This is a genomic window from Pseudomonas sp. MWU13-2862, from assembly GCF_023242495.1.
Classification (GTDB): Bacteria; Pseudomonadota; Gammaproteobacteria; order Pseudomonadales; family Pseudomonadaceae; genus Aquipseudomonas; species Aquipseudomonas gingeri_D.
The window spans coordinates 56,614-111,062 of the sequence record NZ_JALMEZ010000019.1 but is presented as its reverse complement, the minus strand read 5'-3'; the positions used below and the strand labels follow the sequence as shown (position 1 = coordinate 111,062).

Here is a 54,449-nt window from a genome sequence, read left to right as displayed (position 1 = left end):
TTCGACCTGCGCCCATACGCCATCACCACCATGCTCGACCTGCTGCACCCGATGTACCAGGAAACCGCGGCCTACGGCCACTTCGGTCGCACCCCGGAGCAGAAGACCGTCGGCGACGACACCTTCACCACCTTCACCTGGGAAAAGACCGACCGCGTAGACGCGCTGCGAGCGGCTGCCGGCCTGTAATGTAGCCTGCGTCACAAAAGCCCTCCATGGCCGGCCATGGGGGGCTTTTTCATGCCCGTCGAAACTTGCGCGTCGACGCATGCCTCCCTAAAATCCCGCCCCCTCTCGAACCCTCTTCCCACTTGGATATTGCACGGCGCCCGTTCGAGACTCCCTTTAGCGCCGTCAATCGAACATTGAGGTTTGCCATGCGTCTCTCCGCACTCGCCCCCGCCGCCATCCTGCTCGGCCTGTTTTCCCTGTCCGCCCAGGCCGCCGATCTGAGCACCCTGGCCGGTGGCCTGACATCGCAGCTGGGCGGTACCGCCGCAACGCCGCCGGCCACTACCGCCGCCGGCGCAGGCCCTTGCAACAAGCAGATCCAGGACCTGCAGGCGAAGATCGATAGCGCCAAGGCCAAGGGCGACGACCTGAAGGTCAGCGGCCTGCAAATGGCCATGGACCAGGCGTCCAAGGGCTGCACCAAGCTCAACGGCCAGGCGGCCACGGCGCCACAACCAGCAGCGGCTCCCGTTGCCGCCCAGGACCCCAAGGCCCAGGCCATGGATACTGGCATGAAGGCACTGGGCGGTCTGCTCAAGTAAGCCGACACACGCAGTAAAAAAGCCCCGCCTCGCGCGGGGCTTTTTTATGCGCGGGGTGATCTAGGCTTGGGTTTTAGTCCGAGCAAGGATGCTCACGATGCGCTTCTTCAGTGGTTTTCTGTTGTTGGTCTTTTACCTCGCGGCCCAGGCCGACGTTTGCCCGGACTGGCAAGGGGAACGCGCCCGGCGAGAAGTCGACGCCCTGCAAACCCAGTTGGCTGAATGGGACCACAGCTACCATCAACAAGGTCGCTCGCCGGTGGCCGACGAACTCTACGACCAATCCCGGCAGCGACTTGAACAGTGGCGCGGCTGTTTCCGGCTGCCCTCCGCCAAGCCGGACACCCCGGCGGGCGCGGGCGGCCCCGCCCTTCATCCAACCGCCCATACCGGCCTCGACAAACTGCCGGACGCCGAAGCCGTCCGGGCCTGGATAAAAGGCCGCGAAGGCCTGTGGATTCAGCCCAAGGCCGATGGCGTGGCGGTGACTCTGGTGTATCGCCAGGGCCGGCTGCACCAGGTCATCAGTCGCGGCAACGGGTTGAGCGGGCAGGACTGGACCGCCTCGGCCCGCAAGATTCCGGCAATCCCCGGCACTTTGCCGGAGGCTCGCGACCTGGTGCTGCAGGGCGAGTTGTACTGGCGTTTACCGAATCATGTGCAGGCCCACCAAGGTAGCTTGAATGCCCGTGGCACCGTGGCCGGTTTGATGGCCCGGCACCAGCTCGGCAGCACGGAGGCGGCGGGCATCGGCCTGTTTGTCTGGGACTGGCCGGAAGGGCCGGCGACACAAGAGGAACGGTTGGACGGATTGCAGGCACTGGGCTTCCCGGACAGCAAGACCTACAGCCAGCCCATCGCAGACTTCACGGAAGCCGAACACTGGCGCAATCACTGGTACCACCAGCCATTACCGTTCGCCAGCGACGGAGTGGTTCTGCGCCAGAGTCGACGCCTCGCCGCAAAAAACTGGCAAGCCCAACCCCCCTACTGGAGCGTGGCCTGGAAATACCCCCACGCCCAGGCCTTGGCCCATGTGCGCAAAGTCAGTTTCAACATCGGCCGGACCGGGCGGATTACCCCCATGCTGGAGCTGACGCCGGTGCTACTCGATGACCGGCAGATCAAGCGGGTCAGCCTCGGTTCGCTGCCACGCTGGCAGGCCCTGGATATCCACCCCGGCGACCAGGTGGCGATCAGCCTCGCCGGCCTGACCATCCCGCGCCTGGACAGCGTGGTCTGGCGCAGCCGCGAACGTGAACCGCTGTCCGTCCCCGACCCTCGGCACTTCCATGCCCTGAGCTGCTGGCAATATGGCCCGGGATGCGAAAGCCAGTTTCTTGCCCGCCTGCGCTGGCTGAGCGGCAAACAGGGGCTGGACCTGCCGCACCTGGGCGGCGGCACCTGGGAAAAGCTGCTGGCGAGCGGGCACATCCATCGACTGCTCGATTGGTTGACCCTGGAGGAGGAAGAGCTTGCTACCATTGCCGGCTTCGGCCCGCGCAGCCGTGCGCGATGGCTGGAAACCGTGCAACTGGCCCGACAACGACCGTTCGAGCGCTGGCTCAAGGCGCTGGGGCTGCCTCCCAGTGCAACGGCACCGCTGGACGAGTCCTGGCCGGTATTGGCAGGTCGTACGACCGAGGCGTGGCAGGCCATACCCGGCGTCGGCGCGGGGCGGGCCCTGCAACTGAGCGCTTTTTTCCGCGACCGGGAAGTGCAGGCCCTGGCCGAATCTTTGCGTAATGCCGGTATCGCGGGATTTTAAGGAGACAACCCCTGTCTATTTCAGATTATTCATACAGACAACACGGCCATCTATTTTCAGAGTGACTGTTTTTCAATCAGTGTTTCAGTCCGGAGTGTTTATGCAATTTTTTCCACCGCTGGCGATTTTTACCTTGTGCAGCGTCCTCGCCGCCCCCTTGCTGGCTGCTGAAGAACCCACCGAACTGACCGGTTGCGCGGCCAAGCGCCAGGCCATCAGCAACCAACTCGACATCGCCAAGGCCCAGGGCAACAGCGAGCAACAGACCGGCCTGGAAAAGGCACTGGACGAAGTGACCACCCATTGCACCGATGCCTCGCTGAAAAGAGAGCGGGAAAACAAGGTGCTCGATGCCAAGCACGAAGTCAGCCGCCGTCAGGCCGACCTCGACAAGGCGATGAAAAAGGGTGATCCGGACAAGATCAACAAGCGAAAGGAAAAGCTCGCCGAGTCGCGCAAGGACTTGCAGAACGCGCTGGATGAGCTGGACAAGTAGGCCACCGGCCCCCTGAAAACACCGCACACCCGTGTAGGCGCTGTTGCCCTTTATCGTCCGTCCACCTCAATGATCGCGAAACTCCTTATGACAGGCATCGCAGGCATCCTCGACCTTCTCGACCGCCGGCTTCAGGGTACTGGCCTTGTAAGGCTGGACCTGACTGGCAACCCGCAGCTCCCCGGTCGCCGCTTCCAGCGAGCGCGCCAACTCCTGGAAATGCGCCTGCTTCTGCCAGACCGCGTCCCGGGCGCTGGTATGCTCCGCTTCCTTGACTTGCGGGAAGTGTTTCCACGGCTCGCGGGACAGGCTATCGAGCTGGTTCGCGCCTTCGACGAAACGCGGCCCGTCAAAAGGAATGCGACCGCGCAGCATGCCGCCCAGGTCTTCGCTGGTCTTGAGCATCTGCTTGAAAATGGCCTTGCGCTGGCCCAAAGGAGAATTCGGGTCGACACCGCCGCACGCACCGAGGGTCAGGCAGGCCAGCAATACAACAGAAAGTCTTTTAAGAGTCATGATGGCTTCAGGTCACGGGAAACGGCGGCCAGTATCCTCGCCTGATCGCCAAAGACCAAGAGCCCGAACCTTTCTTAACCACACTAAATCAGTGGATTTACTGAACAAAGTCTGAACAGGCCATTACCCAAGGAATTCACCGCTGTATGAACACCTCTTTCAAACGACTGGCCGCAAGCCTTTGCGTACTCGCCCTGCTCGCTGGCTGCAAACCCAAGCAACCTCCAACACCTCCAGCCCCGGTGGACACCTACCTCAAGGCCGACTGGCAAGCGCTGCCGACCGTGTCCGACGCCGACCTGCAAGCGGGTTTCACCTCGTGGCGTAGTGCCTGTGCCCGGCTCAAGGCCGACGCCAACTGGGGGCCGACCTGTCTCGCGGCCGCCTCCGTGGCCAACACCCCGGCAGCCATTCGCGATTTTCTCCAGCAGAACCTCGAGGTCTACAGCCTGCGCTCCGCGCAGAACAGTGCCGACGGCCTGATCACCGGCTACTACGAGCCCGTCTACCCCGGCAGCCTGACCCAGACCGCCAAGGCCACGGTGCCGGTGTATGGCGTACCGGACGACCTGATCATCGTGCAGCTCGACAGTCTCTACCCCGAGCTCAAGGGCAAACGCCTGCGCGGACGGCTGGAAGGTCGGGTGGTGAAACCCTATGACGATGCGGCGCTGATCGCCACCCAGGGCGTCAAGGCCCCGGTACTGGCCTGGCTGACCGACCCGATGGACCTGCAATTCCTGCAGATCCAGGGCTCGGGCCGGATTCGCCTGGACAACGGTCAGCAGTTGCGGATCGGTTACGCCGACCAGAACGGCTACCCCTATCGCGCCATCGGCCGCTGGCTGGTGGAACAGGGCGAGTTGAAGAAGGAAGACGTCACCATGGGCGCCATCAGCGCCTGGGCCAAGGCCCATCCGACGCGTATCCCGCAATTGCTCGGCAGCAATCCCAGCTATGTGTTCTTCGCCCGCAACCCGGACAGCAACGAAGGGCCGCGCGGTTCGCTGAACGTGCCGCTGACCGCCGGCTATAGCGTGGCGGTGGATCGCAAGGTGATTCCGTTGGGCAGCTTGTTGTGGTTGTCGACCACCAAGCCGGACGGCAGCGCCCTGGTGCGTCCGGTGGCGGCCCAGGATACCGGCGGCGCGATTGCCGGCGAGGTCCGCGCCGATCTGTTCTGGGGCACCGGTGATGCGGCGGGGCAACTGGCCGGGGATATGAAGCAGAAAGGCAATATCTGGATGTTGTGGCCCAAGGGCGTGGCGTTGCCCAAGGCAGCGGATGTCGGTAGCTGATTAGTGCGTAGCCTGTACGGGCCTCTTCGCGGGCAAGCCCTGCTCCTACAGGGTTGTGTCGTACACAAAGTTAGCGAACGACATCAATCTGTAGGAGCAGGGCTTGCCCGCGAAGAGGCCCGTACAGACGCTGCACAATCCAATGACTGAAACGCCCCCTCAGATTGACACGAAAAAGAACGCCGCAATCAAGGCCATCCCGACAAACCACACCAGCGAGCGCAGCATCGCCCAGTCCGCCAGGTAGCAGATGATGTAGAGCAGGCGGCTGGTGATAAACAGCACCGCCAGCACATTGATGGTCACCAGTGACGCCGTGCCGACGAAATGAGCAATGATCACCGCCGCCGCAAAGGCCGGGTTCACCTCGAAGCTGTTCAAATGCGCCGAATGGGCCCGTTTGGCGAAGCCTTCAAGACCGGCGAGAAAGGCCCGCGGATCATGGTTCTGGCGCGGACCGAACTTGCCGCCACTGAACTTGGCGATACCGATACACAGGTAAGGCAGGCAAAACGCGATCAATACACACCAGAAAGCAGCGGTCATAACAGGGTCCTTGAAGAGTGCCCAGAGGCGTCGCCGACAACACTAGCGCATAACCGGACAATCCGCAGAAACCGATTCGCCAACGCTGTGCGGCTGTTTATACTGACCGCACCACGCCGCACTTCATGCGCATAGACCTATTCCAATAAATTCCGCTTCTGCCCGATCGCACGCGATCGGGCCAGTGGCATGCGTACGCCCGGCCCCGCTGCCCAGGAGATCACCCGCATGCCACTTGCCTTGCTTGCCCTCGCCGTTGCCGCCTTCGGCATCGGCACTACCGAATTCGTCATCATGGGCCTGCTGCCCGATGTCGCCCGCGACCTTGGCGTCAGCATTCCCAGCGCCGGCCTGCTGATCACCGGCTATGCCCTGGGCGTGGTCTTCGGCGCGCCGGTCCTGGCCATCGGCACCGCGAACATGCCGCGCAAGGCCACGCTGCTGGGCATGACCCTGATGTTCATTCTCGGCAATATGCTCTGCGCCCTGGCGCCGAACTACACCACCCTGATGGCCGCACGCGTGGTCACGGCCTTGTGCCATGGCGCCTTCTTCGGCATCGGCTCGGTGGTGGCCGCTGGTTTGGTCGCGCCCAATAAACGGGCCCAGGCCATTGCGATGATGTTCACCGGCCTGACCCTGGCCAATGTGCTCGGCGTACCGCTGGGCACTGCCCTCGGGCAATACGCCGGCTGGCGCTCGACCTTCTGGGCGGTGTCGGTGATTGGCGTGATCGCGGCCATTGCGCAGTGGGTCTGGCTGCCGAAGCATATCGCCATGGACAAGGCCAACCTGGCCAGCGAGTTCCGCGTACTGGGCAAGACCAATGTGCTGATGGCCCTGGGCATGAGTGTGCTGGCCTCGACCAGCCTGTTCAGTGTCTTCACCTATATCGCACCGATCCTGCAGGACGTCACCGGTGTCAGCCCCCACGGGGTCACGATCATGCTGCTGTTGTTCGGCGTCGGCCTGACGGCGGGCAGCATGCTCGGAGGGCGCCTGGCCGACAGCCGCCTGCTGCCCTCGCTGGTGGGCATGGCCCTGGCGGTGGTGCTGGTGCTGGCGGCGTTCAGCCAGACCAGCCGCTCGGTCATCCCGGCGGCGATCACCCTGGTGCTGTGGGGGATCTTTGCCTTTGCCCTGTGTCCGATCCTGCAACTGCTGATCATCGACCAGGCCCATGAAGCGCCGAACCTGGGTTCGACCCTGAACCAGAGCGCCTTCAACCTGGGCAACGCCACCGGCGCCTGGATCGGCGGACTGGTGGTGGGCAGCGGCATCGACCTGGCTGACCTGCCCTGGACCGGGGCATTGAGCGGCTGCGTCACGCTGCTGGCGGCGCTGTTCTTTATCTTCCTGCAACGCCGTACTCAGTCCTTGGTCAATACCTCGGCTTAAGCGTCAGCGCCTGTTACGACGGGTCGATATTTCAGCAGATCGCCGGGCTGGCAATCGAGCGCCTGGCAAATGGCTTCAAGGGTCGCCAGGCGAAAACCCTTGACCTTGCCCTGCTTCAACAACGAAAGGTTCTGTTCGGTAATGCCGATCTGCGCCGCCAGGTCCTTGGACTTGACCTTGCGCATGGCCAGCATCACATCCAGCGTTATTTCAATCGACATCAATACGTCCCACTAAATGAATTGTTGGTTTTCACGGGCCATCCGGCAGGCATTGCCCATGATCCGGGCCACCAGCATGACTGCGGCGGCCAGAAACAAGGCCACCAGTTGAGCGGGGCTGAAACCGAGACTCAGCAGGCGCTCTCCCGGTGGCCGCAACAGGGTTATCCACACGCTCATCAGCGGATACAGCAGCACACTGCAAAGCACCCAGAGACCGACACTCTTGCCTACCGCGCCCAGCAGGCTGGCCGTTTCCCGGGAAAAATACTCACCCTGCGCATAGGTCTGGAATAAAGCACGCAACGCTTCCAACCCACGCGTCAGGACCAGCAACGGAATGCTGCTCAGCAACATGCCGCCAGCCACCTACCACCAGGGCATTGCGGCGATGTCGACTTCAAGATCCCTGACCAGGGAGGTCAGGTTGAAGTCCAGCCCATGCTCGACAAGCACCGGGAAAAGCCAGCAAGCCACGTTCAACAGCAACATGCTCACCAGCAAAACCAAGGTGGCATTCGCCAACCAGCGACTGTGCCTGATCAAACGATCATCGTTCATTGAATACTCCTGTCAGTTCTTTGGCCGGATGACCCGGCAAAGAAACTAACATGAGGTAAAATTATCGCAAAACGATAATTTATTACAAAATAACAGCAACAAATAGCCTTATGCCACAACCCAACCGATCACGCCTGGGCCGACTCGTCTTCCTTGAACTGATCCTTCACGTAGCGGATCTCGGTGCGCCCGTGGGGTGACGGCAGGCCATCCTCGCCGAGGTTGACGAAGACCATCTTTTCCACCGTCAGGATGCTTTTGCGGGTGATCTTGTTGCGCACTTCGCAGGTCAGGGTAATGGATGTGCGACCGAACTCGGTGGCGGTGATGCCCAGCTCGATGATGTCGCCCTGGCGCGAGGCGCTGACAAAGTTGATTTCCGAGATGTACTTGGTTACCACGCGCTGATTGCCCAGCTGGACGATGGCGTAGATCGCCGCTTCCTCGTCGATCCAGCGCAGCAGGCTGCCGCCGAACAGCGTGCCATTGGGATTGAGGTCTTCGGGTTTGACCCATTTGCGGGTGTGGAAATTCATGCATTCTCCTGACCGTCTTGCCGCCGGATGAAAATATCCGACAGGCCTGAGCCCTCATGTTAGAACGCTTGCCCACCGACTCCAACCACCCGTGACCACCAGTCGAAAAATGACCCAATAGCCACAAGGCTGTTTGACAGCTCTTTTCCCTTGGCTATTCTCCGTCCGTGACCTGCTGGAACGGACCCAGCATTCAGCCAACCGGAACTTGGCAACATAGCGCCATCAGACGAACGCGCAGGACGCGCAAGCTCCGCGAGGCCATGGGAGACCAGCATCTCACCATTGACCTACCACCAAGTAAGGACGCTTAAACATGTCTAGAGTTACTGATGTACTTGTCAGCTTTGACACTGAAACCATCCTGAAAAAATACCCCAACCCCAGCCGCAACCCCGACCAGCCGACGTTGATCGACTGGCAACACGTCTACATGATCACCAACCAGGACAACGTGGTCAGCGGCCAGGCCGGTGGCGAACTGGATCTCAAGGCGCAGGTCGGCGACCTGATCCGCTGGCGGGAAACCAGCCTGTCCCTGGGCTTCGAGAAATCGGTGATTTTCTACCGGTTCATCGGTAACGTCGGCGCCAACCTGATCTCGACCCCGACGCCACGCAAGGCAACCGCCTCGTTCGCCCAGCCCAACACCAGCAACCCGGTTATTCCGACCTGTCAGAAAGTCGACAATTACTACTGGTCGTCCGAGACACTGGAGACCGGTCGTGTGACCTACCACTTCAACTTCATGATCGTGGACCGCGACTGCAAACCTTGCGGCTACTTCTCCTGGGATCCATTCATCACCATCCATAACTGAGGCGGCTGTTGCGCTGACGCTTCGTGGCCAACGCGAAGCGTCATCCCTGGCGGCCTGCCACGGCTGACCGCGGCAAGCTGGCCAGGGCGCAGCATCGGCAGACTCAGGGAAGGAGACCTCCATGCCCCAAGACGCATTCGACAGACACCTGCTGTTTGTCCTCGACACCGAAACCCTGCTCGAGAATCATCCCGGCCCCAGTGCCTCGGCTGATTCGCCGACCACGGTCCAGTCCCGCCACCTGTTTATCCAGGGTGCTCGTCCGGAACACTGGCAAGGCCCGGAAGAACAGCCCTTCAGCCTCTCGGCACACCCCGGGGACAGCCTGCATATTCGCTTTGCGCCGATTGCCCTGCGCGGCGAAAACCTGCTTTTTGTGCACGACCTCCAGGTCCTGAACAACAGCATCCTCAGCCCCGCGACGGCGTCCACGCGGTCCGGCGTCAGCCTGGCACGGCCGCGCTTCGACAACCTGCTGGAGATTGAAACCGAAACAGCGGATGACTATTTCTGGGAAAGCCGCCTGAATGCCCATGGTCGTACCGGCCTCGATATCCGCTTTGCCCTGCTTGGGAACGACTGCTCGATCCTCGGCTATTTCTCCATGCCCCTGGAGCTCGACTTTCAGCCCTGACCCCCAGTTGGAAACCTTCAGCGTCGACCCCGGGCGGGTCGGCGCGACAAACTGCACGCTAATCACTTGGGCAAGCCGCAAAAGCCGCGTTATAATGCCGGTCGTTTCAAAACGGTCATCTTCCCTTGATACCGTTTTCCCGCCACCTGTCCGAGGGGCGCTGCAGCAGGCTCGACCTGTCAGGCTCGGATGGGGCGTTGTTCGTTCAGGGCTCCCTGCACGGACACTAAACGCACAACGGCGCCCATTCGCATACTACGAATGGAGGCTCTTCATGAGCGCTGTCAACACGCCTGCAGATTTCAACGACTACAAAGTTGCCGACATGTCCCTGGCTGCCTGGGGCCGTCGCGAAACCATCATCGCCGAATCGGAAATGCCGGCCCTGATGGGTCTGCGCCGCAAGTACGCCGGTGAGCTGCCGCTCAAAGGCGCCAAGATCATCGGCTGCATCCACATGACCATCCAGACCGCCGTACTGATCGAAACCCTGGTTGTCCTGGGTGCCGAAGTACGCTGGTCGTCCTGCAACATCTTCTCGACCCAGGACCAGGCCGCTGCCGCCATCGCCGCTGCCGGTATCCCGGTGTTCGCCTGGAAAGGTGAAACCGAGCAAGAGTACGAGTGGTGCATCGAGCAGACCATCCTGAAGGACGGTCAGCCTTGGGACGCCAACATGATCCTCGACGACGGCGGCGACCTGACCGAGATCATCCACAAGAAATACCCGGCCATGCTGGACAAAATCCACGGCGTGACCGAAGAAACCACCACTGGCGTGCACCGCCTGCTGGACATGCTGGCCAAGGGCGAGCTGAAAATCCCGGCCATCAACGTCAACGACTCGGTGACCAAGAGCAAGAACGACAACAAGTACGGCTGCCGTCACAGCCTGAACGATGCCATCAAGCGTGGCACCGACCACCTGCTGTCCGGCAAGCAAGCGCTGGTGATCGGCTACGGTGACGTGGGCAAGGGCTCGGCCCAGTCCCTGCGTCAGGAAGGCATGATCGTCAAGGTCTCCGAAGTCGACCCGATCTGCGCCATGCAAGCCTGCATGGACGGTTTCGAAGTGGTTTCGCCATTCATCAACGGCCTGAACGACGGCACCGCCGCCAGCATCGACACTGCCCTGCTGGGCAAGATCGACCTGATAGTGACCACCACCGGTAACGTCAATGTCTGCGATGCCAACATGCTCAAGGCCCTGAAAAAGCGCGCCGTGGTCTGCAACATCGGTCACTTCGACAACGAAATCGACACCGCTTTCATGCGCAAGAACTGGGCATGGGAAGAAGTGAAGCCACAGGTGCACAAGGTCCATCGCACTGGCCATGGCGATTTCGATCCACAGAACGACGACTACCTGATCCTGCTGGCCGAAGGCCGTCTGGTGAACCTGGGTAACGCCACCGGTCACCCAAGCCGCATCATGGACGGTTCGTTCGCCAACCAGGTCCTGGCGCAGATCTTCCTGTTCGGCCAGAAGTACGCCGACCTGCCCGCCGCTCAGAAAGCCGAGCGCCTGACCGTGGAAGTGCTGCCGAAGAAACTCGACGAAGAAGTGGCCCTGGAAATGGTCCGCGGCTTCGGCGGCGTGGTCACCCAACTGACCAAGACCCAGGCCGACTACATCGGCGTGGCCGTCGAAGGTCCGTTCAAGCCGCACGCCTATCGCTACTGATACGCCTGGTTCCTTGTAGGAGCGAGCTTGCTCGCGATAGCGGTGTCACTGACACTCCGCGTCGCGTTCATCGCGAGCAAGCTTGCTCCTACAAGAGCCAGCATCCGGCTTTCGCGTTTCCAAGGATCCGACCATGTCTCAAGATCGTCGCTACAGCTTCGAGTTCTTCCCGACCAAGACCGATGCTGGGCAAGAAAAACTGCTCGCCACTGCCCGTCAGTTGGCCAGCTACAACCCCGACTTCTTCTCCTGCACCTACGGTGCCGGTGGCTCGACCCGCGACCGCACGATCAACACCGTGCTGCAGCTCGAGAGCGAAGTAAAGATTCCCGCCGCACCGCACCTGTCCTGCGTCGGCGACAGCAAAGCCGACCTGCGCGGCCTGCTGCAGCAATACAAGGGCGCCGGTATCCAGCGCATCGTCGCCCTGCGCGGTGACCTGCCTTCCGGCATGGGCATGGCCAGCGGCGAGTTGCTGCACGCCAATGACCTGGTGGCCTTCATTCGTGAAGAAACCGGCAGCCACTTCCATATCGAAGTCGCCGCCTACCCGGAAATGCACCCGCAAGCGCGCAACTTCGAAGCCGATCTGCAGAACTTCGTGCGCAAGGCCAACGCCGGCGCCGACAGCGCGATCACCCAGTACTTTTTCAACGCCGACAGCTACTTCTATTTCGTCGAGCGCGTACGGGCGATGGGCGTGAATATCCCGATCGTGCCGGGCATCATGCCGATCACCAACTACAGCAAGCTGGCGCGCTTCTCCGACGCCTGCGGCGCGGAAATCCCACGCTGGATCCGCAAGCAACTGGAAGCCTACGGTGACGACACCCAAAGCATCCAGGCCTTCGGCGAGCAAGTGATCAGCCAGATGTGCGACCGCCTGCTGGAAGGTGGCGCGCCAGGGCTGCACTTTTACACCCTGAACCAGGCGGAACCGAGCCTGGCGATCTGGAACAACCTGAAGCTGCCGCGCTGAAAACTGCAAGCCCCTGGAAATCCGGGGGCTGCAACCGTGTTACCCGAGCAAGCCCCCCAGAGAAAACACGCCAGCGCTTCTATTCGCCGCTCCAGCGTCGTAATCTCCAGCCATGCCCGTCATTGCCCAACTTCTGACAGCCGTGCTTTTTGCTTGCCTGAGTTTTGCCGCTCAAGGTGAAAAGCTGCGTATTGTCACCGATCCCTGGGCCCCCTACGCCTACGAAGAAAACGGCCAGGCCAAAGGGCTCGACTACGAAACCACGGCCATTGTCTTCCAGCGCCTGGGCGTAGAGGTCGAGTGGCAGTTCCTGCCCTGGAAACGCTGCCTGATGCTGCTCGACCAGGGCCAGGCCGATGGCGCCCTGGATATCTTCCACAACCACGAGCGCGACAACAGCCTGCTCTACCCCAGCGAACCCTTGTCGGAAGTGGAGTTTGTGATGTTCTACGCCAAGGCCCGCCCTCATCCCTTTACCACCCTGGGAGAACTCAAGGGCCTGACCATCGGCACTTCGCCTGGTTATCTGTACGGTTCGGTGTTCAAGGACACCACAGGCCTCAAGCGCGAAGACGGGCCCAGTCACGAAGCCAACTTCGGCAAACTGGTCCGCGGTCGCATCGATCTGCTGATCACCGATCGCCGGGTCGGCCAGCGCCTCCTGAAACAACTGCAGTTGCAGGACCAGGTCGACCAGTACCTGACGGTGATTGCCCGGGAAAGCCAGTACCTGGCGATCCGCCGCAGCGCCGGGATGGACCTGCTGGTCCAGCGTTTCAGCGCCGAGCTGCGGCGTTTCAAGCGTGAACCGGCCTACGCCGCGCTGGTTACCCGCTATACCGACAAGGCCAAAAACGTCCCTTGATCTACGCAGGACCTTGTAGGAGCAGAGCTTGCTCGCGAAGGGGCCCTCAAGAACGCCGGAGCTTCGTCGGAACGCCACCCGGACCCGGGACTGCGCCGCCCCTGATAACAAAAGCACAAACCGTTGAGCAGCAGGAAAGCGGCGCGCGGCGTTTGCTCTGTTATACTCCGGCCTTCCCGCCAGGCTCACGCCCGGACGCTCGACCTTGCATCAGGTATTCCGACACTGCGACCAGCGCCGCCCAAGGGCCCGCGCGAGCAGTGCGTAGAGCCTCAAGGCCCAGCAGGACCGGACGGGATGCGCCCCAGGGGTCTGCAAGAAAACTCGCCGGGCCGCAAGACATGCGGCCAGCTTTCCTCTTGCTGAACCTGAAACGCCATTCGCGCCAGGCAAGATTCCCATCGGGCCAAGCCCTAACTGAACAGGATTACTCATGTCCTTTGCTTCCCTCGGTCTCTCCGAGGCTTTGGTCGCTGCCATCGAGGCAGCCGGCTACACCGAGCCTACTCCGGTGCAACAGCGGGCCATTCCCGCCGTGTTGCAAGGTCGCGACCTGATGGTCGCGGCACAGACAGGTACGGGTAAAACCGGAGGCTTCGCCCTTCCGATTCTGGAACGGTTGTTTCCCAACGGTCACCCGGACAAATCCCAGCGTCACGGCCCGCGCCAACCCCGCGTCCTGGTCCTGACCCCGACCCGTGAACTGGCTGCCCAGGTCCACGAGAGCTTCAAGGTCTACGCCCGTGACCTGAAATTCGTCAGCGCCTGCATCTTCGGCGGCGTCGGCATGAACCCACAGGTTCAGGCCATGTCCCGTGGCGTCGACGTGCTGGTTGCCTGCCCGGGTCGTTTGCTCGACCTGTGCGGCCAAGGCAGCGTCGACCTGTCCCACGTGGAAATCCTCGTGCTGGACGAAGCCGACCGCATGCTCGACATGGGCTTTGTCCATGACGTGAAGAAGGTCCTCGCGCGCCTGCCGTCCAAGCGTCAGAACCTGCTGTTCTCGGCGACCTTCTCCAAGGACATCACCGACCTCGCCGGCAAGCTGCTGCACAACCCGGAACGCATCGAAGTCACGCCGCCGAACACCACGGTCGAGCGTATCGAACAGCGCGTGTTCCGCCTGGCCGCCAGCCACAAGCGTTCGCTGCTGGCGCACCTGATCACCGCCGGCGCCTGGGAACAGGTCCTGGTGTTCACCCGTACCAAGCACGGCGCCAACCGCCTGGCCGAGTACCTGGACAAGCACGGCCTGAGCGCTGTCGCCATCCACGGCAACAAGAGCCAGAACGCCCGCACCAAAGCCCTGGCCGATTTCAAGGCCGGTGAAGTGCGCATCCTGGTGGCCACCGATATCGCCGCGCGCGGTTTGGATATCGACCAGTTGCCGCATGTGGTCAACTTCGAACTGCCGAACGTCGACGAAGACTACGTGCACCGTATCGGCCGTACGGGCCGGGCCGGTCGTTCGGGCGAGGCCATTTCCCTGGTCGCACCGGACGAAGAGAAGCTGCTGAAAAGCATCGAGCGCATGACCAAGCAGAAAATCGCCGACGGCGACCTGATGGGCTTTGATTCCAGCGCCGTGGAAGCCGAGAAGCCGGAAGTGCGCGAGCGTCCGGATGTGCGTAATCCACGCACGCCTCCACGCGGTCCGAAGGGCGATGGCCCGAACGGCGGCGGTGGTGGTGGCGGTCGTCGGGATAAAGGCAAGGACAAGGGCGGCAAGGAAAAGGCCCCCGCCAACGGTCGCGGTGAGCGTCCGGCCCGCGAGCAGAAGCCCCGTGAAGGGACTCCGGCCCGCGAACAGCGTCAGCCAAGCCAGCCGCCACGCGCGGCGGCGGATCGTGCTCCGGATGAGTTCCTGGATGACGATGTGGATAACTTTGGGAATCGCGTTGATTACGTGCCTCAGGCCAAGCCGGCTCAAGGTCGTGGTCGTCGTCCGGGGGCTCCGGCTCAGGGTGGCGCCGCGGGTGCGGGTGCTCCGCGTACCGGGCAGCCGCAGGGTCGTCAGAATGGTCCGCGTAGCAGCAACGGTGCGACTACCGGGACTCCTCCGGCCAAGCGCAGCGGTCCACGTAATGGCGCTCCGCGTGATGGGCAAGCCCGTCGCGAAGAGTCGCGTAACCGTCGTCCGGCGCGGGATGATCAGCCTCGGGAAGAGCCAGCGGTGCAGAACCCGCGCGGGCCAGGGCCGAAGATCATTCATAAAGAGTCGAAGAGCGATCGCTTCCCGACTCCTGAGCAGTTGGATCAACTGCCAGGGCGTCCACGCGGTGAGAAGCCGGCGTTGTTGACTCGCAATCGCTGAGTTGATGACGCAATGAAAAACGCCCCCGGTTCGTGAGAGCCGGGGGCGTTTTTTTGTCTGGTGCAAAGTGCTGAAATCAACACCGTACTGTAGGAGCATGGCTTGCCAGCGAAGGCGTCCTCAAAACCGCCAAAAGCTTCGCGGGCAAGCCCTGCTCCTACAGTCTCAGCATTACTTCGCTTTCACACCTTCAAACGTGATGTACAGCTCTACCGCATCAGACGCTGGACCCAAATCCATCATCTTGCCGAAGTCCGAACGCTTGATGTGCGCTACACCTTCGAAACCAGCGCGGTAGCCGCCCCATGGATCCTTGCCTTCACCCAGGAAGGTAGCCTTGACCACGATCGACTTGGTCACGCCGTGCAAGGTCAGGTCGCCCGTCACGTCAGCCGTGTCTTTGCCATCGGCATTCTTGCCAGTGGATTTGACCGCAGTGGAGACGAACTTGGCATCGGCAATATTGGCAACGTCCAGGAAGTCCTTGCTGGAGATGTGCTTGTCACGCTCGGCATTGTTGGTGAACACGCTGGCGGTACGCACGTTGACTTCGATCTTGCTGTCTTCAGGCTTGGCCGCATCAAAGCTGAATTTGCCGTCCAGGTCCTTGAAGGTACCGGTGATGTAGCTGTAGCCCAGGTGGCTGATCTTGAAATTGACGAAGGCGTGCTGGCCTTGCTTGTCGATCACGTAATCCGCAGCCATCGCCTGACCGGCAACAAACAGTGCAGAACCGATTGCCAGAGCGGCGAGAGTCTTTTTCAACATACTTCTATTCCTTTTGAGTCGAGGTTGAACATCAGGCTTTGCGACCCAGCATGCGGGTCAGCGTCGCATCACGGTCGATAAAGTGGTGTTTCAGAGCAGCCAGACCATGGAGAACCGCAAAGATCACCACGGTCCAGGCCAGGAACAAATGCACACTGCCGGCCACATCCGCCTGATTGGGGATGCTGGAAATCAAGGCAGGCACATCGAACAGGTTGAACACCGGAATCCCGACACCTTCGGCGGTGGAAATCAGGTACCCGGAAAACATCAAGGCAAACAGGCCGAGATAGAGGAACGCATGACCGAACTTGGCACCCAGGCGGGTCAGTCGACCATGGCTGGCCGGTGACGGCGGCGGCGGGCTGATAAAACGCCAGATCAGCCGCAGCACCATGACCGCGAACAGGGTCAGGCCGATGCTTTTATGCAGGTCCGGCGCCGCCTTGCGCCATTCGCTGTAGTAGTCGAGCCCGACCATCCACAAGCCCAGCGCAAAAAGACCAAACACCACCAGGGCAACGCCCCAATGCAGGAAGATACTGACAGCACCGTAGCGAGAGGATGAATTGCGTAGCTGCATTGCCGGAATCCTGTAAGTGATGCGCCCAAGACTAATGGTTTACCTATCGAATTAAAGCGGAAAATTTCGCTTTGAAATATCGAAAAATACGATTATCAGTCTGAGACGAGCGCGTTAAGAAAATATTAAGGTCGATCCGTGAAGTGAACACCTGGGCCCACGGGTTTATTCGGGCTCTCCATGTTTCGGCAACGACGCCATGGGTTGTCCTGCGGCCGCGCATTGCATAGGCTTGCGCGATTGTGTGTCCGCCTGCGTCGCGGACAAGCGCCCGGAGAGTGGAAATGAGCCTGAATAACCAGTGGATGCAACGCGACCTCGCGGTGGTATGGCATCCCTGCACCCAGATGAAAGATCACGAGCAACTGCCGATGATCCCCATCAAGCGCGGCGAAGGCGTCTGGCTGGAGGATTTCGACGGCAAGCGCTACCTCGACGCGGTCAGTTCCTGGTGGGTCAACGTGTTCGGTCACTGCAACCCGCGCATCGGCCAGCGGATCAAGGATCAGGTCGACCAGCTCGAGCACGTGATCCTCGCCGGTTTCAGCCATCAGCCGGTTATCGAACTGTCCGAACGCCTGGTGAAGATGACGCCCGAGGGCCTGACTCGCTGCTTTTATGCCGACAACGGCTCGTCCTGTATCGAAGTCGCGCTGAAGATGAGCTTTCATTACTGGCTCAACCGCGGCCTGCCGGACAAGAAGCGTTACGTCACCCTGACCAACAGCTATCACGGCGAGACCGTGGCGGCGATGTCGGTGGGCGATGTGCCGCTGTTCACCGAAACCTACAAGGCCCTGCTGCTGGACACCATCAAGGTGCCGAGCCCGGATTGCTACCTGCGTCCGGAAGGCATGAGCTGGGAAGAGCATTCGCGCAATATGTTCCTGGTCATGGAACAGACCCTGGCGGAAAACCACGCCAGCGTCGCCGCGGTGATCGTCGAGCCGCTGATCCAGGGTGCCGGCGGCATGCGCATGTACCATCCGGTCTACCTCAAGCTGCTGCGCGAGGCCTGCGACCGGTATGGCGTGCACCTGATCCACGATGAAATCGCCGTGGGCTTCGGCCGGACCGGGAGCATGTTCGCCTGCGAGCAAGCCGGTATCCGCCCGGACTTCCTCTGCCTGTCCAAGGCCCTGACCGGCGGTTACCTGCCGCTGGCGGCATGCCTGACCACCGAAGACGTCTACAGCGCCTTCTACGACGACTATCCGACCCTGCGGGCGTTCCTGCATTCCCACAGCTACACCGGCAACCCACTGGCCTGTGCGGCGGCGTTGGCAACCCTGGATATCTTCGAACAGGACAACGTTATCGAGAACAACAAGGCTTTGGCCCAGCGGATGGCCAGTTCCACCGCGCATCTGGTGGGCCATCCGCATGTCGCCGAGGTTCGCCAGACGGGTATGACCCTGGCGATCGAGATGGTCCAGGACAAGGCGAGCAAAACCGCCTATCCGTGGCAGGAGCGCCGTGGTTTGAAGGTCTTCCAGCACGCCCTGGAGCGCGGCGCCTTGCTACGGCCGCTGGGCAGCGTGGTGTATTTCCTGCCGCCGTATGTCATTACCCCGGAGCAGATCGACTTCCTGGCTGAAGTGGCCAGCGAGGGGATCGATATCGCTACCCGCACGGGTGTCAGCGTGGCGGTGCCGGGCAATTTCCATCCGGATTTTCGTGATCCGGGCTAGGATATTGCGGCGCCTGTAAGGCCGCCTTCGCGGGCAAGCCCTGCTCCTACAGTTCACCGTCGAACACAAAATCTGTGTACGACACAAACCTGTAGGAGCAGGGCTTGTCGGATCGCCGCACCGCCGCGAAGAGGCCCTCCCCAGCAACACATCATCCCGATATCCAGAGATTCACCATGCGACTGTCCCGCTTCTTTATCGACGCCCCCCTGAGCCTGGGCGAACACGAACTGCCCGAGGCCCAGGCCCACTACATCGGCCGCGTGCTGCGCATGGCCGAAGGTGACGCCCTGCAAGTGTTCGACGGTTCGGGCACGGAATTCCTCGGCACCTTGCTGGAGGTCGGCAAGAAGCGCGTGCGCATCCAACTGGCCGAAAGCTTCGCCGGGCAGACCGAATCCCCCCTGCGCATCCACCTCGGCCAGGGCCTGTCCCGGGGCGAGCGGATGGACTGGGCGATCCAGAAAGCCACCGAACTGGGCGTCAGCGAAATCACCCCGATCGTCAGTGAACGTTGCGAAGTCCGCCTCAAGGACGAACGCGCCGACAAACGCCTGGCCCACTGGCGGCAGATCGCGATCAGCGCCTGTGAACAGTGCGGCCGCTCCAGCCTGCCAGTGATTCATCCGCCGCTGTTGCTGGCCGAGTGGGTGAAACAGACCGAAGCCGAACTCAAGCTGGTGCTGCACCCGGTGGCCGAGCCGCTGACCAGTCACCCCAAGCCGGGGACGCTGGCATTCCTGATCGGCCCGGAAGGCGGGTTGTCGGACGGCGAAGTGGCCCAGGCCGCGCAAGCCGGTTATCTGCCGGCGCGTCTTGGCCCACGGGTACTGCGTACCGAAACCGCGCCGGTGGTGGCTTTGGCGGTGGCCCAACAGCTGTGGGGCGATTTCTGACTTTCTGACACACCGCAAACCCTGTAGGAGCCGCCTTGCCGGCGATGGCGGCCGATCAGGCGATGCAAGGCTCACTGGCCTCATCGCCGGCAAGGCGGCTCCTACAGAGGTCTGCGCTCGACCTCAAGTCAGATCACGTACCAGGAAATCGCCACAAAATGCAGCACGCTGCCGGCAATCACGAACAGGTGCCAGATCCCATGGGCATGCCGCAACCGATAATCCAGAGCAAAGAAGATAATCCCCAGGGTATATAGCGCCCCGCCGGCTGCCAGCCAGACAAACCCCGCCGTCCCCAGTGCGGCGAGCAGCGGCTTGACCGCCACCAGCACGATCCAGCCCATCACCGCGTAGATCACGATGGACAGGATCCGCGCCTCGGAACGCGGCTTGATCTCCTGCAACATGCCGATCACCGCCAGGCCCCAGACGATTCCGAACAGCGTCCAACCCCAGGGCCCGCGTAATGTCACCAGGCAGAACGGCGTGTAGCTGCCGGCAATCAACAGGTAGATCGACAGGTGATCGACCTTCTGCATGATCACCTTGGCCCGCCCGCGCACGCTGTGATAAACCGTCGACGCGCTGTACAGCAACAACAGGGTCACGCCATAGATCGCCACGCTGACAATCTTCCAGGGGCTGCCGTCCAGGCTCGCCACCACCAGCAACCAGACCGCCCCGATACACGCCAATACGGCCCCTACCAGATGGGTCCAGGCATTGAGTCGTTCCCCGTGATACATCTGCCACTTACCTCGCTTGGTCGAAACAACTGCGCCCAAGGCTCAGGCCTGACGGACAAAAGCACAAGGGTCTTGGCATCACACCGCCAGGAAGAACCTCTCTCCAGGCGCCTTCCCACAAAAAACAAAGCCTCTACCTTCTATATATCGCGCCATAGATTAAGAAAAAAAGACCACGCCTTATAGAAAATAGAAAGCCGGGACGTCCCCCCCTGGCGTGCCACGCCCGAACCGGTTTTACTGATGGCCCGTTGCTCGCTCAACGGCGTCATGACCTGAACCCAGGCGTTCAACGGAGCCCATGCTGATGTCCGCGCCCGCACTCACCTCCCCTGCTCCTTCACCCAGCCTCTGGCAACTCTTCTACAATTTCGCCATGGTCGGCCTGTTCGGTTTTGGCGGGGTCATGCCCTGGGCCCGGCAGATGATGGTCGACCGCCGACGCTGGGTCGACGAGCCGGCCTTCAACGAACTGCTGACCACCGGCCAGTTCTTCCCCGGCCCGAATATCGGCAATGTCAGCATCATCTACGGCCGCCGCCAACATGGCCTGGCCGGGGCTTGCGCGGCGTTGTTCGGGTTGTACCTGTTTCCGTCGATCATCACCGTGCTGGCGGGTTTCGCCTATGCCCGCTGGTGGAGCAATGACGCGGTGCAGCAAGTGTTCGGCGCCATCATGCCGATTGCCACCGGGCTGATGCTCGGCACCACCTTGCGCCTGCTCAAGGCCATGCCGCGCAATCTCGCCAACTACTGCGCCTTCGGCGTGACCTTTATTCTGATGGGGGTGCTGGTGCTGCCGTTATGGAGTGTCTTGCTGATCTGCATTCCGCTGTCGATTACCCTGCGTTTTCTCGACAAACGAGCCTGAGCCATGCAGACCGTGCTGTTCCACCTGATGATCCAATGCGCGCTCTGGTCCTTGATGGCCATTGGCGGCAACACCGTGGCCCTGGGCGATATCCACCGCTACACGGTGACCCGGATGAACTGGATCAGCGACGCCCAGTTCGTCGCCTTCTTCGCTTTGTCCCAGGCGCTGCCGGGGCCTAACGGCATGTTCCTGGTGTTTATCGGCCAGCAGACGGCGGGCCTGCCCGGGGCGCTGGTGGCGCTGACGGCCAAGCTGCTGCCCTGCTCGATGCTGACCTGGTTCGGCGCCGGCTGGCTGGAAAAACACACCGAGACCCCATGGGTGCAACGGATCAAGCGCGCCTTGCTGCCGATCTCGGTGGGCCTGATCCTCGCGGCCAGCTACATCCTGATTCGCAGCATGGAAACCAGCACCTTGAGTCTGCTGCTGACGCTGGTCAGCACCGCCGTGGTCTATTTCAGCCGGGTCAATGCCATCTGGTTGATCATCGTCGGCGTCGCCCTCGGTTTGCTGAGCAGTGCCCTGGGAACACATTGGTTCTGAAAAAGCCCCAGCCAAAACCCCAGGACTTGGGCACAATCGGGGCATTCGAAAAAGAGCCCGCGCCATGCTGATCGACGAAGAGCTGACCTTGAAAAAGCTGGAGGTGTTCCTGGCCTTTATGCGTACCGGCAACCTGGCGCGGGCGGCGGCCGAGTTGCAGACCAGCAATGTCAGCGTGCACCGGGCCATCCACTCCCTGGAAAACGCCCTGCGCTGTCCGTTGTTCAAGCACGAAGGCCGCAACCTCACACCGCTGGAAAGTGCCTATGTGCTGGAAGAGCGCGCGCAGAAGCTGATCCAGGACGTGGTCGAAAGCGTGCGCATGACCCGCGAAGCCGCCGGGTTCTCCGCCGAACGTTTCAAGCTCGGGTCGCTCTATTCGCTGACGGTGAAAACCGTGCCGCAACTGATCATGGGCCTGAAGATCCGCCGCAGCGAACTCAATATCGACCTGATCCTGGGCTCGAACTTCGACCTGCTGTACAAGCTCAAGAACATGGAAGTGGACGCGATCCTGGTGTCGCTGGATGAGACCACCAACGACTCCGACTGCGAGCACCTGCCGCTGTTTTCCGATGATATTTTCCTGGCGACGCCCGCCGACTCGCCGTTGTCCCAACAGGACGAAGTTGACCTGGCGGACCTGAAAGACATGACCTTCATTACCCTGACCCAAGGCTTCGCCACCCACCGGGACGGCAACCGGGTGTTCGAGCAGGCCGGGTTCGAGCCAAAGGTGGCGATGCAGGTCAATGACATCTTCACGCTGTTGAGCATGGTCAGCTCCGGCGTCGGTTATGCCTTGCTGCCGGGGCGGATTGCGGCGGTGTATGAGAACCGCGTGAAGCTGATTCCATTGCAGGCGCGCTACCGCCTGCAACAGCATATTGGCGTGGTGTTTCTGAAGGCCAAGGAGCGTGATCCCAACCTGCTGGCGCTTCTGGCGGAGTGCCGGATGTACGCCAACCGATTGACTTGAGCAGCCAAGGACCAGGTTCGATCATGCATTTCCGGTGGCCTCAAGGGCCTCTTCGCGGGCAAGCCCTGCTCCTACAGTTTTCCGTCGTTCACAGAACTTGTGTACGCCACCGTACTGTAGGAGCAGGGCTTGTCGGGTCGCCGCACCGCCGCGAAAACGGTAGAACAGGCACAAAATAATCAGGATCAGCCCACCAGACCGCGCACAATGAAGAACAGCACCGAAGGCCCAAGCAGACAACCCAACCCGGTATGGAAAGTCGCCGTCAGCGCGCCATAAGGCACCAACCGCCGATCCGTCGCCGCCAGCCCCGCGGTCACCCCACTGACCGTGCCCGCCAACCCCCCGAACACCATCGCCGAACGCGGGTTGTCCAACCCCATCCAACGCGCCGCCACCGGTGTACCGACCATCACCAGGATCGCCTTGATCAAGCCCGTCGCAATCGACAGCGCCACCACCTCGGAACTAGCGCCAATCGCCGCCCCGGTCACCGGCCCGACGATATAGGTCACCGCCCCGGCCCCAATGGTGGTGATGCTCACCGCATCGCGATAACCGAAGGCCCAGGCCATGCACGAGCCGACAATAAACGGCAACAACGTACCCAGCAGCAACGCCAGCGCTCCAACCAACCCCGCCTTCTTCGCCTCGGTCGCCTGGACCTCGAAGGCCGTGGCGACGATGGCGAAGTCCCGCAGCATCGCCCCGCCCATCAAACCGACACCGGAAAACAGCGCCACATCCGCCAGCCCCTTCTGCCCGCCGGTCAACGTACCGCCGATCCACGCCAGCACCAGGCCGATCGCGATGGCAATCGCCGAACCGTGGATCCGGCCATAGGTCAGGCGCTTGGACAGCACCACCGACACCCACATCACCAGGCCAACACCGGCGAATGCCGTGATCAGGGAGTTCTGTCCCAGGTCCTTGCCAATGAGATCCCACATATCAGCGACCTCCCGCGACGGTGGCGGTCGGCGCAACCGCCAGCGGCTCATCCGGCAGCGGATCGCCTTTATGGATCCGGCTGATCAGGGCAATGGTGCAACCGCAGACCACCACCGAGCCAATCGCCGCCAGCAGCGCCAGCGGCCCGCCGTGCAGCGCCGCGACCACGTTCTGGTTGGCGGCCATGGCGACCACCACCGGGATGTACATGGCGCCCCAGAAACCGACGCCCATCTCGCAATCCTTGGTCAGGCCGCCCCGTTTGTGCATCCACAAACGGGCGCAGATCAGCAGGATCATCGCGATCCCGACCCCACCGACATTGGATTTCACGCCCAGCAACACGCCGAGCATGTCCCCCAGAATCACCCCTGCCAGCGTACAGATCGCCAGCAGCGCCACACCGTAGATAATCATTCTTGTTGTCCTCACATTGCATTGTCGAAGTTGTTGTTTTTGTCCTTCGAAGCAGCAGCCGGTGTTTATCGGTGACGGCGTCCCTCCTCATCCAACAGCGCCTTGAGGGTGTCCAGGCGGGCGCCGTCGAACGCAATGACGGAGCCTTGCTCGAACACCCGGCGCGCCAGGCCGGTCAGGACCGAGCCCGGGGGCAGTTCAATCTGCAGGCGGGCACCGCGCTCATAGGCGCTTTGCACGGTGCCGCGCCAATCGACGACCCGGCGCATATTGAAGGCCAGGTCATCGCGGATCTGTTCAGCACTACGCAGCAGCCGCGCGCTGCTGCCACTGAGGTAGCCCAGGCGCGGTGCCTGCATCGACACCCTGGCAAAGGCGGCGGCCAATACCTGGGCTGGCTCATCCAATAGCGGGCAATGGGACGGCACGCTGACCGCAAGGCGTTTGGCTACACCCTCCTTGTTCATCAGGGCAACCAGCGCGCTCATGCCCTCGTCGCTCCCGGCGATCACGCATTGGTTATCGGCGTTGATATTCGCCAGATAGACCGGTGTCCGTTCGCTATGCACCTGGGCCAATAACTTATCCACAGCCGCCAGATCCAACCCGATCAGGGCGGTCATGCCGTAGCCCTGTGGATAAGCCTGTTGCATCAACTCACCACGCAGGCTGACCAGGCGCAGGGCATCGCTGAACGTCAGGCTCTCGGCCAATACCGCCGCCGGATAGGCGCCGATGGACAAGCCGGCGACATAAGCCGGCGGCGCCGTGTCTTCCAGCAACAGCCGGGCGCAGGCCACGCCGGCGATCAGCAGGCAAAGCTGAACCGCCCGGGTCGAGGCCAGGGCTTGCGGTGTATCCAGCAAGCCCACGTCCTCGCCCAGCACATCGCTCGCTTCGCGCAGGCAACCACGAACGATCGCGGCATCGGGCAGGCGCTGCAGCATGCCGGGCTGTTGCGCGCCCTGGCCGGGAAACACCAGCAGACTGCTCATGCCACGCGCTCCCGGGTATCCCAGGGATCGAGCACCAACTGCACGCCATCGGCCCGCTTGAGCAGGACCCGGCGCGCCGTGCCCGCCCACTCCACCAAGGCCACCGCGCCCAGCGGGGTTTGCAGTTGCAGGTCGACACGACAGAACGGGTTGTCGAGTCGCTGCAACAAGCCATTGGCCTGACGACGGGAAAGCGTTTGCGGCACGCGCAGAATCAGATCCAGATCACTCTGTTGATGCAGGGTCGGTAAACCGGTGGCCAACTCGAAACCGGCACTGCCGCTGACGCCCCACACCAGACCCGACGCATCCAACAACGGCCGCAGGTAATGCAGCGCCTGCAAGGCCGGCCAATCCTGTGCACAGACTTCAATATCGATAAGGGCTTCGGGCCGCACGCAGCGCTCGACCAGTGCCCGTGGCATCAGCGTGGCGAAACGCTGCTCACGCAAAACCCCGCGCACGCCCACCGCCACCTGATCAGGCGCCGTCAGCGCCCGGCGCACCACCACCGGTTGGCCCAGGCTCAGCGCCTCAGCCACCCAATCCGGCGCCTCCTCCGGCAACTGCGCCGGGGTCAATCCCCAGAGCAGGTCGTGGGGCAGGAAGTCCTGGTCAGCGCGCATCGCGGCTCACCACTGCTCGCGCAACAGTTGCCGAACCCGACTCGACGCCGCCCGATTGCTCGCGCCCAGGCGCCCACTCAAGTCCGCGCCCTTCTGCGCCACATCGTGGATGGCCTCGACCAGACAGTCCTCCACCTGCGCCAGGTCAGCCGCCGTAGGTTGTTCGATCTGCTCCACGCCCAGGGTTTTCCACAGCAAACCGAGACTCGCATAGCTGTCAATGTCATAGGCCATTGGCGGCACGCTGGCGGCCAGGGCCTCCAGTTCTTCGACGCTGCGCAAGGTCACCCGCGCCGCCGAGGCCTTGCCCATGGCATGGACCATCACCCCCGGATCGCGCAGGGCGATCAACCGGTTGGCCTGATAACCGTGGGCGAGAAACGCCCCGGACATCGCCTTGCCCACCAGCAGCGCGATCACCGCATGCCCCGCCAGACGAGCGCGGGCATAACTGTCCGCCGCACCGGCCAGGGCCTGGTGAATCCCCAGTGCCTCTTCACGACGGCCGTAAGCCTGGCTCGGCACATCGACAATGGCGATCAAGGCGCGCTTCCCGGCACGACCGCTGTCGGCCTCGATCACCTCGTCCACGGCCTTGGCCAGGCCCCAACCTTCCAGCAATCCGACTTCGCCATTGCGGGCACGAACAAACCGGTTGGCCTGATCGGCCACCACCGCCAGAAAGCGCACTGGCTGATCACCGAGTTGGCCATCGGCGACTTTCAATGAAGGCGGCAGCCCGGACACTTCGACAGCCTCCGCCGCCAGCGCCTGGAACCAGTGCAAACCCCGCAGGGAATAAGCGCTCATGGACGATCTCCTTGGAAAAGACGGCGTACCGTGGCCGGATCGATTTGCGGTTCGGCATCCAGTTCGGCCAAGCGTTGCAGGTACCACTCCGCCTGCCGACTGCGTTGTACACCGGGCAAACCGGCTTCCAGCAATTCGGCAATCTGTTGCCGGATCAACGCCACATCGTCGGCCACATAACGATCCACCAGGCCGCTGGCGAAACGCTGCTCGCCACCGGTCAGGCTCCAGATAAACGGCCGGTCGCGGGAGTCGTACTCGTCCAGCCCCGCCTCCTGCTCGATCACCTGCGGGCCGTTGAGGCCCAGACGAGCCTCCTGGGTCACCACCAGATAACTGCACAACGCCGCCGCGATGGACATGCCGCCAAAACACCCGACACTGCCCGCCACCACGCCGATCACCGGCTGATAGCGGCGCAGGTCGACGATCGCCGCGTGAATATCGGCGATGGCCGCCAGCCCCAGGTTGGCTTCCTGCAACCGCACGCCACCGGTTTCCAGCAGCAACACGGCGCGGGTCGGAATACCATTGCGGTTGTCTTCCGCGGCCAGCTCCAGGGCGCCGGCGATTTTCGCACCGCCCACTTCACCGAGGCTGCCGCCCTGGAACGCGCCTTCGATGGCGGCGATCACCAGCGGCAAGCCGTCGATGCTGCCCTTGGCGATCACCACGCCGTCGTCGGCCTGGGGCACTACGCCCTGGCGTTCGAGCCAGGGCGACATGACCCGGGCAAAGGGGTCGAGCAGTTCGCGAAAACTGCCACTGTCGAGCAAGGCCCGGGCGCGCTGGCGGGCGCCGAGTTCGACGAAGCTGTGCTTGTGCAACAAACGCTCGCTGTCAGTCATGGCCGATCTCCTCGAAACCTTGCTCCAGGCGCAAGCGGACCACGCCAGGGGTGGCACCGAAATCATGGATGTCGATGGACAATGCCGGCGGCAACTGGCCGTCGAACAGGCGCTCGAACAGGTGCTGCCAGCGCGAAGCACTGCCGTTCACCGAGGTGGTCACCTGGATCGACAAGGTGCCGGGATGGCCGGGTTCCAGCAGTACCTCCAGGTCACCCGAGCCGACACAACCCACCAGCGCCCGGCCTTTGAGCGGTTGCCCGGCGGGGAATTCAAAGGACAACTTTTCCATCACAAGGCTTCCTGTTCGAGGCGGTCGATCAGCAGGCAGGCCGCGAGCAGATCCGCCGCGCCTCCCGGTGAAGCGTTCATCGCCAACAGCTGTTGATCCAATTCATGCAGGCAGCGCCGACCGGCCAGGCTGGCGCTACCGCCGGCTTCCAGCACTGCGCGGGCGCCCTGTTGCATGGCCTGCAAACCCGGCACGCCAGCGCGGTAGAGCACGCAGGTATCGGCCAGGGTGGTCATGATGGCGAGCAGAGCATCCAGCCGGGCGTTCTGTTCGCCATGGCCGGCGAGCCGGCTGCGCTTGAGTTGCGGCAGGCCGAGGCGGGTTACCGCCGGGAAGCCCAGTTGCGCTTCTTCGCGGGCACCGCGCGCGCCGTAGCGTTGGGCGACCTGGCTGCCATGGCTGCTGCTGTTGGGGGCGTAACGGTCTTCCAGCAAGGCCAGGCGGGCGGCGCGCAGGGTCAGGGTGTTGGCGCTGACGGCGCTTGGGTCCAGCGCCGCCGCAGCGACCAACAGTCCCAAAGCCCAGATCGCACCGCGATGGGTATTTACCCCGCCGGTGGTCTTGAGCATCGCCTGCTCGCCTTCGCGACCGATGCGGCCCAGGGCTTCACGCAACGACAGGTCAATGCTGTGGGTGGTGCTTGCCGCTTCGGCCATCTCCTTGAACATCGGCCACAGTGACAATGCCGAAGCATGCATCAGGCCCAGATGCAGATCGGTATGCGCACCGTTGCCACGGCGATCCACCAAGGCCGGCTTGGGCGACAGGTCGGCTTCGTCGATCAGCGCTTCCACCGCGAAATCCGCCAGGCGCTCGGCCAGTGACAGGGGTTGGACTTGCAGATTGAAGGCGTGCATTTACCAGCTCCTGAATTTGGCGGGCGGGTTGTAGAGGCCTCCCGACCATTCCACCAGGTCGGCCACGCTCTTGGCCGCCAGCAGTTCGCGGCTGGCGTCGGTGCGCCTAATGCCCAGGTCTTCGGGCAAGGCGATCAAACCTTCGCGACGCATCCGCGCCGTGCCCTTGGGGTTATGCCGCAAGCCAATGGCCGTGACACCGGCCACGGCGGCAATCATCGCCTGGCGTTCTTCCAGGGAACGGGCCTTGTAGAGGTAGGCGATGCCCTCTTCGGTGAGCAAATGGGTCACGTCGTCGCCGTAGATCATGATCGGTGCCAGCGGCATCCCACTCTTCCTCGCCACCTCCACGGCATCGAGGGTTTCGACGAAGGTCGGCTTGCCGCCTTCCTGGAAGGTCTCGACCATCTGCACTACCAGCTTCTTGCCACGTTCGAGCAAGGCTTCGGGCGCGTCACCGGTGTCGAGGCGCATATCGAGCCAGGCCGGGGTGCCATGGCGACGACCGCGCGGGTCATGTCCCATATTCGGCGCCCCGCCGAAACCGGCCAGCCGACCACGGGTCACGGTGGACGAATGACCGTCGCCGTCGACCTGCAAGGTCGCGCCGATAAACAGGTCCACCGCATACTGCCCGGCCAACTGGCAGAACATCCGGTTCGAACGCATGGAACCGTCGCGCCCGGTGAAAAACACATCCGGGCGGGCCGCGATATAGTTTTCCATCCCCAGTTCGGTGCCGAAGCAATGCACGCTTTCGACCCAGCCGCTTTCAATGGCGGGAATCAACGTTGGGTGCGGATTGAGCGTCCAGTTGCGGCAGATCTTGCCCTTCAGGCCCAGGGATTCACCGTAGGTCGGCAGGATCAGTTCGATGGCGGCGGTGTTGAAACCGATCCCGTGATTGAGGGACTGCACATTGTGTTTTTCGTAGATCCCGCGAATCGCCATCATCGCCATCAGCACATGCACCGGCTTGATATGGCGTGGGTCGCGGGTGAACAGCGGCTCGATATAGAAGGGCTTGTCGGCCACCACCACGAAGTCGACCCAGGACGCGGGGATATCCACACGTGGCAGCTCGCTGACGTCATCCACCAGTTGATTGACCTGGACGATCACGATCCCGTCGCTGAACGCCGCCGGTTCGATCAACGCCGGGGTGTCTTCGGTGCTGGCCCCGGTGTAGATATTGCCGGCGCGGTCGGCCATGAAACCGGCGCTGAGCACCACATTGGGGATCAGGTCCACCACCAGGCGCGCATAGAGTTCGATGTAGGTATGAATCGCGCCGATTTCCAGCAGGCCGTCTTCCAGCAACTGGCTGATGCGCAGGCTCTGGGTGCCGGCGAAGGAGAAGTCGAGCTTGCGGGCGATACCGCGCTCGAACAGGTCCAGGTGCTCGGCGCGGCCGACGCTGGGCATGATCATGTGCAAATCGTGGAGCTTGGCCGGGTCGGCCTTGACCAGGGAACGGGAGAGGAAATCCGCCTGCTTCTGGTTATTGCCCTCCAGCACCACCCGGTCGCCGGGCATGATCAGGGCTTCGAGGGCAGCGACGATCTTGTCGGTCGGCAACACCACGCCATCGGCGAGGGCTCGCACATGTTCAAGACGGCGCTGCTTCTCGGTGCGCCGCCGCGTCCAGCGCGAGTCGGGGGAATTGGGGGTTGTCATGCTCACTCCACGGGTTCGCTTTCGTGGAGTAGACAGTAGGAGTGAATCAGCCTGGCATCAATCAAGCCCAGCGGTGGATCGTTACGTTCAGGGTAATGGTTCTACTTAATCTGGCTCGGCTTTCAAGCCGCCGCTATGTTGCAGGTTTTGGTTTTTGTCCATCCTGCAAGCTGTGCAGCGTTGGATTGATGGTGCGGCCCAGTTGTTCTTCCATGGGCAACAGCCGCTCCATCACTTCGCTGTACTGCAGACCATCGCCGACCAGCATCAGGTCGGCACTCAATTGCCCGCGAAGAGCCAACAGCGGTTATGCCTTATTCCACGATTTCAAGACGTACGGTGGGTGATTGAGCGGGGTTACCGGCTCTATCTGTGACCGTGTAAAACGCATCTATAATTCCACCGTGATCAATCTTGTGAATAAAACTGTTGGGCACCAGAAAGGTAACCGGATGCCCGACGCCCGCGGCATTCACTATATGGCGTGCAGTAAAATACTCAGGAGGGCCGCCACTGACCCTGGTTCCTTCGAACGACGCATCGATGACATCACCTGCCTTCATCTCTTGATACACAGGAACACGAGCCTCGACATCTCTCCCGCCGAGTTGCTTAAAACTTAACTTGTGATTCACCGCTTGAGGAAAATGAAAAGGTTCCAATCCAGCATTACCGGTTTTTTTTGCAGTAGACATTTCGAAGTCCTCTCATAATCGATTGTCGATATTGGGGCGATCCGAAAGCCCGATTGGCAGATCGAAAATGTATTGAACCCTACTGCCAGTGCCAATGACTACCTGTCAGAAGTGACAGTCCTGACAAACGGTAAATCGTCCGTCAGGCCAACCCGGACTCCAACACCAACTGCTCCAGCCCCAGCAGGTCAGGCACCTTCGCCACCCATTCGCCGACCTGCACCGCCGCCTTCTCCAACCGACACAGCGGCACATCGACAAAACTCAGCTGGCTGTCGAGTTTGTACGAACGCGGAATCCCCTGGATCACCAGCGCGATAAACTTCAATTCCGGCCGCCCGCCCAGGGCATTGAGCACCACGATCCGTGCCCGATCCCCCACCGCCAGCGGACAGCCGCAGGCCGCCTCGAAGCTGATCAACGGCAATTGCTGGTTGCGCCAGGTCACCTGCCGCAGGTACCACGGCGGCGCATCACTGGCCGGTTCGCCGCGCTGGTAGTCGATCAACTCCGCCACCGCGACATTGGGCAGCAACAGGTAACGGTCCGCCAACGGCAGCATCAACCCTGTCAGGCTGCTGGTGCTGTGTTCATGCATGGAGCTGACTCCAATAGGCGATGCTTTCCAGCAACGCCGACTCCTGGTAAGGCTTGCCCAGATATTCGTTGACCCCAATGGCCATGGCCCGGTCCCGGTGTTTCTGTCCGGTACGCGAGGTGATCATGATGATCGGCAGGTCCTTGAGGCGTTCATCGTTGCGGATCCGTGTCGCCACCTCAAAACCGTCCATACGCGGCATTTCAATGTCCAGCAGCATCAGGTCCGGGGTGTGCTCCTCCAGCAACATCATGGCGTCCACCCCATCCTTGGCCGTCAACACGTTCATGCCGTTGCGCTCCAACAGGCGACTGGTGACCTTGCGCACGGTGACCGAGTCATCCACCACCATGACCAGGGTCGGGCGCACCGGCGTGACATCCACGCTCGCACCACTGGAGATGGACTGCACCGGCGCCCGCGACAAGGCGTTGCGCACATGGGCGAGCAAATCGAGAATCAGCACCACGCGACCGTCGCCCAGGATGGTCGCCCCCGACAGCCCCGGTACCGCGGCGAACTGCGGCCCGAGGTTCTTCACCACGATTTCCCGCGAACCCGCCAGGGCATCCACTTGCAGCGCCATGCGCTGATCGTTGCAGTGCACCAGCAACACCGGCAACGCCAGGCTCTGGCCGAACAACTTGGGCTTGCCCACGGTTTGCAGCAGTTCGCCGAGGTAACGCAGTTCGTAGGTCTGCCCGGCGTATTCGTAGCGTGGCGGATCGAGCTGGTAATAATCTTCCAGCTCACTCGGCAAGACCCGCACCAGCCCTTCGACGGTGTTCAGCGGCACCGCGTATTGCTCGTCGGCGCATTGCACCATCAATGCACGGTTCACCGAGACGCTGAACGGCAGGCGGATCTGGAAGTGCACGCCCTGCCCCGGGATGGAGTCGATACGCATGGTGCCGCCCAGTTGCCGCACCTCTTCGTGAACCACATCCATACCCACGCCGCGCCCGGAAATCTGGGTGATCTTTTCCGCCGTGGAAAAGCCCGGCTGGAGGATGAACTGCAACACGTCGCGATCGCTGATCGGCATGTCCGGTTCCAGCAGCCCGCGCTTGATCGCCTTGCGCCGTACCGCTTCGAGGGGTACCCCGGCGCCGTCGTCACGTATATCGAAGACGATATCGCCACCTTCGTGGGACAGGTCCAGGCTGATCAGCCCCTGCTCCGGTTTCCCGGCCGCACGCCGGCCTTCGGCACTTTCCAGGCCGTGGTCGACGGCATTGCGCAACATATGCTCCAGGGGCGCGACCATGCGTTCCAGCACATTGCGGTCCATCTCGCCCTCGGCATTGCCGACCACGAAATCGACTTCCTTGCCCAACTCCCCCGCCACCTGCCGGACGATACGCTTGAGGCGCGGCACCAGACGCTCGAACGGCACCATGCGCGTGCGCATCAGGCCTTCCTGCAACTGGGTGTTGACCCGCGCCTGTTGCGCCAGGAGGTTTTCCGCATCCTGGTTGCGCCCGGACAGGGTCTCCTTGAGGTCCAGCAGGTCGGAGGCGGATTCGAACAAGGCCCGGGACAATTGCTGCAACTGCGAATGCCGGTCCATTTCCAGCGGGTCGAATTCTTCATAACCCAGGCGCTCGGCTTCCACCTGCTGGCGGCTGAGAATCCGCCCCTGGGTCTCGGTGTCGAGGCGGCGCAACTGATCGCGCATACGCTCGATGGTGGTCTCCATTTCGTTGAGCGCGATCCTGGCGTCGTTGACCTGCTGCTCGATACGGCCACGGAAGATCGAGGTTTCACCCGCCAGGTTGACCAGGTCTTCGAGCACATCCGCCGAAACCTTGACCATATCCTGGGCCGCCCGCTCGGCCTCGGCGACTGTCGGGGCCTCGGGCTTGGGCGCTGCCGGCGCGACAACCGGGGTCGCAACCGGCAGATTGACCGGCGACTGCCGGCCAAACGCCTGGATATCCTGGATCAGTGCATCGGCGGGCAGCACCGGCTGTTCGGCGCGCACCGCGTCGAGCATATGCGCCAGCCGATCATGACCGGCCTGCAACAAGCCGAACAGCTCCGGCCCCGGTTGCAGCAGCCCGGCCGACAGCCCTTCGTAAAGAAACTCCAGCTCATGGGCCAGGTCGCCAATCGGCACGATTTCCACCATGCGCGCGCTGCCCTTGAGGGTGTGCAGGTCACGCAGCAGGGTTTCCACGTCCTGGCGATTTGCCGGCTCAGCCTGCCAGCGCAGCAAGGCCGCGCCGGAGCTTTCGAGGATATCGAACCCCTCTTCGAGGAAGATCTCCAGCAACTCCGGATCGTTGCCGGTCACGGACGCGGGCGCTTCGGCGGCCTCGCTCACCTCCAGCGGTGCGCTGCTGCCCTGGCGGAACTGGCGCAAGCACTCGATCAGCGCACTCGGATCGCCCAGGGGCTGATGCCCTTGAAGCTGGTCCAGCAGGACCGCCAGGCGGTCATGGCTTTTCTGCAACAGCAGCGCCAGTTCGGGAGAATGATTGAAGCGCCGGTCCACCAGGCCTTCGTAGAGATTTTCCAGTTCGTGGGCCAGATCGCCCACCGGGCCGATCTCGGCCATGCGCGCGCCGCCCTTGAGGGTGTGCAGGTCCCGTTGCAGGGACAGCAGCGGCGCGGCGTTGTCCGGATCGTCGAGCCAGCGCTGCAAGGCCAGCCCGGCACTGTCGAGGATATCCGCGGCTTCTTCGAGGAAGATCACCACGATCTCGTCGTCGAGGTCCACTTCATCGAGGACCTGGCTCGCTTCGGCGGTGGCGGCGCCCAGTTCGGCGATGCTCAGGGCGCGGCTGCCGTCAGTCTTGATCAGGCCGGTGGCGGATGGATCGAGGGCCTCGTCGAGCAGCTCGCGCAGGGCCCGCAGCCGCTCCGGTTGCGCCTTGATTTCCTGGCCGGCGGCCAGTTCGTCGAACATGTTGATCAGCGCTTCATGGGCGCTCTGCGCCTCATGGAAAAACCGTTCGCTGACTGCCAGGCTGCTTTCTTCGACCGCACCGTAGAGGTCGAGCAAGGCTTCGCAGAGTTCGTCCACCGGGTGCAGGTCGGCACTGTGGGCGCCCTGGCCGAGGGTGGTCAGCTCGTCCAGCAGGCTGTTGAGTTCCCCACGCTCGCCGGGGTGCTGCTGCCAGCGCAGCAGCAGGTTTTCCGCGTCCAGCAGGATATCCATGCCCTGGGCCAGGAAGTTGTTGATCAATTGCGGGTCACGCTTGGTGCCGCTGGTAACGCTGAGCAGCGACTCCAGCCGGGCCGTGAGCTGGGCCTCGGCACGTCGGATCAGTTCCGCGGCGCCGTCGATGGCCGCCAGCGGGTCGTCCGCCAGTTGCTTCAAGCCCTGGTGCAACAGGACCTCGGCCTCCAGCAGCAACTCGACCTCATCCAGGTCCAGTGGCAACAGGTGGGCCTTGAACTCACGCACCAGGTGGTAAAACGGTGCCGCCAGTTCGGCGATCGGCCGTACGCCGGCCACGTAGGCGCTGCCCTTGAGGGTGTGCAACGCCCTTTGCAATTCGTCGCTGGCGGCCAGCGGCAGGTGTTCGGTGGCCTCTTCGAGAAAGTGGTTGAGGCTGTCCAGATGCGTCTCGGCCTCGTTGCGGAAAATATCCAGCAACTGCCGGTCGATGGCCTCATCGTCGGTCTCTCCCACGTCCCCGGGCGTGGCTTCGTCCGCAGCCGAACCCGCCAACTCATGGGCTCGGGCGGCCAGCAGGTCGACATCGTCGCGCTGGCGCTGGGCCTGTTCGGCAAACTCGCTGACCAGCTCCGGCAACACCTGCAGCACATCGTCGAGCAACTGGTGGACCGGCGCGTCGGCCTCGACGCTGTGTTCGAGCACACGGTTGAGCAGGTTTTCCACCGCCCAGGCCAGCTCGCCCAGCACCAGCGCCCGGACCATCCGGCCGCTGCCCTTGAGCGTGTGGAAGGCGCGACGCAGCTCGGTCAGGGCCGATTTGCTCTCGGTATTCAGCGCCCAGCGCGGCAGGTATTCGCGCAGCACATCGAGCACTTCCGCGCATTCCTCCAGGAAGACTTCACGTAACTCGTCGTCCACCGGAGCTTCGTCGCCCGGTGGCGGCAGCAGGCTGCCCGGGACCTGGCGGGCCGGCGGATTGAGGGCGGACACGGGGCTGGCCAGGACATCGGCCAGGGACTGCACCACCTGCGGATTATCCAGCACCTGCAAGTCCTGCATCACCTGGGCTTCGTTAGGGCTCAGGACATCTTCGAGCACCGGTACGTCCTGCTCGGCAGGCGTATAACCCAGGGCATCGAGGCTTTCCTCGGCCATGTCCAGCACTCGCTCACCCGGCGCCTCGTGGTCTTCGCCCAAACGTTCGAGGTAGTACTCGATACTGCTCAGGGCATCGGCCAGGCGGTCGAGTTGCTGCCAGGACGGTGGTTGCGGGCCATTCAACAGATGGTCGTGGATATAACGATTACAGGTTTCCAGCAGGCTCGCGGCCCGACCGAGGGGAATCATCGACAAGGCGCCACGGACCGAGGTCAGCAACTCGGGCAAGGGCAACAGGCGCTCGCGGTCCCAGTCGGCATCGATGTACTCGATGATCAGGTCCTTGGCCTGTTGCAGGCAGATCCGCGATTCCTTGACCACCAACTGGTGGATCTGGGTCAGGTCGGTGGTCGGCAGGCGGCTTTCTTCACGGCTTTCCGGCTCCACGGTGCCGATCATCCCGGCCAGGGTCGCCTCGACGTAGAGCAAGGCGCCGGCAACGTCCATCAGCACCGAGTCATTCGGCTCGCGCTGGCCCTGAACCAGGCCCAGGACCACCGCCGTCTGGTCAATGATGACCTTGCGCGGCTGGCCGAAGCCGAGCACCGCCAGGGTATCGGCGATCTGCCGCAGGGGCGCCAGCAGGCTCGACAGTTCATCGGTGTGCTGGCGGTCGCCGCGCACGAACAGGTCCAGCCGTTCCTTGCACCGCACCAGTTCCTCGCACAACGCCGCGACCACCGAACGCATGGCATCGCGGTCGGGGCCTGCCAGACGCGCCCGCTCCTCGTCGACCACCGCCGTATCGGGCAGGGCTTCATCCAGGCCATAACGTTCTTTCAGGGCGAGCATCTGCGCCGTCGGCTGGCGCGCCTTGGCGATATAGAACAGCAGGCTCTTGAGCAACTCTTCCGGGGCCGGCTGGTTGATTCCGGCGATGCCCTGCTCCAGCAGGCGCTTGAGTTCCTTGTCGGAGTCCTTGAGCAGACTGCGCAGGGCCGGGCTGTTGGCGATGACACCCGCGAGCATGCCCTCGACCAGCGCCGACGCGACTTGCCAGAGCGCCCCCAACGGCGCATTCAGACAGAGGGTTTCAAGCCGGGCAAAGACCTTGGCCATATAGCCGAGGTTGGTCTCGTCGTCCTGTTCGCGCAACAAGCCGACCAGCGCGGTCTGCAGCATCTGCCGCAACTTGCGCAACAAGGCCGGCAGTTCCGCCGGGGTCAGTTCGGCGAGGGTCGCCTCGGCCAATGGCGGCAACTCCGGCAAGGTCGGGCTGAACAGGCTGGTTTCCGACAGCAGGCTTTCTCCCCGGGCACTGCGCAGGTCATTGAGCAGCGGCAGCACCACCAATGGCAGATCGCGGCGGGCACTGTGGACCCGGTCCAGATACAGCGGCATCTGCCCCAGGGCCTGGCGCAACAACTTCAGCGCTTCCGGCAGATCGACCACCCGCCCTTGCTGCACGGCCAGGGCCAGGGCTTCGGTTTCCTCGGCGAGCAGGGCCGCGCCGTAGAACTCGACCATCTGCAAGCTGCCATGGACCTGGTGAATACATTCCAGGCATTCGGCGATGTCCTGGACCGAATGCGTCGGCTCATCGAACGCATCCAGGGCCTGGCGCGCCTGCTTCAGGGTATCGGCGATTTCGCCCTTGACCCATTCGAGGGCCACATAGTCGTGCTGATCGCTCATGACGACTCCACTAACGGGTTTCACGCGCATCTTGCGCAGCAGGCAGGGTAAAGCCGGAGACCGAGCGCCGCAGCTGGCTGGCCATTTTCGCCAGGTTGCCGATGCTGTCGGCGGTGGCGGTCGAGCCCGACGAGGTCTGGGTGGTGATCTGCTGGATCACGTTCATGGTCAGCGAGATCTGTCCCGCCGACGTGGTCTGTTGCTGGGCCGCGTTGGAAATGCTCTGGATCAAGGCCGCCAGGGTCTTGGAGACTCCTTCGATTTCTTCCAGGGCAACCCCGGCATCCTGGGCCAGCCGCGCGCCGCGCACCACTTCGGTGGTGGTCTGCTCCATGGAGATCACCGCCTCGTTGGTGTCGGTCTGGATCGCCCGCACCAGGGTTTCGATCTGCCGGGTCGCCGCCGACGAACGTTCCGCCAGGCGCTGGACCTCATCGGCCACCACCGCGAAACCGCGCCCGGCATCGCCGGCCATGGAGGCCTGGATCGCCGCATTGAGGGCGAGGATATTGGTCTGGTCGGCAATGTCGTCGATCAGGCTGACGATATCGCCGATTTCCTGGGAAGACTCGCCCAGGCGCTTGATCCGCTTGGCGGTGTCCTGGATCTGTTCGCGAATATTGTCCATGCCGTGGATGGTGTTGTGCACCACCTCGTTGCCCTTGTTGGCGATCTCCACGGAGCGCTCGGCCACCGCCGACGATTCGGCGGCGTTGGCCGAGACCTGGTCGATGGACTCGGCCATATCGCTGATGGCGGTGGACGCTTCGGAAATCTGCTGGGCCTGGTGCTCGGAAGCTTCGGCCAGTTGCATGGCGGTGGCCTGGGTTTCCTGCACGGCGGCGGCGACCTGGCCCGCGGTGAGGTTGATGGTGGCCACCAGATCCCGCAGCTGGTCGACGGAATAGTTGATGGAGTCGGCAATGGTTCCGGTGAAATCTTCGGTGACGGAGGCGGTCACGGTCAGGTCGCCGTCGGCCAGGTCTTCGATTTCATCCAGCAGGCGCATGATCGCGTGCTGGTTGCGCTCGTTCTTTTCGGCGGTTTCGTGCAGTTGCCGATTGGTCTCGCGGACCATCACCAGGCCGATCAGGATGATCGAGGCCAGGGCCAGCAGGCCGAGGACATAACCGCCGATGGTATCGAGGGAGCGTTCGCCGGCAAGGTTTTCAAAACCGTTGGCGAGGTGCGAGGCTTCGTCCAGCAGGGTTTGCGACAGGCTGAAGATATTCCCGGCCGACTCGCGAACCTGGAACAGCTGCGGTGAGGTTTCGAGGATTTCATCCACGGAGCCTGAGACGAATTCGAACAGTTCGGCGATATCCCCCAGACGGGCGCGGGCGTCCTTGTCTTCGACCTGAGTGATTTTCAGCGCCGCATTGCCCTGGAGCATGCCGTTGAGCACCTGGCCGAAACGGGCGGCGTCACGACCGAAGGCATCGGCGGCCTGGGACGAGGTTTCGTCGCCGGCCAGCACCGTGTTCACCGCGCCGAGGATCCGCTCGGCCAGCAACGACTGGCGCTGGGCCATGGCCACCTGGGCCGCCGGGGCGCCGCGTTGCAGGAGAATCTCCACGACCTTTTCATATTCGACCTGCAACTGCGGCACGGTTTCGGCCAGGGTCGCGGCCACCTGATGCAACGACAGCACGGTCTGTTCGCTGGCGAGGATGGCATCGGTGTTGCGCAGCAGGTTTTCCCAATCCTGCTGCACGGCGTGCATTTCCGTACGCACGGCGGGCGGCGCGGCGGGCAGGCCAGTGGCCGGGTCGCCTTTTTTCAGGTAACCCCAGCGTTGGGCGAAGTCGTTGCGCGCGTCGCTCAGCAACTTGAACGCCGCGGCCTTGCCGGAAGCCGCTTCCGTGGCGTTCTTGGCGATACGCTGGGACAGCACCCGCAGCTCGCCGGCATGGCTGATGTATTGCTTGTCGTAGGTGGACTGGGTGTTCAGGTAGGCGAAGTTGGCGAACAACAGCATGATGAACACGATCAGGGCGATAAACAGCACGATGATCTGCGAACGACTGCGCGAAGCCTCCAACGGCTTGCCGGTTTTAGCGTTTGTCATCGATCAGGCCCCTGCCTGTAAGGCTACATCCAGAAACCCCGGCGCCTGCGCCAGGGCAAACGGGCTGAACACCCACCAACTGCGTTCACGCTCGAAACGGCCCTGGACAAAGGGCGCCACCGCCGCATCCGGCGGCTGGACCGAAAGCCCCTGCTGCCCGCCCTGGGGAAAGTGCTGCAAGCCGGCCACTTCGTCCACCATCAGGCCGGCGAACACGTCTTTGTATTCCACCACCAGCACCCGCCGCTGTTTGCGCAACGCGGACAGCTCATGGCCGAAAAACCCACACAGGTCCATGATCGGCAGCAGGCGCCCACGCAGGTTGGCCACGCCCTTGACCCAGGGTTTCACCCCCGGCAACAGGGTGTGACGCGGCTCATGCAGGACTTCGCCGACTTCGCCCATCGGCGCCACATACCAGTGCTCGCCGAGGCGAAAGCCGATACCGCTCCAGGTGTCCTGGCGGGCCTGTTGCGACGGCAGGTCGGCCGCCAACAGGCGACAGCGCTGGTCGATTTCCAGCAGCAGCTGGAAGGCAGTCTGCGACGGGCTCATGGGCGCGGGCCGTCAGCCGGCGAGGACGCTGTTCAGGGTCTTGATCAGGGTGTCTTCTTCCACCGGTTTGGTCAGGTAGTCGCGAGCGCCCTGGCGCGTGCCCCAGACCTTGTCGGTTTCCTGATCCTTGGTGGTGATGATGATCACCGGGATATGGCTGGTTTCACTGTCTTTGGTCAGCTGCCGGGTGGCCTGGAAGCCATTGAGGCCCGGCATGACGATGTCCATCAGGACCGCGTCGGGCTTTTCCTGGCGGGCCAGGGCCACGCCGTCGGCACCGTTTTCGGCCTTGAGCACTTCATGACCGTGCTTCTCCAGCATGGTGGTCAGTTTGTACATTTCAGTCGGCGAATCATCGACGATCAGGATACGTGCCATGGTGTTCCCCACTGCTTATAAGGCGGGCGGCCAGGCGGCCGGCCGTCAATGTGCTTGTTCTACCGCCGCGAACCCCGGCACATGGGCCTTGATCGCGGCCAGCAGTTCTTCCTTGCTGAACGGCTTGGTCAAAAACTGATCGGAACCGACGATACGCCCCTTGGCCTTGTCGAACAGGCCGTCCTTGGAGGACAGCATGATCACCGGCGTGGACTTGAACGCACTGTTGTTCTTGATCAGGGCGCAGGTCTGGTAGCCATCCAGGCGCGGCATCATGATATCGACGAAGATGATACCCGGATGGTGATCGGCGATCTTGGCCAGGGCATCGAAGCCGTCGATGGCCGTGATCACTTCGCAACCCACGTGTTTCAACAGCGTCTCGGCGGTGCGACGAATCGTCTTGGAGTCGTCGATGACCATCACTTTCAAGGCTGTGGAATGCTGTTCCATATCTGCTCTACCATCGCCACAGCGACTCGATTGACTGCATTTAAGCGCTTTCCAGGCGCGAAGCCCTTGATGTGTAAGCGCTTCGAGCGGCATGCGAGCCTTTTTAGCACAGTCTCAAGATGCAATCTATCAACCGCCCCCGGCCCCACCCGGACAGGCGGTTTTTCCTTGACCGGGAATCGGTGTAGCGCCACTCTGACGCCACTTTTTCAAGTCATTTCGGCCATCACGGCCCATAGAGGATATAGCCCATGAGCGTTCGTCTCGGGATTGTCATGGACCCCATCGCCAATATTTCCTATAAAAAGGACAGTTCCCTGGCGATGTTGCTGGCCGCCCAGGCGCGCGGCTGGACCCTGTTCTACATGGAACAGCAGGACCTGTACCAGGACGCCGGCGTGGCGCGCGGGCGCATGCGTCCACTGAAAGTGTTCGCCAACCCCGAGCACTGGTTCGAGCTGGAAGCCGAGACCGACACGGCCCTGAGCGACCTGGACGTGATCCTGATGCGCAAGGACCCGCCCTTCGACATGGAGTTCGTCTACTCCACCTACCTGCTGGAACAGGCCGAGCGCGCCGGGGTGCTGGTGGTCAACAAGCCGCAGAGCCTGCGCGACTGTAACGAAAAGCTCTTCGCCACCCAGTTCCCGCAGTGCACCCCGGCCACCGTGGTCAGCCGTCGCGCCGATGTGTTGCGCGAGTTTGCCGCCAAGCACGGTGACGTGATCCTCAAGCCGCTGGACGGCATGGGCGGTACTTCGATCTTCCGCCACCGGGTCGGCGACCCGAACCTGTCGGTGATCCTCGAGACCCTGACCGCCCTGGGCAGCCAGCAGATCATGGCCCAGGCCTACCTGCCGGGAATCAAGGACGGCGACAAGCGCATCCTGATGGTCGACGGCGAGCCGGTGCCCTATTGCCTGGCACGGATCCCTGCCGCCGGTGAAACCCGCGGCAACCTGGCCGCCGGCGGTCGCGGCGAAGCCCGTCCGCTGACCGACCGCGACCGCTGGATCGCCGCCCAGGTCGGCCCGACCTTGCGGGAAAAAGGCCTGTTGTTTGTCGGCCTGGACGTGATCGGCGAGCATCTGACGGAAATCAACGTCACCAGCCCGACCTGCATCCGCGAGATCGACAACGCCTTCGGCACCGACATCGGCGGCCTGCTGATGGATGCCATTGAGCGCAAGCTGCAAGCCCGTTGATGTAGAACAGCCGAGAAAAAACCAACATTGCGTTATCATTCCGCGCTTTCGATACATGCGATGTTGGTTTCCTGGTCATGACGCTTCCCGCCGATCTGCCTCCCGAACTTTCCCGCCCCGGCGTACGCCCGGCGGATCGGCTTGGCTTCACGCTTTTCCTGGCGGCGCTGATCCACCTGGCGCTGCTCCTCGGTGTGGGCTTCAGCGTCGTCGAGCCCAAGCAGATCAGCAAGACCCTGGAAATCACCCTGTCCACCTTCAAGAGCGTGAAACCGCCGGAAAAGGCTGATTTCCTCGCCCAGGACAACCAGGAAGGCAGCGGCACCCTGGATAAAAAGGCGATACCCAAGACCACCGAGGTCGCGCCGTTCCAGGACAACAGCATCAATGAGGTCACCCCGCCGCCACCGGCCAAGCAGGAAGTGACCGAAGCGGCGCCGAAGGCGGTGGTCACCACGGTGGCGCCGAAGCCGAAGAAAGCGGTGATCAAGCATGAGCAGGTCAAGACCGAGGCCGCCCCCCAGCAACCGGCGCCGACGTTCGACAGCTCGCAGTTGAGCAGCGACATCGCCAGCCTTGAAGCGGAACTGGCCAAGGAACAACAGTTGTATGCCAAGCGCCCGCGGATTCATCGCTTGAGCGCGGCCTCGACCATGCGCGACAAGGGCGCCTGGTACAAGGATGACTGGCGCAAGAAGGTCGAGCGCATCGGCAACCTCAATTACCCCGAAGAAGCCCGTCGCCAGCAGATCTACGGCAATTTGCGGCTGATGGTCTCGATCAACCGCGACGGCTCGCTGTATGAAGTGCTGGTGCTGGAATCCTCCGGGCAGCCGCTGCTGGACCAGGCGGCGCAGCGGATCGTGCGCCTGGCGGCACCGTTCGCGCCCTTTACCGGCGATCTGTCGGACATCGACCGCCTGGAGATCATCCGCACCTGGCGTTTTTCCCGGGGCGACAAGCTTTCCAGCAACTGAATCGCGCCTACACCGCTTGTCAGGTCGCCCGCCCACGGCCACACTAGGGCTCATGAAAAACCTCACCCCGACGTACCTCAAGCATCATTTCCTGATCGCCATGCCGCATATGGCCGACCCGAATTTCGCGCAGACGGTGACCTATATCGTCGAGCACAGCGCGAACGGTGCCATGGGGCTGGTGATCAACCGCCCGCAAGCGCTGAGCCTGGCCGATATCCTCGAGCAACTGCGCCCGGACATCGAGCCGCCAGCCCTCTGCCAGCATGTGCCGATCTATACCGGCGGTCCGGTGCAGACCGACCGCGGGTTTGTCCTGCACCCCATCGGCCAGACCTACCAGGCCACCGTCGAACTGGAAGGCCTGGCGCTGTCCACATCCCAGGACGTGCTGTTCGCCATTGCCGACGGTGAAGGCCCATCCCGCAGCCTGATCGCCCTCGGCTACGCCGGTTGGGAAGCCGGGCAACTGGAAGCGGAACTGGCCGACAACGCCTGGCTGACCTGCCCGTTCTCCCCGGACATTCTCTTCGAAACCGACAGCGACGCCCGCCTCGCCGCCGCCGCCGCTCACCTGGGGATCAACCTCAGCCTGCTCACCAGCCAGGCGGGCCACGCCTGATGGCCGCCATCCGCCTGCTGCTGGGTTTCGACTACGGCACCAAACAGATCGGCGTCGCCGTCGGCCAGATGATCACCGGCCAGGCCCGTGAGCTCTGCACCCTGAAGGCGCAGAACGGGATTCCCGACTGGAACCAGGTCGAAGCCCTGATCAAGGAATGGAAACCCGACGCCGTGGTGGTCGGCCTGCCGCTGAACATGGACGGCACCCCCAGCGACATGTGCGCCCGTGCGGAGAAATTCGCCCGCCGGCTAAACGGGCGCTACAACCTGCCGTTCTTCACCCAGGACGAACGCCTGACCACTTTCGAAGCCAAGGGCGAACGCATGGCCCGTGGCGGCCAGAAAGGCACCTATCGCGACAACCCGGTGGACGCCATCGCCGCCAAGCTGCTGCTGCAAAGCTGGATCGAAGAACACCCGACACCTGCCGAGTCCTGAACAGCGGCGCTGCCCGAACCTCTTACCCTCGCCTTGATCCCCCGCAAGGGCCCTTGAAGGAGCAACCATGAGCCTGCCCAATCCCGCCGACCTGATCAGCCAGATGGCCGTCGATCTCAACGCCCACCTGAGCAAGCGCGCCATTGTCGAACCGCGCTTTATCGGTATTCGTACCGGCGGCGTGTGGGTGGCCCAGGCGCTGCTCAAGGCCCTGGATAGCACATCGCCCCTGGGCACCCTGGATGTGTCCTTCTACCGCGACGACTTCAGCCAGAACGGCCTGCACCCGCAGGTGCGCCCGTCCGAGCTGCCGTTCGAGATCGAAGGCCAGCACCTGGTGCTGATCGACGACGTGCTGATGAGCGGCCGGACCATCCGCGCGGCCCTCAACGAGCTCTTCGACTACGGCCGCCCGGCCAGCGTGACGCTGGTCAGCCTGCTGGACCTCGATGCCGCCGAACTGCCGATCCGTCCCGATGTGGTCGGTGCAACACTGTCGCTGGCTCCCACGGAACGGGTAAAATTGTCCGGCCCCGCGCCGCTCCAACTTGAACTTCAAGACCTCGCCCTTTAAAGAGTCCCTTGCGATGACGCCTCTAGACGCCAAGCGCCCGCTGCAGCTCAATGATCAGGGCCAGCTACGCCACTTCCTCTCGCTCGACGGCCTGCGCCGCGAGCTGTTGACCGAAATCCTCGACACCGCCGACTCCTTCCTCGAAGTCGGCGCCCGGGCGGTAAAAAAAGTCCCGCTGCTGCGCGGCAAGACCGTGTGCAACGTGTTCTTCGAGAACTCCACCCGTACCCGCACCACCTTTGAAATGGCGGCCCAACGGCTGTCGGCGGACGTGATCACCCTGAACGTGTCCACGTCCTCGGCGAGCAAGGGTGAAACCCTGCTCGACACCCTGCGCAACCTCGAGGCCATGGCCGCCGATATGTTCGTCGTGCGTCACGGCGAGTCCGGCGCCGCGCATTTCATCGCCGAACACGTCTGCCCCCAGGTGGCGGTCATCAACGGCGGCGACGGCCGCCACGCGCACCCGACCCAGGGCATGCTCGACATGCTGACCATCCGTCGGCACAAGGGCGGCTTCGAAAACCTCTCGGTGGCCATCGTCGGCGACATCCTGCACTCGCGGGTGGCCCGTTCGAACATGCTGGCGCTCAAGACCCTCGGTTGCCCGGATATCCGCGTGATCGCGCCGAAAACCTTGCTGCCGATCGGCATCGAGCAATACGGGGTGAAGGTCTACACCGACCTGGCCGAAGGCCTGAAGGACGTCGACGTGGTGATCATGCTGCGCCTGCAGCGTGAACGCATGACCGGCGGCCTGCTGCCCAGCGAAGGCGAGTTCTACCGCCTGTTCGGCCTGACCACCGCGCGCCTGGCCGGCGCCAAGCCGGATTGCATCGTCATGCACCCGGGCCCGATCAACCGTGGCGTGGAAATCGAATCGGCGGTGGCCGACGGCCCCCATTCGGTGATCCTCAACCAAGTCACCTACGGCATCGCCATACGCATGGCCGTGCTGTCCATGGCCATGAGCGGGCAGACTGCCCAGCGCCAATTCGACCAGGAGAAGGCCAAGTGAAACTGAGCATACTCGGCGCCCGCGTCATCGACCCGATCAGCGGCCTGGATCAAGTGACCGACCTGCACCTGGAAGCCGGCAAGCTGATTGCCATCGGCGCCGCCCCGGCGGGTTTCGCCGCCGTCGACGTGATCGATGCCAAAGGCCTGGTGGCCGCTCCCGGGCTGGTGGACCTGAACGTCTCCCTGCGCGAGCCGGGCTACAGCCGCAAGGGCAATATCGCCAGCGAAACCCGCGCGGCCGCGGCCGGCGGCGTCACCAGCCTGTGCTGCCCGCCCAAGACCAAACCGGTGCTGGACACCTCGGCGGTGGCCGAACTGATCCTCGACCGTGCCCGCGAAGCCGGCAACACCAAGGTGTTTCCTATTGGTGCCCTGAGCAAAGGCCTGGAAGGCGAACAGTTGGCCGAGCTGGTGGCCTTGCGCGATGCCGGCTGCGTGGCGTTCGGCAACGGCCTGGAGAGCTTCCGCAACACCCGCACCCTGTGCCGGGCGCTGGAATATGCGGCGACGTTCGACCTGACGGTGATTTTCCACTCCCAGGACCATGACCTGGCCCATGGCGGCCTGGCCCATGAAGGCCCGACCGCCAGCTTCCTCGGCTTGTCGGGGATTCCGGAAACCGCCGAGACCGTGGCCCTGGCCCGGGACCTGCTGCTGGTGGAGCAGAGCGGCGTGCGCGCGCACTTCAGCCAGCTGACCAGTGCGCGCGGCGTGGCCCTGATCGCCCAGGCCCAGGCCCGTGGTTTGCCGGTGACCGCCGATGTGGCCTTGTACCAGTTGATCCTGACCGACGAAGCGCTGATCGACTTCTCCAGCCTTTACCACGTGCAACCGCCGCTGCGCACCCGCGCCGACCGCGACGGTTTGCGCGCGGCGGTGAAATCCGGGGTGGTGAGCGCCATCTCCAGCCATCACCAGCCCCATGAGCGCGATGCCAAGCTGGCGCCGTTCGGCGAGACCGAGCCGGGCATCAGCAGCGTCGAGCTGTTGCTGCCGCTGGCGTTGACCCTGGTGGAAGATGGCCTGCTGGACCTGCCGACCTTGCTGAAGCGCCTGAGCGCCGGTCCTGCCGAAGCTTTGCGCCTGCCGGCGGGCAAGCTGGCGGTGGGGGCGGCGGCGGATCTGGTGCTGTTCGATCCGAGCACCTCGACCGTGGCCGGTGAGCACTGGTTGTCCAAGGGCGAGAACTGCCCGTTCCTCGGCCATGCGTTGCCGGGAGCGGTGCGTTATACGCTGATGGATGGGCGGATCACACACCAGGCGTGATCCAGTATTTGTGGGAGCGGTGCTTGTCGGATCGCCGCACCGCCGCGAAGCTTTTAGCGTCCTTAAAACCGCCTTCGCGGGCAAGCCCTGCTCCTACAGATTTATGTCGTACACCAGATTGATATTCGACGAAGACTGTAGGAGCAGGGCTTGCCCGCGAAGAGGCCCTTGAGGTTACCAACCCCCCCCCAGAGAAAAGGGATTCGACCTCAACCCCGCCCGCTGTTCCTCAGCGACACCTGGTCATTCAGTGTCCAGAAGTCATACAGCACGCCAAGCCCCAGCAACCCGCCCGTCAGCAGATAAAGCAGCCCGGTCAGCCATTTGCCCTGGTACATCCGGTGAATACCGAACAAACCCAGGAACGTCAGCAGCAACCAGGCAACGTTGTAATCCAGCGGCCCGGCGGTAAAACGCAGATCCGCCTCGCGGTCCATGCCCGGAATCAGGAACAGGTCGATCAACCAACCGATCCCCAGCAACCCGAAGGTAAAAAACCAGATCGTCCCGGTAACCGGCTTGCCGTAATAGAAGCGGTGAGAACCGGTAAAACCAAAAATCCACAGCAAATACCCGAGTAAAACGTTGTGGGTATTCGCCGGTGTGCCGTCCTGCCGATAGGTGTTCATCAACGCCTTCTCCGAGCTCGATAGATAAATATTTCGTAAAACCGTGTGACTTTTTTACTGTCTCAAAACATGTAACAAACCCTTACCAAAAATCGCTGAAAGCCTTGTGGGGCCTGACTTTCACGTGACTCGTGGGTCGGATTTCACAGCCGCAGGCCACTTTAAACCCCTGTATTGATTCGACAAACGGGCCCAGAAGTGACCAAAAAGCTGTTATAAAGTTGCGCGATTACCTATTTAGAGCCTTGCCTAATGCGACCATTTTTCAAGACATGGCTAACCATCTGCCTATTAATGCCACTGGCCGCCCACGCCACCAACCGTGAGCAACGTCTTCCTTCCGTCAACGGTCACACTGCCAAATCACCGGCTACCGTTGCCCATGCTACCGATCTGACCGCCCCTGTGGTCAAGCGCCCTGGCAAGCACGGCAGCCATGGCAAAGCCCGCCATGATAGCGTGGTGGCCATCAATCCGGCCGCACCGAACGCCAAGCAGAGCAGCGCCGTGCTCAGCCGTGCGGTGAACGTGTTGGGTACGCCCTATCGCTGGGGCGGCAGCAGCCCGAGCAAGGGCTTCGACTGCAGCGGCCTGGTCAAGTATGCCTTCAACGGCGTAGCGGCCAGTGATCTGCCGCGCACGTCCAATGCCATGGCCGCCGGCCACGGGCAGAAAGTCGCGCGCAAGGACCTCAAGCCGGGCGACCTGCTGTTCTTCACCCTCAAGAGCCGCAAGGTCAACCACGTGGCCATCTACCTGGGCAACGACCGGTTTATCCACGCACCGCGTCGCGGCAAGTCGGTGACCATCGACACGCTGAAGAAGCCGTACTGGGACAGCCATTACGTGATTGCCAAGCGCGTGATCCCGAAAGAGCAGAACCATATGCGGGTTGTGCAGCGCTGATTGGATTCGTGGTGCGCCTGTGATGCTTTGGGCGCTCTCGAGGGCCTCTTCGCGGGCAAGCCCTGCTCCTACAGTGTTGCGTCGTTTACAAAATCGGTGAACGACGACGTACTGTAGGAGCAGGGCTTGTCGGGTCGCCGCACCGCCGCGAAGGCGTCAGAACAGCCACCACAAGGCTCCTAGGCCGGCCCCAGGCTCAAGCTATCCGCCCCCGCACCACCCGCCCCCTTCTCCAACTTGATCATCAGCCGCAAGTCATTGGCTGAATCCGCATACGCCAATGCATCGCGGTAGCTGATCGCCCCCTCCTGATGCAATGCATACAACGCCTGGTCCAAGGTCTGCATCCCCTGTTCGGTCGAGCGTTTCATCAACGCCTTGAGCTCCTTGATCTCGCCCTTGCGAATCAGGTCGGCCATCAGCGGCGTATTCAGCAGCACTTCCACCACCGCCCGCCGTCCCTGGCCATCCCGGGTCGGAATCAACTGCTGGGCGACAATCGCCCGCAGGTTGAGGGACAGCTCCATCCAGATCTGCGGGTGCCGGTCCACGGGAAAGAAGTTGATGATCCGCTCCAGCGCCTGGTCGGCATTCGGCGCATGCAGGGTCGCCAGGCACAGGTGCCCGGTTTCCGCGAACGCCAGGGCATGGCCCATGGTCTCCCGGGTGCGCACTTCGCCGATCATGATCAGGTCCGGGGCCTGGCGCAGGGTGTTTTTCAGCGCCACCTCGTAGGAATCGGTGTCGATCCCCACTTCGCGCTGGGTAATGATGCAGTTCTGGTGCTCATGGACGAACTCGATGGGGTCCTCGACCGTGACAATATGGCCGCTGCCCTGCTGGTTGCGGTGGCCGATCATCGCTGCCAGGGTGGTCGACTTGCCGGTGCCGGTGGCCCCGACCAGCATCACCAGCCCGCGCTTGAGCAGTGCCAGTTGCTCGATGATCGGCGGCAGCTTCAGCGTGGCCAGCTCGGGAATCCGCGTCTCGATGCGCCGCAACACCATGCCCGGTTGGCTGCGCTGGTAAAAGGCGCTGACGCGGAACCGGCCAATGCCCTTGGGATGGATGGCGAAATTGCATTCGTGCAGGTGGATGAAGTCGAGCTTCTGACGTTCGCTCATCAGGCCGAACACCGCGTCCTGGGCCTGTTCCTGGGTCAGCGGGACGCGGGTCACCGGCAGGATCTGGCCGTTGACCTTGAGCGACGGCGGCAGGCCCGGGGTGATAAACAGGTCGGAAGCGCCCTTCTCGACCATCAGGCGCAGCAGTTTCTCGAACTCCATGGCTTCTCCGCGTCGAATCAGGCACACACCTGTGTGACAGCGTAGAAGCTCACGGGGGTTCGCGTCAGAAGTTGTCCGGGATCTTCGCCTTCTCCCGGGCATTGTCTCGGGTGATCAGGCCCTTGGTCAGCAGCTCCTTGAGGCACATGTCCAGGGTCTGCATGCCCAGCGAGCCGCCGGTCTGGATCGAGGAGTACATCTGCGCCACCTTGTCCTCGCGGATCAGGTTCCGGATCGCCGGGGTGCCGAGCATGATCTCGTGGGCGGCGATACGCCCCCCGCCGACCTTCTTCAGCAGGCTCTGGGAAATCACCGCCTGCAGGGATTCGGAGAGCATCGAGCGAACCATCGACTTCTCCTGCGCCGGAAACACGTCGACCACCCGGTCGATGGTCTTGGCCGCCGAGGTGGTGTGCAGCGTGCCGAACACCAGATGACCGGTTTCCGCGGCGGTCAGCGCCAGGCGGATGGTTTCCAGGTCGCGCATCTCGCCCACCAGGATCACGTCCGGGTCCTCCCGCAGGGCCGAACGCAGGGCCGCGGAGAAACTCTGGGTGTCGCGATGCACTTCACGCTGGTTGACCAGGCACTTCTTCGACTCGTGGACGAATTCGATCGGGTCCTCGATGGTCAGGATATGGTGATGCTTGTTGTTGTTCAGGTGGTCGATCATCGCCGCCAGGGTGGTCGACTTGCCCGAGCCGGTCGGCCCGGTCACCAGCACCAGCCCGCGCGGCACCTCGGTGATCTTGCGAAACACCTCGCCCATGCCCAGGTCGCTCATGGTCAGGACTTTCGAGGGAATGGTGCGGAACACCGCGCCCGACCCGCGGTTGTGGTTGAAGGCGTTGACCCGGAAGCGCGCCACGCCCGGCACTTCGAAGGAGAAGTCGGTCTCCAGGAACTCCTCGTAGTCCTTGCGCTGGCGGTCGTTCATGATGTCGTAGATCAGGTCGTGGACCTGCTTGTGGTCCAGCGCCGGCAGGTTGATCCGCCGTACATCGCCGTCGACCCGGATCATCGGCGGCAGGCCCGCCGAGAGGTGCAAGTCCGACGCGCCCTGTTTGGCGCTAAAGGCCAGCAGCTCGGTGATATCCATGAGGCTCCCCAATACAGGTAGAATGCCGCAGACTTTTGACCTGCTGGCGAATTTGAATGACCACGATAGCAGACAACATCACCACCGTTGCAGCCCGCATCGCTGCCGCTGCACAGGCCGCCGGCCGCGACAGCGCCAGCATCGGCCTGCTCGCCGTGAGCAAGACCAAGCCCGCCGCCGCCGTGCGCGAAGCCCATGCCGCGGGCCTGCGGGACTTCGGCGAGAATTACCTGCAGGAAGCCCTGGGCAAACAGGCCGAATTGACCGACCTGCCCTTGTGCTGGCACTTTATCGGCCCCATTCAATCGAACAAGACTCGCGCCATCGCCGAGCATTTCGATTGGGTGCACTCCGTGGATCGCCTGAAAATCGCACAACGCCTGTCCGAACAGCGCCCGGCTGACCTGGCGCCACTGAATATCTGCATCCAGGTCAATGTCAGCGGCGAGGCCAGCAAGTCCGGCTGCGCCCCGGCCGACCTGCCGGCCCTGGCCGCGGCCATCAGCGCCTTGCCGAACCTGAAGCTGCGCGGGCTGATGGCGATCCCCGAACCGACCGAAGAGCGTGCCGAACAAGACGCCGCGTTCGCCACCGTGCGGACTTTGCAAGACAGCCTCAACCTGCCGCTCGACACACTTTCCATGGGCATGAGCCACGATCTCGAGTCGGCCATTGCCCAAGGCGCCACCTGGGTGCGGATCGGTACCGCGCTGTTTGGCGCCCGCGATTATGGCCAGGCCTGACATGGCCTCACACACTCGTCTTAAGGATCCGTCATGAGCAAGAATCGAATCACTTTCATCGGCGCCGGCAACATGGCGGCCAGCCTGATCGGCGGCCTGCGTGCCGAGGGCCTGGACGCCGCGCTGATTCGCGCCAGCGATCCCGGCGCCGAGACCCGCGCCCGGGTCCAGGCCGAACACGGTATTGAAGTGTTCGCCGACAACGCCGAGGCCATCCTCGGCGCGGATGTGGTGGTGCTGGCGGTCAAGCCGCAAGCCATGAAGGCCGTGTGCGAAGCCTTGCGTCCCAGCCTGAAGCCCCATCAACTGGTGGTGTCGATTGCCGCCGGTATCACCTGCGCGAGCATGAACCGCTGGCTGGGCGAGCAACCGATCGTGCGCTGCATGCCGAACACCCCGGCGCTGCTGCGCCAGGGCGTCAGCGGCCTGTTCGCCACTGCACAGGTGTCCGCCGAACAGCGCCAACAGGCGCAAACCCTGCTGTCGGCCGTCGGCAGTGCCTTCTGGCTGGACGAAGAACAGCAACTGGACGCGGTGACCGCCGTGTCCGGCAGCGGCCCGGCGTACTTCTTCCTGCTGATCGAAGCCATGACCGCCGCCGGCGAGAAACTCGGCCTGCCCCGTGACATCGCCAGCCAACTGACCCTGAAGACCGCCCTGGGCGCCGCCCATATGGCCGTCTCCAGTGACGTCGAGGCCGCCGAGCTGCGCCGTCGCGTGACCTCGCCGGCCGGCACCACGGAAGCCGCGATCAAGACGTTCCAGGCCGGCGGCTTCGAAGCCCTGGTAGAAAAGGCGCTTGGCGCCGCCGCCCACCGTTCGGCCGAAATGGCCGAGCAACTCGGTCAGTAATCCTCGAGGGAACCCTTAATGTTTGCATTCAATAGCGCTGCCATTTTTGTCATTCAAACCCTGGGCAGCCTGTATCTGTTGGTGATCCTGCTGCGTTTCATCCTGCAACTGGTCCGGGCCAACTTCTACAACCCGCTCTGCCAGTTCACCGTGAAAGCCACGCAACCCCTGCTCAAGCCCCTGCGCCGGATCATTCCAAGCCTGTTCGGCCTGGACATGTCCTCGCTGGTGCTGGCGATTGTCGTGCAGATGCTGCTGATGGCGGTGATCCTGCTGCTCAGCTACGGCGTCACCGGCAATATCGCCTACCTGCTGATCTGGGCGGTCATCGGCATCACCTCGCTGTTCCTCAAGGTGTTCTTCTTCGCCATGATCATCAGCGTGATCCTCTCCTGGGTCGCGCCCGGCAGCCATAGCCCGGCGGCCGAGCTGGTATTCCAGATCAGCGAACCGGCCCTGGCGCCGTTCCGCAAGATCGTGCCGAACCTGGGTGGCCTGGATATCTCGCCGATCCTGGCGTTCCTGGTGATCCAGTTGATCCAGAGCTATGTGATTCCGCCGCTGGCGGTCATGAGCGGCATGCCGGAAGTGCTGTTCCGCTTGATCTGATCAACTGTGGGAGCGGCGCTTGCCGCTGCTCCCCCCGCTCATTAGACTTACGCCTCATTCAAGCGTGAGCAGGGTCGATGTCCACTGTCTTTCCCCACGATTCCGTCGGGCTGGTCGTGCCGCAAACAGCACATTTCAGCGAGCCCCTGGCCCTGGCCTGCGGCCGTTCCCTGCCGGCCTACGACCTGATCTACGAAACCTACGGCACCCTCAATCCCGCGGCGAGCAATGCCGTGCTGATCTGCCATGCCCTTTCCGGCCATCACCACGCCGCCGGTTTCCACAGCCCCGACGAGCGCAAGCCCGGCTGGTGGGACAGCTGTATCGGCCCCGGCAAGCCCATCGACACCAACAAGTTCTTTGTCGTCAGCCTTAACAACCTTGGCGGCTGCAACGGCTCCACCGGCCCGAGCAGCATCAACCCCGAGACCGGCCGTCCCTTCGGCGCCGATTTCCCGGTGCTGACCGTGGAAGACTGGGTCCACAGCCAGGCCCACCTCGCCGACCGCCTGGGCATCGGCCAGTGGGCCGCGGTGATCGGCGGCAGCCTGGGCGGCATGCAGGCCATGCAATGGAGCATCACCTTCCCCGATCGCGTACGCCATTGCGTCGCCATCGCCTCGGCCCCCAAGTTGTCGGCGCAGAACATCGCCTTCAACGAAGTGGCGCGCCAGGCAATCCTCACCGATCCGGAATTCCACGGCGGCTCGTTCCAGGAAAAAGGCGTGATCCCCAAGCGTGGCCTGATGCTGGCGCGCATGGTCGGGCACATCACCTACCTGTCCGATGACTCCATGGGCGAGAAATTCGGCCGCGGACTCAAGAGCGAAAAGCTCAACTACGACTTCCACAGCGTGGAGTTCCAGGTCGAGAGCTACCTGCGTTACCAGGGCGAGGAGTTTTCCGGGCGTTTTGACGCCAACACCTACCTGTTGATGACCAAGGCCCTGGACTACTTCGACCCGGCGGCCAACTTCAACGATGACCTGGCGCGAACCTTCGCCGGTGCCACGGCCCGCTTCTGCGTGATGTCCTTCACCACCGACTGGCGTTTCTCGCCGGCCCGCTCGCGGGAAATCGTCGATGCGTTGATGGCCGCGCGCAAGGACGTCTGCTACCTGGAAATCGACGCACCACAAGGCCATGACGCCTTCCTGATCCCGATCCCGCGTTACCTGCAGGCGTTCGGCAACTACATGAACCGAATTACGCTGTGAGGACGCCATGAGAGCCGACCTGGAAATCATCCAAGACTGGATCCCCGCTGGCAGCCGCGTGCTCGACCTCGGCTGCGGCGACGGCGAACTGCTGGCCTGGCTGCGGGACAACAAGCAGGTCACCGGCTACGGCCTGGAAAACGACCCGGAGAACATCGCCACCTGCGTGGCCAAGGGCATCAACGTCATCGAGCAGGACCTGGACAAGGGCCTCGGCAACTTTGCCAGCAACAGCTTCGATATCGTGGTCATGACCCAGGCCCTGCAAGCCGTGCACTACCCGGACAAGATCCTCGACGAAATGCTCCGGGTCGGGCGCCAGTGCATCATCACCTTCCCCAACTTCGGTCACTGGCGCTGCCGCTGGTACCTGGC

58 protein-coding genes, 1 pseudogene and 1 riboswitch (2 of these 60 only partly in view) are annotated in these 54,449 nt (G+C 62.8%); of the genes and pseudogenes, 30 read left to right on the top strand and 29 right to left on the bottom strand.

What is annotated here, in order from left to right:
* From metK to M5C56_RS28205, 4 genes are all read left to right on the top strand, one after another.
* On the top strand, positions 1 to 189 hold the end of the coding sequence (metK, locus tag M5C56_RS28220) for a methionine adenosyltransferase (protein WP_103499427.1). The gene continues 1,002 nt to the left of window position 1, outside the view; 189 of the gene's 1,191 nt are visible here — the last part of the coding sequence; its start codon lies beyond the left edge, outside the window; its stop codon occupies positions 187 to 189.
* A gap of 188 nt (positions 190 to 377) precedes the next feature.
* Complete coding sequence (locus M5C56_RS28215) at positions 378 to 773, top strand: DUF1090 family protein (RefSeq protein ID WP_103499426.1); 396 nt, start codon at positions 378 to 380, stop codon at positions 771 to 773.
* Between the two features lie 97 nt (positions 774 to 870).
* Entirely contained in the window at positions 871 to 2,541 is a 1,671-nt protein-coding gene (gene ligB, locus M5C56_RS28210; RefSeq protein WP_103499425.1) for an NAD-dependent DNA ligase LigB, read from the top strand.
* Between the two features lie 100 nt (positions 2,542 to 2,641).
* Positions 2,642 to 3,037, top strand: coding sequence for a DUF1090 domain-containing protein (locus M5C56_RS28205; RefSeq protein ID WP_103499424.1), 396 nt, complete (start codon positions 2,642 to 2,644; stop codon positions 3,035 to 3,037).
* Positions 3,038 to 3,103: 66 nt separating this feature from the next.
* On the opposite strand, the gene M5C56_RS28200 is transcribed toward M5C56_RS28205, so the two are convergent.
* Complete coding sequence (locus tag M5C56_RS28200; RefSeq protein ID WP_103499423.1) at positions 3,104 to 3,553, bottom strand: cytochrome c; 450 nt, start codon at positions 3,551 to 3,553, stop codon at positions 3,104 to 3,106.
* A gap of 146 nt (positions 3,554 to 3,699) precedes the next feature.
* Here M5C56_RS28200 and M5C56_RS28195 point away from each other — a divergent pair, with 146 nt between their 5' ends.
* Positions 3,700 to 4,851: an MltA domain-containing protein gene (locus tag M5C56_RS28195; RefSeq protein ID WP_103499422.1), complete on the top strand. Its 1,152-nt coding sequence runs from the start codon at positions 3,700 to 3,702 to the stop codon at positions 4,849 to 4,851.
* A 159-nt stretch (positions 4,852 to 5,010) separates the two neighbouring features.
* Here the strand turns inward: M5C56_RS28195 and M5C56_RS28190 are convergent, their stop codons facing one another.
* Entirely contained in the window at positions 5,011 to 5,397 is a 387-nt protein-coding gene (locus M5C56_RS28190; RefSeq protein WP_103498381.1) for an MAPEG family protein, read from the bottom strand.
* A gap of 228 nt (positions 5,398 to 5,625) precedes the next feature.
* Here M5C56_RS28190 and M5C56_RS28185 point away from each other — a divergent pair, with 228 nt between their 5' ends.
* A complete protein-coding gene (locus M5C56_RS28185; protein WP_103498382.1) occupies positions 5,626 to 6,795 on the top strand; it encodes an MFS transporter in 1,170 nt (389 codons plus the stop codon).
* Here the strand turns inward: M5C56_RS28185 and M5C56_RS28180 are convergent.
* The 4 genes from M5C56_RS28180 to M5C56_RS28165 all read right to left on the bottom strand — a co-directional run bounded on the left by M5C56_RS28180 (position 6,792) and on the right by M5C56_RS28165 (position 8,113).
* The gene (locus M5C56_RS28180; protein WP_103498383.1) at positions 6,792 to 7,016 is read right to left on the bottom strand and encodes a helix-turn-helix transcriptional regulator; all 225 of its coding nucleotides are present in this window, start codon (positions 7,014 to 7,016) and stop codon (positions 6,792 to 6,794) included. The two genes, M5C56_RS28185 and M5C56_RS28180, sit on opposite strands and share 4 nt — an antisense overlap.
* Positions 7,017 to 7,028: 12 nt before the next feature.
* Positions 7,029 to 7,373 carry a DUF2975 domain-containing protein gene (locus M5C56_RS28175; protein WP_247263397.1) on the bottom strand — a complete coding sequence of 115 codons (345 nt, stop codon included), beginning with the start codon at positions 7,371 to 7,373 and terminating at the stop codon, positions 7,029 to 7,031.
* Between the two features lie 12 nt (positions 7,374 to 7,385).
* The gene (locus M5C56_RS28170) at positions 7,386 to 7,577 is read right to left on the bottom strand and encodes a hypothetical protein (RefSeq protein WP_247263396.1); all 192 of its coding nucleotides are present in this window, start codon (positions 7,575 to 7,577) and stop codon (positions 7,386 to 7,388) included.
* A 128-nt stretch (positions 7,578 to 7,705) separates the two neighbouring features.
* Positions 7,706 to 8,113 (bottom strand): hotdog domain-containing protein, encoded by a 408-nt coding sequence (locus M5C56_RS28165; RefSeq protein WP_103498384.1) that lies wholly within the window; start codon positions 8,111 to 8,113, stop codon positions 7,706 to 7,708.
* Positions 8,114 to 8,429: 316 nt separating this feature from the next.
* Here M5C56_RS28165 and M5C56_RS28160 point away from each other — a divergent pair, with 316 nt between their 5' ends.
* The 6 genes from M5C56_RS28160 to M5C56_RS28135 all read left to right on the top strand — a co-directional run bounded on the left by M5C56_RS28160 (position 8,430) and on the right by M5C56_RS28135 (position 15,409).
* Complete coding sequence (locus M5C56_RS28160) at positions 8,430 to 8,933, top strand: inclusion body family protein (protein WP_100944655.1); 504 nt, start codon at positions 8,430 to 8,432, stop codon at positions 8,931 to 8,933.
* Positions 8,934 to 9,054: 121 nt separating this feature from the next.
* Positions 9,055 to 9,567 carry an AidA/PixA family protein gene (locus tag M5C56_RS28155; protein ID WP_103498385.1) on the top strand — a complete coding sequence of 171 codons (513 nt, stop codon included), beginning with the start codon at positions 9,055 to 9,057 and terminating at the stop codon, positions 9,565 to 9,567.
* A gap of 146 nt (positions 9,568 to 9,713) precedes the next feature.
* Positions 9,714 to 9,820: riboswitch (S-adenosyl-L-homocysteine riboswitch) on the top strand.
* 21 nt (positions 9,821 to 9,841) lie between these two features.
* The gene (locus M5C56_RS28150) at positions 9,842 to 11,251 is read left to right on the top strand and encodes an adenosylhomocysteinase (protein ID WP_103498386.1); all 1,410 of its coding nucleotides are present in this window, start codon (positions 9,842 to 9,844) and stop codon (positions 11,249 to 11,251) included.
* Between the two features lie 133 nt (positions 11,252 to 11,384).
* A complete protein-coding gene (metF, locus tag M5C56_RS28145) occupies positions 11,385 to 12,230 on the top strand; it encodes a methylenetetrahydrofolate reductase [NAD(P)H] (RefSeq protein ID WP_103498387.1) in 846 nt (281 codons plus the stop codon).
* Positions 12,231 to 12,342: 112 nt separating this feature from the next.
* On the top strand, positions 12,343 to 13,095 hold the full coding sequence (locus M5C56_RS28140; RefSeq protein WP_103498388.1) for a transporter substrate-binding domain-containing protein: 753 nt from the start codon (positions 12,343 to 12,345) through the stop codon (positions 13,093 to 13,095).
* 433 nt (positions 13,096 to 13,528) lie between these two features.
* Positions 13,529 to 15,409 carry a DEAD/DEAH box helicase gene (locus M5C56_RS28135; RefSeq protein ID WP_103498389.1) on the top strand — a complete coding sequence of 627 codons (1,881 nt, stop codon included), beginning with the start codon at positions 13,529 to 13,531 and terminating at the stop codon, positions 15,407 to 15,409.
* Between the two features lie 171 nt (positions 15,410 to 15,580).
* Here M5C56_RS28135 and M5C56_RS28130 read toward each other — a convergent pair whose 3' ends face one another.
* Together M5C56_RS28130 and M5C56_RS28125 are read right to left on the bottom strand one after the other, a co-directional pair.
* Complete coding sequence (locus tag M5C56_RS28130) at positions 15,581 to 16,177, bottom strand: YceI family protein (RefSeq protein WP_103498390.1); 597 nt, start codon at positions 16,175 to 16,177, stop codon at positions 15,581 to 15,583.
* Between the two features lie 31 nt (positions 16,178 to 16,208).
* Positions 16,209 to 16,760 (bottom strand): cytochrome b, encoded by a 552-nt coding sequence (locus M5C56_RS28125; RefSeq protein ID WP_103498391.1) that lies wholly within the window; start codon positions 16,758 to 16,760, stop codon positions 16,209 to 16,211.
* 284 nt (positions 16,761 to 17,044) lie between these two features.
* Here M5C56_RS28125 and M5C56_RS28120 point away from each other — a divergent pair, with 284 nt between their 5' ends.
* Both M5C56_RS28120 and M5C56_RS28115 read left to right on the top strand, forming a co-directional pair.
* Positions 17,045 to 18,451: an adenosylmethionine--8-amino-7-oxononanoate transaminase gene (locus M5C56_RS28120; RefSeq protein WP_103498392.1), complete on the top strand. Its 1,407-nt coding sequence runs from the start codon at positions 17,045 to 17,047 to the stop codon at positions 18,449 to 18,451.
* 176 nt (positions 18,452 to 18,627) lie between these two features.
* Entirely contained in the window at positions 18,628 to 19,347 is a 720-nt protein-coding gene (locus M5C56_RS28115) for a 16S rRNA (uracil(1498)-N(3))-methyltransferase (protein ID WP_103499348.1), read from the top strand.
* A gap of 128 nt (positions 19,348 to 19,475) precedes the next feature.
* Here M5C56_RS28115 and M5C56_RS28110 read toward each other — a convergent pair whose 3' ends face one another.
* A complete protein-coding gene (locus M5C56_RS28110; protein ID WP_103499349.1) occupies positions 19,476 to 20,093 on the bottom strand; it encodes a hemolysin III family protein in 618 nt (205 codons plus the stop codon).
* Between the two features lie 301 nt (positions 20,094 to 20,394).
* Between M5C56_RS28110 and M5C56_RS28105 the strand changes: the two genes are divergently transcribed.
* The 3 genes from M5C56_RS28105 (at position 20,395) to M5C56_RS28095 (ending at position 22,489) form a co-directional block, all read left to right on the top strand.
* Positions 20,395 to 20,964, top strand: a complete 570-nt coding sequence (locus tag M5C56_RS28105; protein WP_103499350.1) for a chromate transporter — start codon at positions 20,395 to 20,397, stop codon at positions 20,962 to 20,964.
* A gap of 3 nt (positions 20,965 to 20,967) precedes the next feature.
* Positions 20,968 to 21,510 carry a chromate transporter gene (locus M5C56_RS28100; protein ID WP_103499351.1) on the top strand — a complete coding sequence of 181 codons (543 nt, stop codon included), beginning with the start codon at positions 20,968 to 20,970 and terminating at the stop codon, positions 21,508 to 21,510.
* A 64-nt stretch (positions 21,511 to 21,574) separates the two neighbouring features.
* On the top strand, positions 21,575 to 22,489 hold the full coding sequence (locus M5C56_RS28095; protein ID WP_103499352.1) for a LysR substrate-binding domain-containing protein: 915 nt from the start codon (positions 21,575 to 21,577) through the stop codon (positions 22,487 to 22,489).
* Positions 22,490 to 22,674: 185 nt separating this feature from the next.
* Here the strand turns inward: M5C56_RS28095 and madM are convergent, their stop codons facing one another.
* From madM to pilG, 17 genes and pseudogenes are all read right to left on the bottom strand, one after another.
* On the bottom strand, positions 22,675 to 23,439 hold the full coding sequence (gene madM / locus M5C56_RS28090) for a malonate transporter subunit MadM (RefSeq protein WP_100944641.1): 765 nt from the start codon (positions 23,437 to 23,439) through the stop codon (positions 22,675 to 22,677).
* A gap of 1 nt (position 23,440) precedes the next feature.
* Entirely contained in the window at positions 23,441 to 23,857 is a 417-nt protein-coding gene (madL, locus tag M5C56_RS28085) for a malonate transporter subunit MadL (protein WP_103494415.1), read from the bottom strand.
* A gap of 65 nt (positions 23,858 to 23,922) precedes the next feature.
* Positions 23,923 to 24,852 (bottom strand): malonate decarboxylase subunit epsilon, encoded by a 930-nt coding sequence (mdcH, locus tag M5C56_RS28080; RefSeq protein WP_103494416.1) that lies wholly within the window; start codon positions 24,850 to 24,852, stop codon positions 23,923 to 23,925.
* Positions 24,849 to 25,478: a malonate decarboxylase holo-ACP synthase gene (locus M5C56_RS28075; RefSeq protein ID WP_103494417.1), complete on the bottom strand. Its 630-nt coding sequence runs from the start codon at positions 25,476 to 25,478 to the stop codon at positions 24,849 to 24,851. The genes mdcH and M5C56_RS28075 overlap by 4 nt, the downstream gene beginning before the upstream one ends.
* A gap of 6 nt (positions 25,479 to 25,484) precedes the next feature.
* Complete coding sequence (gene mdcE / locus M5C56_RS28070) at positions 25,485 to 26,288, bottom strand: biotin-independent malonate decarboxylase subunit gamma (RefSeq protein ID WP_103494418.1); 804 nt, start codon at positions 26,286 to 26,288, stop codon at positions 25,485 to 25,487.
* The gene (locus M5C56_RS28065) at positions 26,285 to 27,136 is read right to left on the bottom strand and encodes a biotin-independent malonate decarboxylase subunit beta (RefSeq protein WP_103494419.1); all 852 of its coding nucleotides are present in this window, start codon (positions 27,134 to 27,136) and stop codon (positions 26,285 to 26,287) included. The genes mdcE and M5C56_RS28065 overlap by 4 nt, the downstream gene beginning before the upstream one ends.
* Positions 27,129 to 27,428, bottom strand: coding sequence for a malonate decarboxylase subunit delta (locus tag M5C56_RS28060; RefSeq protein ID WP_103494420.1), 300 nt, complete (start codon positions 27,426 to 27,428; stop codon positions 27,129 to 27,131). Before M5C56_RS28060 ends, M5C56_RS28065 begins: the two co-directional genes overlap by 8 nt.
* Entirely contained in the window at positions 27,428 to 28,285 is an 858-nt protein-coding gene (locus tag M5C56_RS28055; RefSeq protein WP_103494421.1) for a triphosphoribosyl-dephospho-CoA synthase, read from the bottom strand. Before M5C56_RS28055 ends, M5C56_RS28060 begins: the two co-directional genes overlap by 1 nt.
* Positions 28,286 to 29,962 (bottom strand): malonate decarboxylase subunit alpha, encoded by a 1,677-nt coding sequence (gene mdcA / locus M5C56_RS28050; RefSeq protein ID WP_103494422.1) that lies wholly within the window; start codon positions 29,960 to 29,962, stop codon positions 28,286 to 28,288.
* Positions 29,963 to 30,122: 160 nt separating this feature from the next.
* A pseudogene (locus M5C56_RS28045) lies at positions 30,123 to 30,236 on the bottom strand (transcriptional regulator); the annotation flags it as partial.
* A gap of 40 nt (positions 30,237 to 30,276) precedes the next feature.
* Positions 30,277 to 30,657, bottom strand: coding sequence for a hypothetical protein (locus M5C56_RS28040; RefSeq protein ID WP_247263394.1), 381 nt, complete (start codon positions 30,655 to 30,657; stop codon positions 30,277 to 30,279).
* 142 nt (positions 30,658 to 30,799) lie between these two features.
* The gene (locus M5C56_RS28035; RefSeq protein WP_100944631.1) at positions 30,800 to 31,255 is read right to left on the bottom strand and encodes a chemotaxis protein CheW; all 456 of its coding nucleotides are present in this window, start codon (positions 31,253 to 31,255) and stop codon (positions 30,800 to 30,802) included.
* Complete coding sequence (locus M5C56_RS28030; RefSeq protein ID WP_103494423.1) at positions 31,248 to 37,175, bottom strand: Hpt domain-containing protein; 5,928 nt, start codon at positions 37,173 to 37,175, stop codon at positions 31,248 to 31,250. Before M5C56_RS28030 ends, M5C56_RS28035 begins: the two co-directional genes overlap by 8 nt.
* Before the next feature lie 10 nt (positions 37,176 to 37,185).
* Complete coding sequence (locus M5C56_RS28025; protein ID WP_103494424.1) at positions 37,186 to 39,243, bottom strand: methyl-accepting chemotaxis protein; 2,058 nt, start codon at positions 39,241 to 39,243, stop codon at positions 37,186 to 37,188.
* A gap of 3 nt (positions 39,244 to 39,246) precedes the next feature.
* The gene (locus tag M5C56_RS28020; RefSeq protein WP_103494425.1) at positions 39,247 to 39,798 is read right to left on the bottom strand and encodes a chemotaxis protein CheW; all 552 of its coding nucleotides are present in this window, start codon (positions 39,796 to 39,798) and stop codon (positions 39,247 to 39,249) included.
* A gap of 12 nt (positions 39,799 to 39,810) precedes the next feature.
* The gene (pilH, locus tag M5C56_RS28015; protein WP_103494426.1) at positions 39,811 to 40,176 is read right to left on the bottom strand and encodes a twitching motility response regulator PilH; all 366 of its coding nucleotides are present in this window, start codon (positions 40,174 to 40,176) and stop codon (positions 39,811 to 39,813) included.
* 45 nt (positions 40,177 to 40,221) lie between these two features.
* Positions 40,222 to 40,629, bottom strand: coding sequence for a twitching motility response regulator PilG (gene pilG / locus M5C56_RS28010; protein WP_103494427.1), 408 nt, complete (start codon positions 40,627 to 40,629; stop codon positions 40,222 to 40,224).
* 251 nt (positions 40,630 to 40,880) lie between these two features.
* On the opposite strand from pilG, the gene gshB reads away from it, so the two are divergent.
* The 7 genes from gshB to M5C56_RS27975 all read left to right on the top strand — a co-directional run bounded on the left by gshB (position 40,881) and on the right by M5C56_RS27975 (position 46,733).
* Positions 40,881 to 41,834: a glutathione synthase gene (gshB, locus tag M5C56_RS28005; protein ID WP_100944625.1), complete on the top strand. Its 954-nt coding sequence runs from the start codon at positions 40,881 to 40,883 to the stop codon at positions 41,832 to 41,834.
* Positions 41,835 to 41,911: 77 nt separating this feature from the next.
* The gene (locus tag M5C56_RS28000; protein ID WP_103494428.1) at positions 41,912 to 42,811 is read left to right on the top strand and encodes an energy transducer TonB; all 900 of its coding nucleotides are present in this window, start codon (positions 41,912 to 41,914) and stop codon (positions 42,809 to 42,811) included.
* 52 nt (positions 42,812 to 42,863) lie between these two features.
* Positions 42,864 to 43,433: a YqgE/AlgH family protein gene (locus M5C56_RS27995; protein WP_103494429.1), complete on the top strand. Its 570-nt coding sequence runs from the start codon at positions 42,864 to 42,866 to the stop codon at positions 43,431 to 43,433.
* Positions 43,433 to 43,873, top strand: coding sequence for a Holliday junction resolvase RuvX (gene ruvX / locus M5C56_RS27990; RefSeq protein ID WP_103494430.1), 441 nt, complete (start codon positions 43,433 to 43,435; stop codon positions 43,871 to 43,873). Before M5C56_RS27995 ends, ruvX begins: the two co-directional genes overlap by 1 nt.
* Positions 43,874 to 43,940: 67 nt before the next feature.
* Positions 43,941 to 44,447, top strand: coding sequence for a bifunctional pyr operon transcriptional regulator/uracil phosphoribosyltransferase PyrR (pyrR, locus tag M5C56_RS27985; protein ID WP_103494431.1), 507 nt, complete (start codon positions 43,941 to 43,943; stop codon positions 44,445 to 44,447).
* Positions 44,448 to 44,460: 13 nt separating this feature from the next.
* Positions 44,461 to 45,465, top strand: a complete 1,005-nt coding sequence (locus tag M5C56_RS27980) for an aspartate carbamoyltransferase catalytic subunit (protein WP_103494432.1) — start codon at positions 44,461 to 44,463, stop codon at positions 45,463 to 45,465.
* Positions 45,462 to 46,733, top strand: a complete 1,272-nt coding sequence (locus tag M5C56_RS27975; RefSeq protein ID WP_103494433.1) for a dihydroorotase — start codon at positions 45,462 to 45,464, stop codon at positions 46,731 to 46,733. The genes M5C56_RS27980 and M5C56_RS27975 overlap by 4 nt, the downstream gene beginning before the upstream one ends.
* Positions 46,734 to 46,942: 209 nt before the next feature.
* Here the strand turns inward: M5C56_RS27975 and M5C56_RS27970 are convergent, their stop codons facing one another.
* Positions 46,943 to 47,362, bottom strand: coding sequence for a TM2 domain-containing protein (locus M5C56_RS27970; RefSeq protein WP_103494434.1), 420 nt, complete (start codon positions 47,360 to 47,362; stop codon positions 46,943 to 46,945).
* 252 nt (positions 47,363 to 47,614) lie between these two features.
* Between M5C56_RS27970 and M5C56_RS27965 the strand changes: the two genes are divergently transcribed.
* Positions 47,615 to 48,268: a C40 family peptidase gene (locus tag M5C56_RS27965; protein ID WP_103494435.1), complete on the top strand. Its 654-nt coding sequence runs from the start codon at positions 47,615 to 47,617 to the stop codon at positions 48,266 to 48,268.
* A gap of 179 nt (positions 48,269 to 48,447) precedes the next feature.
* Here the strand turns inward: M5C56_RS27965 and M5C56_RS27960 are convergent, their stop codons facing one another.
* Complete coding sequence (locus M5C56_RS27960; RefSeq protein ID WP_103494436.1) at positions 48,448 to 49,554, bottom strand: PilT/PilU family type 4a pilus ATPase; 1,107 nt, start codon at positions 49,552 to 49,554, stop codon at positions 48,448 to 48,450.
* A 64-nt stretch (positions 49,555 to 49,618) separates the two neighbouring features.
* Positions 49,619 to 50,653 carry a type IV pilus twitching motility protein PilT gene (locus tag M5C56_RS27955; protein ID WP_103494437.1) on the bottom strand — a complete coding sequence of 345 codons (1,035 nt, stop codon included), beginning with the start codon at positions 50,651 to 50,653 and terminating at the stop codon, positions 49,619 to 49,621.
* Between the two features lie 56 nt (positions 50,654 to 50,709).
* Between M5C56_RS27955 and M5C56_RS27950 the strand changes: the two genes are divergently transcribed.
* The 5 genes from M5C56_RS27950 to metW all read left to right on the top strand — a co-directional run.
* Positions 50,710 to 51,396 carry a YggS family pyridoxal phosphate-dependent enzyme gene (locus M5C56_RS27950; RefSeq protein WP_103494438.1) on the top strand — a complete coding sequence of 229 codons (687 nt, stop codon included), beginning with the start codon at positions 50,710 to 50,712 and terminating at the stop codon, positions 51,394 to 51,396.
* A 33-nt stretch (positions 51,397 to 51,429) separates the two neighbouring features.
* Complete coding sequence (gene proC / locus M5C56_RS27945; RefSeq protein WP_103494439.1) at positions 51,430 to 52,248, top strand: pyrroline-5-carboxylate reductase; 819 nt, start codon at positions 51,430 to 51,432, stop codon at positions 52,246 to 52,248.
* Between the two features lie 18 nt (positions 52,249 to 52,266).
* Positions 52,267 to 52,857 (top strand): YggT family protein, encoded by a 591-nt coding sequence (locus tag M5C56_RS27940; RefSeq protein ID WP_103494440.1) that lies wholly within the window; start codon positions 52,267 to 52,269, stop codon positions 52,855 to 52,857.
* A 77-nt stretch (positions 52,858 to 52,934) separates the two neighbouring features.
* Positions 52,935 to 54,074: a homoserine O-acetyltransferase gene (locus tag M5C56_RS27935; protein ID WP_103494441.1), complete on the top strand. Its 1,140-nt coding sequence runs from the start codon at positions 52,935 to 52,937 to the stop codon at positions 54,072 to 54,074.
* 7 nt (positions 54,075 to 54,081) lie between these two features.
* Positions 54,082 to 54,449, top strand: the 5' portion of a protein-coding gene (gene metW, locus M5C56_RS27930; protein ID WP_103494442.1) for a methionine biosynthesis protein MetW. The gene runs 253 nt beyond the window's last position; the window shows 368 of its 621 coding nt (coding positions 1–368); its start codon is at positions 54,082 to 54,084; the stop codon falls past the right edge of the window.

What these genes read in the sequence shown, in the direction of transcription:
- M5C56_RS28215 (WP_103499426.1), top strand. Translation starts at nt 378, where the DNA reads ATGCGTCTCTCCGCACTCGCCCCCGCCGCCATCCTGCTCGGCCTGTTT.
- ligB (WP_103499425.1), top strand. Translation starts at nt 871, where the DNA reads ATGCGCTTCTTCAGTGGTTTTCTGTTGTTGGTCTTTTACCTCGCGGCC.
- M5C56_RS28205 (WP_103499424.1), top strand. Translation starts at nt 2,642, where the DNA reads ATGCAATTTTTTCCACCGCTGGCGATTTTTACCTTGTGCAGCGTCCTC.
- M5C56_RS28200 (WP_103499423.1), bottom strand. Translation starts at nt 3,553, where the DNA reads ATGACTCTTAAAAGACTTTCTGTTGTATTGCTGGCCTGCCTGACCCTC.
- M5C56_RS28195 (WP_103499422.1), top strand. Translation starts at nt 3,700, where the DNA reads ATGAACACCTCTTTCAAACGACTGGCCGCAAGCCTTTGCGTACTCGCC.
- M5C56_RS28190 (WP_103498381.1), bottom strand. Translation starts at nt 5,397, where the DNA reads ATGACCGCTGCTTTCTGGTGTGTATTGATCGCGTTTTGCCTGCCTTAC.
- M5C56_RS28185 (WP_103498382.1), top strand. Translation starts at nt 5,626, where the DNA reads ATGCCACTTGCCTTGCTTGCCCTCGCCGTTGCCGCCTTCGGCATCGGC.
- M5C56_RS28180 (WP_103498383.1), bottom strand. Translation starts at nt 7,016, where the DNA reads ATGTCGATTGAAATAACGCTGGATGTGATGCTGGCCATGCGCAAGGTC.
- M5C56_RS28175 (WP_247263397.1), bottom strand. Translation starts at nt 7,373, where the DNA reads ATGTTGCTGAGCAGCATTCCGTTGCTGGTCCTGACGCGTGGGTTGGAA.
- M5C56_RS28170 (WP_247263396.1), bottom strand. Translation starts at nt 7,577, where the DNA reads ATGAACGATGATCGTTTGATCAGGCACAGTCGCTGGTTGGCGAATGCC.
- M5C56_RS28165 (WP_103498384.1), bottom strand. Translation starts at nt 8,113, where the DNA reads ATGAATTTCCACACCCGCAAATGGGTCAAACCCGAAGACCTCAATCCC.
- M5C56_RS28160 (WP_100944655.1), top strand. Translation starts at nt 8,430, where the DNA reads ATGTCTAGAGTTACTGATGTACTTGTCAGCTTTGACACTGAAACCATC.
- M5C56_RS28155 (WP_103498385.1), top strand. Translation starts at nt 9,055, where the DNA reads ATGCCCCAAGACGCATTCGACAGACACCTGCTGTTTGTCCTCGACACC.
- M5C56_RS28150 (WP_103498386.1), top strand. Translation starts at nt 9,842, where the DNA reads ATGAGCGCTGTCAACACGCCTGCAGATTTCAACGACTACAAAGTTGCC.
- metF (WP_103498387.1), top strand. Translation starts at nt 11,385, where the DNA reads ATGTCTCAAGATCGTCGCTACAGCTTCGAGTTCTTCCCGACCAAGACC.
- M5C56_RS28140 (WP_103498388.1), top strand. Translation starts at nt 12,343, where the DNA reads ATGCCCGTCATTGCCCAACTTCTGACAGCCGTGCTTTTTGCTTGCCTG.
- M5C56_RS28135 (WP_103498389.1), top strand. Translation starts at nt 13,529, where the DNA reads ATGTCCTTTGCTTCCCTCGGTCTCTCCGAGGCTTTGGTCGCTGCCATC.
- M5C56_RS28130 (WP_103498390.1), bottom strand. Translation starts at nt 16,177, where the DNA reads ATGTTGAAAAAGACTCTCGCCGCTCTGGCAATCGGTTCTGCACTGTTT.
- M5C56_RS28125 (WP_103498391.1), bottom strand. Translation starts at nt 16,760, where the DNA reads ATGCAGCTACGCAATTCATCCTCTCGCTACGGTGCTGTCAGTATCTTC.
- M5C56_RS28120 (WP_103498392.1), top strand. Translation starts at nt 17,045, where the DNA reads ATGAGCCTGAATAACCAGTGGATGCAACGCGACCTCGCGGTGGTATGG.
- M5C56_RS28115 (WP_103499348.1), top strand. Translation starts at nt 18,628, where the DNA reads ATGCGACTGTCCCGCTTCTTTATCGACGCCCCCCTGAGCCTGGGCGAA.
- M5C56_RS28110 (WP_103499349.1), bottom strand. Translation starts at nt 20,093, where the DNA reads ATGTATCACGGGGAACGACTCAATGCCTGGACCCATCTGGTAGGGGCC.
- M5C56_RS28105 (WP_103499350.1), top strand. Translation starts at nt 20,395, where the DNA reads ATGCTGATGTCCGCGCCCGCACTCACCTCCCCTGCTCCTTCACCCAGC.
- M5C56_RS28100 (WP_103499351.1), top strand. Translation starts at nt 20,968, where the DNA reads ATGCAGACCGTGCTGTTCCACCTGATGATCCAATGCGCGCTCTGGTCC.
- M5C56_RS28095 (WP_103499352.1), top strand. Translation starts at nt 21,575, where the DNA reads ATGCTGATCGACGAAGAGCTGACCTTGAAAAAGCTGGAGGTGTTCCTG.
- madM (WP_100944641.1), bottom strand. Translation starts at nt 23,439, where the DNA reads ATGTGGGATCTCATTGGCAAGGACCTGGGACAGAACTCCCTGATCACG.
- madL (WP_103494415.1), bottom strand. Translation starts at nt 23,857, where the DNA reads ATGATTATCTACGGTGTGGCGCTGCTGGCGATCTGTACGCTGGCAGGG.
- mdcH (WP_103494416.1), bottom strand. Translation starts at nt 24,852, where the DNA reads ATGAGCAGTCTGCTGGTGTTTCCCGGCCAGGGCGCGCAACAGCCCGGC.
- M5C56_RS28075 (WP_103494417.1), bottom strand. Translation starts at nt 25,478, where the DNA reads ATGCGCGCTGACCAGGACTTCCTGCCCCACGACCTGCTCTGGGGATTG.
- mdcE (WP_103494418.1), bottom strand. Translation starts at nt 26,288, where the DNA reads ATGAGCGCTTATTCCCTGCGGGGTTTGCACTGGTTCCAGGCGCTGGCG.
- M5C56_RS28065 (WP_103494419.1), bottom strand. Translation starts at nt 27,136, where the DNA reads ATGACTGACAGCGAGCGTTTGTTGCACAAGCACAGCTTCGTCGAACTC.
- M5C56_RS28060 (WP_103494420.1), bottom strand. Translation starts at nt 27,428, where the DNA reads ATGGAAAAGTTGTCCTTTGAATTCCCCGCCGGGCAACCGCTCAAAGGC.
- M5C56_RS28055 (WP_103494421.1), bottom strand. Translation starts at nt 28,285, where the DNA reads ATGCACGCCTTCAATCTGCAAGTCCAACCCCTGTCACTGGCCGAGCGC.
- mdcA (WP_103494422.1), bottom strand. Translation starts at nt 29,962, where the DNA reads ATGACAACCCCCAATTCCCCCGACTCGCGCTGGACGCGGCGGCGCACC.
- M5C56_RS28040 (WP_247263394.1), bottom strand. Translation starts at nt 30,657, where the DNA reads ATGTCTACTGCAAAAAAAACCGGTAATGCTGGATTGGAACCTTTTCAT.
- M5C56_RS28035 (WP_100944631.1), bottom strand. Translation starts at nt 31,255, where the DNA reads ATGCATGAACACAGCACCAGCAGCCTGACAGGGTTGATGCTGCCGTTG.
- M5C56_RS28030 (WP_103494423.1), bottom strand. Translation starts at nt 37,175, where the DNA reads ATGAGCGATCAGCACGACTATGTGGCCCTCGAATGGGTCAAGGGCGAA.
- M5C56_RS28025 (WP_103494424.1), bottom strand. Translation starts at nt 39,243, where the DNA reads ATGACAAACGCTAAAACCGGCAAGCCGTTGGAGGCTTCGCGCAGTCGT.
- M5C56_RS28020 (WP_103494425.1), bottom strand. Translation starts at nt 39,798, where the DNA reads ATGAGCCCGTCGCAGACTGCCTTCCAGCTGCTGCTGGAAATCGACCAG.
- pilH (WP_103494426.1), bottom strand. Translation starts at nt 40,176, where the DNA reads ATGGCACGTATCCTGATCGTCGATGATTCGCCGACTGAAATGTACAAA.
- pilG (WP_103494427.1), bottom strand. Translation starts at nt 40,629, where the DNA reads ATGGAACAGCATTCCACAGCCTTGAAAGTGATGGTCATCGACGACTCC.
- gshB (WP_100944625.1), top strand. Translation starts at nt 40,881, where the DNA reads ATGAGCGTTCGTCTCGGGATTGTCATGGACCCCATCGCCAATATTTCC.
- M5C56_RS28000 (WP_103494428.1), top strand. Translation starts at nt 41,912, where the DNA reads ATGACGCTTCCCGCCGATCTGCCTCCCGAACTTTCCCGCCCCGGCGTA.
- M5C56_RS27995 (WP_103494429.1), top strand. Translation starts at nt 42,864, where the DNA reads ATGAAAAACCTCACCCCGACGTACCTCAAGCATCATTTCCTGATCGCC.
- ruvX (WP_103494430.1), top strand. Translation starts at nt 43,433, where the DNA reads ATGGCCGCCATCCGCCTGCTGCTGGGTTTCGACTACGGCACCAAACAG.
- pyrR (WP_103494431.1), top strand. Translation starts at nt 43,941, where the DNA reads ATGAGCCTGCCCAATCCCGCCGACCTGATCAGCCAGATGGCCGTCGAT.
- M5C56_RS27980 (WP_103494432.1), top strand. Translation starts at nt 44,461, where the DNA reads ATGACGCCTCTAGACGCCAAGCGCCCGCTGCAGCTCAATGATCAGGGC.
- M5C56_RS27970 (WP_103494434.1), bottom strand. Translation starts at nt 47,362, where the DNA reads ATGAACACCTATCGGCAGGACGGCACACCGGCGAATACCCACAACGTT.
- M5C56_RS27965 (WP_103494435.1), top strand. Translation starts at nt 47,615, where the DNA reads ATGCGACCATTTTTCAAGACATGGCTAACCATCTGCCTATTAATGCCA.
- M5C56_RS27960 (WP_103494436.1), bottom strand. Translation starts at nt 49,554, where the DNA reads ATGGAGTTCGAGAAACTGCTGCGCCTGATGGTCGAGAAGGGCGCTTCC.
- M5C56_RS27955 (WP_103494437.1), bottom strand. Translation starts at nt 50,653, where the DNA reads ATGGATATCACCGAGCTGCTGGCCTTTAGCGCCAAACAGGGCGCGTCG.
- M5C56_RS27950 (WP_103494438.1), top strand. Translation starts at nt 50,710, where the DNA reads ATGACCACGATAGCAGACAACATCACCACCGTTGCAGCCCGCATCGCT.
- proC (WP_103494439.1), top strand. Translation starts at nt 51,430, where the DNA reads ATGAGCAAGAATCGAATCACTTTCATCGGCGCCGGCAACATGGCGGCC.
- M5C56_RS27940 (WP_103494440.1), top strand. Translation starts at nt 52,267, where the DNA reads ATGTTTGCATTCAATAGCGCTGCCATTTTTGTCATTCAAACCCTGGGC.
- M5C56_RS27935 (WP_103494441.1), top strand. Translation starts at nt 52,935, where the DNA reads ATGTCCACTGTCTTTCCCCACGATTCCGTCGGGCTGGTCGTGCCGCAA.